The sequence below is a fragment of the Kitasatospora sp. NPDC030952 genome, from assembly GCF_055571335.1.
Window position 1 is genome coordinate 101,640 of sequence record NZ_JBVIFM010000001.1, and the last position, 57,406, is coordinate 159,045.

44 protein-coding genes and 1 pseudogene (1 of these 45 running past the window's edge) are annotated in these 57,406 nt (G+C 74.3%); 14 read left to right on the forward strand and 31 right to left on the reverse strand.

Translation table 11 applies throughout. From position 1 onward, the window contains the following. Positions 1–343: 343 nt before the first annotated feature. From ACZ47G_RS00500 to ACZ47G_RS00510, 3 genes are all read right to left on the reverse strand, one after another. Positions 344–1,336 (reverse strand): malate dehydrogenase, encoded by a 993-nt coding sequence (locus ACZ47G_RS00500; RefSeq protein ID WP_380464010.1) that lies wholly within the window; start codon positions 1,334–1,336, stop codon positions 344–346. Positions 1,337–1,541: 205 nt separating this feature from the next. After that, positions 1,542–1,967: a DUF3017 domain-containing protein gene (locus ACZ47G_RS00505; protein WP_465739278.1), complete on the reverse strand. Its 426-nt coding sequence runs from the start codon at positions 1,965–1,967 to the stop codon at positions 1,542–1,544. A 19-nt stretch (positions 1,968–1,986) separates the two neighbouring features. Beyond that, positions 1,987–2,841 (reverse strand): bifunctional methylenetetrahydrofolate dehydrogenase/methenyltetrahydrofolate cyclohydrolase, encoded by an 855-nt coding sequence (locus tag ACZ47G_RS00510; protein ID WP_380464006.1) that lies wholly within the window; start codon positions 2,839–2,841, stop codon positions 1,987–1,989. A gap of 472 nt (positions 2,842–3,313) precedes the next feature. Here ACZ47G_RS00510 and ACZ47G_RS00515 point away from each other — a divergent pair, with 472 nt between their 5' ends. Together ACZ47G_RS00515 and ACZ47G_RS00520 are read left to right on the forward strand one after the other, a co-directional pair. Continuing rightward, positions 3,314–3,925: a hypothetical protein gene (locus tag ACZ47G_RS00515; protein WP_465739279.1), complete on the forward strand. Its 612-nt coding sequence runs from the start codon at positions 3,314–3,316 to the stop codon at positions 3,923–3,925. A gap of 45 nt (positions 3,926–3,970) precedes the next feature. Continuing rightward, positions 3,971–4,588 carry a hypothetical protein gene (locus ACZ47G_RS00520; protein ID WP_465739280.1) on the forward strand — a complete coding sequence of 206 codons (618 nt, stop codon included), beginning with the start codon at positions 3,971–3,973 and terminating at the stop codon, positions 4,586–4,588. A 90-nt stretch (positions 4,589–4,678) separates the two neighbouring features. Here ACZ47G_RS00520 and purH read toward each other — a convergent pair whose 3' ends face one another. Both purH and purN read right to left on the reverse strand, forming a co-directional pair. Next, a complete protein-coding gene (gene purH, locus ACZ47G_RS00525; RefSeq protein ID WP_465739281.1) occupies positions 4,679–6,280 on the reverse strand; it encodes a bifunctional phosphoribosylaminoimidazolecarboxamide formyltransferase/IMP cyclohydrolase in 1,602 nt (533 codons plus the stop codon). After that, a complete protein-coding gene (gene purN / locus ACZ47G_RS00530) occupies positions 6,277–6,936 on the reverse strand; it encodes a phosphoribosylglycinamide formyltransferase (protein WP_465739282.1) in 660 nt (219 codons plus the stop codon). Before purN ends, purH begins: the two co-directional genes overlap by 4 nt. Before the next feature lie 377 nt (positions 6,937–7,313). On the opposite strand from purN, the gene ACZ47G_RS00535 reads away from it, so the two are divergent. Then, positions 7,314–7,967 carry a hypothetical protein gene (locus ACZ47G_RS00535; protein ID WP_465739283.1) on the forward strand — a complete coding sequence of 218 codons (654 nt, stop codon included), beginning with the start codon at positions 7,314–7,316 and terminating at the stop codon, positions 7,965–7,967. Between the two features lie 44 nt (positions 7,968–8,011). Here the strand turns inward: ACZ47G_RS00535 and ACZ47G_RS00540 are convergent, their stop codons facing one another. Then, positions 8,012–9,436: a cell division protein PerM gene (locus ACZ47G_RS00540; protein WP_465739284.1), complete on the reverse strand. Its 1,425-nt coding sequence runs from the start codon at positions 9,434–9,436 to the stop codon at positions 8,012–8,014. 132 nt (positions 9,437–9,568) lie between these two features. Between ACZ47G_RS00540 and ACZ47G_RS00545 the strand changes: the two genes are divergently transcribed. Further along, a complete protein-coding gene (locus ACZ47G_RS00545; protein ID WP_465739285.1) occupies positions 9,569–11,404 on the forward strand; it encodes a sigma factor-like helix-turn-helix DNA-binding protein in 1,836 nt (611 codons plus the stop codon). A 77-nt stretch (positions 11,405–11,481) separates the two neighbouring features. Here ACZ47G_RS00545 and sucD read toward each other — a convergent pair whose 3' ends face one another. The 5 genes from sucD to ACZ47G_RS00570 all read right to left on the reverse strand — a co-directional run bounded on the left by sucD (position 11,482) and on the right by ACZ47G_RS00570 (position 18,584). Beyond that, positions 11,482–12,366: a succinate--CoA ligase subunit alpha gene (gene sucD / locus ACZ47G_RS00550; protein ID WP_465739286.1), complete on the reverse strand. Its 885-nt coding sequence runs from the start codon at positions 12,364–12,366 to the stop codon at positions 11,482–11,484. Positions 12,367–12,384: 18 nt separating this feature from the next. Next, positions 12,385–13,557 carry an ADP-forming succinate--CoA ligase subunit beta gene (gene sucC, locus ACZ47G_RS00555; protein ID WP_465739287.1) on the reverse strand — a complete coding sequence of 391 codons (1,173 nt, stop codon included), beginning with the start codon at positions 13,555–13,557 and terminating at the stop codon, positions 12,385–12,387. A gap of 291 nt (positions 13,558–13,848) precedes the next feature. Next, positions 13,849–15,060, reverse strand: coding sequence for a VWA domain-containing protein (locus ACZ47G_RS00560; protein WP_465739288.1), 1,212 nt, complete (start codon positions 15,058–15,060; stop codon positions 13,849–13,851). Positions 15,061–15,084: 24 nt separating this feature from the next. Further along, positions 15,085–17,505 (reverse strand): DUF5682 family protein, encoded by a 2,421-nt coding sequence (locus ACZ47G_RS00565; RefSeq protein WP_465739289.1) that lies wholly within the window; start codon positions 17,503–17,505, stop codon positions 15,085–15,087. Continuing rightward, positions 17,502–18,584 (reverse strand): ATP-binding protein, encoded by a 1,083-nt coding sequence (locus tag ACZ47G_RS00570; protein WP_465739290.1) that lies wholly within the window; start codon positions 18,582–18,584, stop codon positions 17,502–17,504. The genes ACZ47G_RS00565 and ACZ47G_RS00570 overlap by 4 nt, the downstream gene beginning before the upstream one ends. A gap of 236 nt (positions 18,585–18,820) precedes the next feature. Here ACZ47G_RS00570 and ACZ47G_RS00575 point away from each other — a divergent pair, with 236 nt between their 5' ends. Next, on the forward strand, positions 18,821–20,134 hold the full coding sequence (locus tag ACZ47G_RS00575; RefSeq protein ID WP_465739291.1) for an SWIM zinc finger family protein: 1,314 nt from the start codon (positions 18,821–18,823) through the stop codon (positions 20,132–20,134). 11 nt (positions 20,135–20,145) lie between these two features. Next, positions 20,146–21,780 carry a DUF5691 domain-containing protein gene (locus tag ACZ47G_RS00580; RefSeq protein WP_465739292.1) on the forward strand — a complete coding sequence of 545 codons (1,635 nt, stop codon included), beginning with the start codon at positions 20,146–20,148 and terminating at the stop codon, positions 21,778–21,780. A 181-nt stretch (positions 21,781–21,961) separates the two neighbouring features. Here the strand turns inward: ACZ47G_RS00580 and ACZ47G_RS00585 are convergent, their stop codons facing one another. Next, on the reverse strand, positions 21,962–22,369 hold the full coding sequence (locus ACZ47G_RS00585) for a cobalamin B12-binding domain-containing protein (protein WP_380462519.1): 408 nt from the start codon (positions 22,367–22,369) through the stop codon (positions 21,962–21,964). Positions 22,370–22,703: 334 nt separating this feature from the next. On the opposite strand from ACZ47G_RS00585, the gene ACZ47G_RS00590 reads away from it, so the two are divergent. Beyond that, positions 22,704–23,492, forward strand: a complete 789-nt coding sequence (locus ACZ47G_RS00590; RefSeq protein ID WP_465739293.1) for a M23 family metallopeptidase — start codon at positions 22,704–22,706, stop codon at positions 23,490–23,492. Positions 23,493–23,577: 85 nt separating this feature from the next. Here ACZ47G_RS00590 and pcrA read toward each other — a convergent pair whose 3' ends face one another. The 3 genes from pcrA to ACZ47G_RS00605 all read right to left on the reverse strand — a co-directional run bounded on the left by pcrA (position 23,578) and on the right by ACZ47G_RS00605 (position 28,401). Further along, positions 23,578–26,229 (reverse strand): DNA helicase PcrA, encoded by a 2,652-nt coding sequence (gene pcrA / locus ACZ47G_RS00595; protein ID WP_465739294.1) that lies wholly within the window; start codon positions 26,227–26,229, stop codon positions 23,578–23,580. A 128-nt stretch (positions 26,230–26,357) separates the two neighbouring features. Next, the gene (locus tag ACZ47G_RS00600) at positions 26,358–27,035 is read right to left on the reverse strand and encodes a LuxR C-terminal-related transcriptional regulator (RefSeq protein WP_188306707.1); all 678 of its coding nucleotides are present in this window, start codon (positions 27,033–27,035) and stop codon (positions 26,358–26,360) included. After that, a complete protein-coding gene (locus ACZ47G_RS00605) occupies positions 27,028–28,401 on the reverse strand; it encodes an ATP-binding protein (protein WP_465740006.1) in 1,374 nt (457 codons plus the stop codon). Before ACZ47G_RS00605 ends, ACZ47G_RS00600 begins: the two co-directional genes overlap by 8 nt. 238 nt (positions 28,402–28,639) lie before the next feature. Here ACZ47G_RS00605 and ACZ47G_RS00610 point away from each other — a divergent pair, with 238 nt between their 5' ends. Both ACZ47G_RS00610 and ACZ47G_RS00615 read left to right on the forward strand, forming a co-directional pair. After that, positions 28,640–30,055: a PspC domain-containing protein gene (locus ACZ47G_RS00610; protein WP_465739295.1), complete on the forward strand. Its 1,416-nt coding sequence runs from the start codon at positions 28,640–28,642 to the stop codon at positions 30,053–30,055. After that, positions 30,052–30,273 (forward strand): hypothetical protein, encoded by a 222-nt coding sequence (locus ACZ47G_RS00615; RefSeq protein ID WP_465739296.1) that lies wholly within the window; start codon positions 30,052–30,054, stop codon positions 30,271–30,273. Before ACZ47G_RS00610 ends, ACZ47G_RS00615 begins: the two co-directional genes overlap by 4 nt. An 11-nt stretch (positions 30,274–30,284) precedes the next feature. On the opposite strand, the gene ACZ47G_RS00620 is transcribed toward ACZ47G_RS00615, so the two are convergent. The 8 genes and pseudogenes from ACZ47G_RS00620 to ACZ47G_RS00655 all read right to left on the reverse strand — a co-directional run bounded on the left by ACZ47G_RS00620 (position 30,285) and on the right by ACZ47G_RS00655 (position 42,947). Beyond that, positions 30,285–30,740 (reverse strand): QcrA and Rieske domain-containing protein, encoded by a 456-nt coding sequence (locus ACZ47G_RS00620; RefSeq protein ID WP_465740007.1) that lies wholly within the window; start codon positions 30,738–30,740, stop codon positions 30,285–30,287. A gap of 48 nt (positions 30,741–30,788) precedes the next feature. Then, positions 30,789–31,316: pseudogene (locus ACZ47G_RS00625) on the reverse strand (DoxX family membrane protein); the annotation flags it as partial. Positions 31,317–31,488: 172 nt separating this feature from the next. Then, positions 31,489–33,084, reverse strand: a complete 1,596-nt coding sequence (gene guaA, locus ACZ47G_RS00630) for a glutamine-hydrolyzing GMP synthase (protein ID WP_465739297.1) — start codon at positions 33,082–33,084, stop codon at positions 31,489–31,491. 1,049 nt (positions 33,085–34,133) lie between these two features. Continuing rightward, complete coding sequence (locus ACZ47G_RS00635; RefSeq protein WP_465739298.1) at positions 34,134–35,804, reverse strand: hypothetical protein; 1,671 nt, start codon at positions 35,802–35,804, stop codon at positions 34,134–34,136. A 352-nt stretch (positions 35,805–36,156) separates the two neighbouring features. Then, positions 36,157–37,947 carry a GMC oxidoreductase gene (locus ACZ47G_RS00640; protein ID WP_465739299.1) on the reverse strand — a complete coding sequence of 597 codons (1,791 nt, stop codon included), beginning with the start codon at positions 37,945–37,947 and terminating at the stop codon, positions 36,157–36,159. A gap of 92 nt (positions 37,948–38,039) precedes the next feature. Continuing rightward, positions 38,040–39,683, reverse strand: coding sequence for a succinic semialdehyde dehydrogenase (locus ACZ47G_RS00645; RefSeq protein ID WP_465739300.1), 1,644 nt, complete (start codon positions 39,681–39,683; stop codon positions 38,040–38,042). Positions 39,684–39,788: 105 nt separating this feature from the next. Beyond that, positions 39,789–41,681: a serine/threonine-protein kinase gene (locus ACZ47G_RS00650; protein ID WP_465739301.1), complete on the reverse strand. Its 1,893-nt coding sequence runs from the start codon at positions 41,679–41,681 to the stop codon at positions 39,789–39,791. A 162-nt stretch (positions 41,682–41,843) separates the two neighbouring features. Continuing rightward, on the reverse strand, positions 41,844–42,947 hold the full coding sequence (locus ACZ47G_RS00655; protein ID WP_465739302.1) for a protein kinase domain-containing protein: 1,104 nt from the start codon (positions 42,945–42,947) through the stop codon (positions 41,844–41,846). A 57-nt stretch (positions 42,948–43,004) separates the two neighbouring features. Between ACZ47G_RS00655 and ACZ47G_RS00660 the strand changes: the two genes are divergently transcribed. Further along, entirely contained in the window at positions 43,005–43,556 is a 552-nt protein-coding gene (locus ACZ47G_RS00660) for an SHOCT domain-containing protein (RefSeq protein WP_465739303.1), read from the forward strand. 47 nt (positions 43,557–43,603) lie between these two features. Here ACZ47G_RS00660 and ACZ47G_RS00665 read toward each other — a convergent pair whose 3' ends face one another. Further along, entirely contained in the window at positions 43,604–45,583 is a 1,980-nt protein-coding gene (locus ACZ47G_RS00665; RefSeq protein WP_465739304.1) for a serine/threonine-protein kinase, read from the reverse strand. A gap of 253 nt (positions 45,584–45,836) precedes the next feature. Between ACZ47G_RS00665 and ACZ47G_RS00670 the strand changes: the two genes are divergently transcribed. After that, a complete protein-coding gene (locus ACZ47G_RS00670; RefSeq protein WP_465739305.1) occupies positions 45,837–46,403 on the forward strand; it encodes a hypothetical protein in 567 nt (188 codons plus the stop codon). A 71-nt stretch (positions 46,404–46,474) separates the two neighbouring features. Here ACZ47G_RS00670 and ACZ47G_RS00675 read toward each other — a convergent pair whose 3' ends face one another. The 4 genes from ACZ47G_RS00675 to ACZ47G_RS00690 all read right to left on the reverse strand — a co-directional run bounded on the left by ACZ47G_RS00675 (position 46,475) and on the right by ACZ47G_RS00690 (position 51,291). Beyond that, entirely contained in the window at positions 46,475–47,602 is a 1,128-nt protein-coding gene (locus tag ACZ47G_RS00675; protein WP_465739306.1) for a GuaB3 family IMP dehydrogenase-related protein, read from the reverse strand. 238 nt (positions 47,603–47,840) lie between these two features. Then, entirely contained in the window at positions 47,841–49,343 is a 1,503-nt protein-coding gene (gene guaB / locus ACZ47G_RS00680; RefSeq protein ID WP_465739307.1) for an IMP dehydrogenase, read from the reverse strand. 275 nt (positions 49,344–49,618) lie between these two features. Then, on the reverse strand, positions 49,619–50,344 hold the full coding sequence (gene shbA, locus ACZ47G_RS00685; protein ID WP_465739309.1) for an RNA polymerase sigma factor ShbA: 726 nt from the start codon (positions 50,342–50,344) through the stop codon (positions 49,619–49,621). A gap of 335 nt (positions 50,345–50,679) precedes the next feature. Further along, complete coding sequence (locus tag ACZ47G_RS00690) at positions 50,680–51,291, reverse strand: response regulator transcription factor (protein WP_014136228.1); 612 nt, start codon at positions 51,289–51,291, stop codon at positions 50,680–50,682. A 565-nt stretch (positions 51,292–51,856) separates the two neighbouring features. Between ACZ47G_RS00690 and ACZ47G_RS00695 the strand changes: the two genes are divergently transcribed. Next, entirely contained in the window at positions 51,857–52,183 is a 327-nt protein-coding gene (locus ACZ47G_RS00695) for a WhiB family transcriptional regulator (RefSeq protein ID WP_030232562.1), read from the forward strand. Positions 52,184–52,274: 91 nt separating this feature from the next. On the opposite strand, the gene ACZ47G_RS00700 is transcribed toward ACZ47G_RS00695, so the two are convergent. The 3 genes from ACZ47G_RS00700 to groES all read right to left on the reverse strand — a co-directional run bounded on the left by ACZ47G_RS00700 (position 52,275) and on the right by groES (position 55,633). Beyond that, positions 52,275–53,273 (reverse strand): LysR family transcriptional regulator, encoded by a 999-nt coding sequence (locus ACZ47G_RS00700; RefSeq protein ID WP_465739310.1) that lies wholly within the window; start codon positions 53,271–53,273, stop codon positions 52,275–52,277. A 313-nt stretch (positions 53,274–53,586) separates the two neighbouring features. Next, positions 53,587–55,215 carry a chaperonin GroEL gene (groL, locus tag ACZ47G_RS00705; RefSeq protein WP_465739311.1) on the reverse strand — a complete coding sequence of 543 codons (1,629 nt, stop codon included), beginning with the start codon at positions 55,213–55,215 and terminating at the stop codon, positions 53,587–53,589. A gap of 112 nt (positions 55,216–55,327) precedes the next feature. Further along, the gene (groES, locus tag ACZ47G_RS00710) at positions 55,328–55,633 is read right to left on the reverse strand and encodes a co-chaperone GroES (RefSeq protein ID WP_014136232.1); all 306 of its coding nucleotides are present in this window, start codon (positions 55,631–55,633) and stop codon (positions 55,328–55,330) included. 247 nt (positions 55,634–55,880) lie between these two features. Here groES and ACZ47G_RS00715 point away from each other — a divergent pair, with 247 nt between their 5' ends. Together ACZ47G_RS00715 and ACZ47G_RS00720 are read left to right on the forward strand one after the other, a co-directional pair. Continuing rightward, a complete protein-coding gene (locus ACZ47G_RS00715) occupies positions 55,881–56,216 on the forward strand; it encodes a hypothetical protein (protein WP_465739312.1) in 336 nt (111 codons plus the stop codon). Between the two features lie 37 nt (positions 56,217–56,253). Further along, positions 56,254–57,406 carry the 5' portion of a THUMP-like domain-containing protein gene (locus tag ACZ47G_RS00720; RefSeq protein ID WP_465739313.1) on the forward strand. It continues 17 nt past the right edge of the window, so 1,153 of the gene's 1,170 nt are visible here — the first part of the coding sequence; the start codon lies at positions 56,254–56,256; its stop codon lies beyond the right edge, outside the window.

The following is a 57,406-nucleotide window of genomic DNA, read 5'->3' on the forward strand; positions in this document are numbered from 1 at the left end:
GGGGCCCCGCCCCGAGCCGAAGGGGCGCGCCGGTGCCGAAAGGGAGAAGCGAGGGAGCGAGGAACGAGCGAGGGAGCGCCGACCGTCGGCACCGGGCCAAGAGCGGCCCGGAGGCGAGCGGGCGAATCACGGGGCCCCGCCCCGAGCCGAAGGGGCGCGCCGGTGCCGAAAGGGAGAAGCGAGGGAGCGAGGAACGAGCGAGGGAGCGCCGACCGTCGGCACCGGGTCAGAGCGGCCCGGAGGCGAGCGGGCGAATCACAGCGAGCGGGCGCATCACGGCGGCGGCCCGCCGCCTCCCGGGAGCGGGAGGCGGCGGGCCGCCGGAAGGGCCGTGCGGCGGGGCTCAGATGAGGCCCAGCTCCTGGACCGCGTCGCGCTCCTCGGTCAGCTCCTTGACCGAGGCGTCGATGCGGGCGCGGGAGAAGTCGGAGATCTCCAGGCCCTGGACGATCTCGAACTTGCCGTCCTTGGTGGTGACCGGGAAGGAGGAGATCAGGCCGGCCGGGACGCCGTAGGAGCCGTCGGAGACGACACCCATGGAGGTCCAGTCGCCCTCGGCGGTGCCGTTGACCCAGGTGTGGACGTGGTCGATGGCGGCGTTGGCGGCCGAGGCGGCCGAGGAGGCGCCGCGGGCGTCGATGATGGCCGCGCCGCGCTTGGCGACGGTCGGGATGAAGTCGTTCTCCAGCCAGGCCTGGTCGCTGCCGACGGCCTCGAAGGCCGGCTTGCCGGCGATCTCGGCCTGGAAGATGTCCGGGTACTGGGTGGCGGAGTGGTTGCCCCAGATGGTGACGCGCTTGATGTCGGAGACCAGGGCGCCGGTCTTGCCGGACAGCTGGCCGACCGCGCGGTTGTGGTCCAGGCGGGTCATCGCGGTGAAGCGCTCGGCCGGGACGTCCGGGGCGTTGCGCTGGGCGATCAGGGCGTTGGTGTTGGCCGGGTTGCCGACGACCAGGACCTTGATGTCGTCCGCGGCGTGGGCGTTGATGGCCTTGCCCTGCGGGCCGAAGATGCCGCCGTTGGCCGAGAGCAGGTCGCCGCGCTCCATGCCGGCGGTGCGCGGACGGGCGCCGACCAGCAGCGCGACGTTGGCGCCGTCGAAGGCCTCGTTCGGCTGGTCGGTGATCTTGATGTCGCGCAGCAGCGGGAACGCGCAGTCGACGAGCTCCATGGCGGTGCCCTCGGCGGCCTTCAGGCCCTGCGGGATCTCCAGGAGGCGCAGGTTCACCGGCACGTCGGCACCGAGCAGGTGGCCCGAGGCGATGCGGAAGAGCAGCGCGTAGCCGATCTGGCCGGCTGCTCCGGTGATGGTGACGTTGACGGGGGTGCGGGTCATTTCTACCTTCTCCAGCAAATCGCCAGGTGCCCCAGGCACACCGGCGCACTGGAGCCGAGGATGATCTCTCGACATCGAGAGACCGGCGTCAGGTTATCGCAAAGGGAAGCGTACGCCGCGTGTGCGGACGTGGCTGATGCGTCACAGACGCACCGCGGCCCCGCCCGGGAATCCCGGACGGGGCCGCGGTGCACGGCGCGGCGGCTCAGCGCTTGGGCCGGCCGATCAGGTGGCCGATGTTGTCCAACAGCGGGAACTCCAGCCACGGGTTCGGCTGGGCGACCAGGGTCAGCAGCACGATCGAGGCGCCCAGGAAGGCCAGCACGATCACATCGGTGAAGCGGCTGCGGACCGCCAGCATCCCGACCTCCGGCAGCACCAGCCGCAGCACGGCGCCGAGCAGCACCCCGGTGCCGAGGATCAGCAGCCCGTACTTGAAGCCGTCCTTGAAGTCGGCGAACCAGGTGACCGCGAGGCCGGCGCCGACCACCGACAGGACCAGGGTTATCGGCCACTGCCGGACCGGCAGGGCGTGGTCGCGCCCGAGGGCCGGGGCGGCCCCCTCGGGCGGCAGGGTGCCGGTGGTCTTGACCGGCCTGTGCCGGGGCCGCGCCGGTCGCGGTTCAGTCATGCTCGCCGTCCCTCGGGGGTCAGACGCCGGCGCGGCGCTCGGCCGCCTCGACGATGTTGTTGAGCAGCATCGCGCGGGTCATCGGGCCCACGCCGCCGGGGTTCGGGGAGATCCAGCCGGCCACCTCGGCCACGCCCGGGTGGACGTCGCCGACGATCTTGCCCTCGCTGCGGCTGACGCCGACGTCCAGCACCGCGGCGCCCGGCTTGACGTCCTCCGGCTTGACCAGGTGCGGGACGCCCGCGGCGGCCACGATGATGTCGGCCTTGCGCAGGTGCGCGGCGAGGTCCCGGGTGCCGGTGTGGCACAGGGTGACGGTGGCGTTCTCGCTGCGGCGGGTCAGCAGCAGGCCGATCGAACGGCCGACGGTGACGCCGCGGCCGACCACGACCACCTCGGCGCCGTTGATCGCGACGTCGTGCCGGCGCAGCAGCTCGACGATGCCCAGCGGGGTGCACGGCAGCGGGCCCTCGATGCCCAGCGCGAGGCGGCCGAGCGAGGTCGGGTGCAGGCCGTCGGCGTCCTTGTCCGGGTCCATCAGCTCCAGGACCGGGTTCTGGTCCAGGCCCTTGGGCAGCGGCAGCTGGACGATGTAGCCGGTGCAGGTCGGGTCGGCGTTGAGCTCGCGGACGACGTTCTCGACGTCCTCCTGGGTGGCGGTCGCGGGCAGCTCGCGCTGGATCGAGGCGATGCCGACCTCGGCGCAGTCCTTGTGCTTCCCGTTGACGTACCAGCGGCTGCCCGGGTCGTCGCCGACCAGGACGGTGCCGAGGCCGGGCGTGACGCCCTTCGCCTTGAGGGCCGCCACGCGGGCGGCGAGTTCGGACTTGATCGCGGACGCGGTGGCCTTGCCATCGAGAATCTGGGCAGTCATGACCCCATTCTCCCGGATCGCGAACGCCCCTCGTAACGGGGCCGGTCGGGCGACCGGACGGGTACGGAAGGTCCGCACCACGTTGCGGTTGCGCCACAGTCTTGACCTTGCCCCCGCAACCGGCTGGACAGCGTGCTGCCGTCCGGTTGACGATATGCGGGCATTCCCTGCCGCGACCCGGCCCGGTGACGGGCCGACGGATCCCGCGGCGGGGCGTACCCGGGGGAAAGAGCCAGTGATCCGACCACAGCACACCGACCAGCCCGACCGGCACGGCGCCCTCACCCGCCCGTGTCCGTCCCGGCGTCCGATCACCCGCTCCTCCCGGCACTGAGCCGGCCGCGCCCGTCACCGCCGCCGGGCTGTCACCGCGCTCCGCCAGCGTCCCGTTCCGTCGACGATCCGACTCGCCGGCCGCAACCGGGTCCTCCGCCGTCCCGTCCCCGCGTCCCGTAACCGCCCGGAGGCATCCATGAGTTACCCGCCCGACCCGAACAACCCGTACGGCCAGCAGCCGCCCGCGCCGTCCTACGGCTACCCGCAGCAGGCCCCGCCGACGGTGCCCGGCTACGGCTACCCGCAGGCCCCGCCCGTGCCGGGCTACGGCTACGCGCCGGCCGTGCCGCAGTCCATGCCGGGCCTGGTGACCACCGCCCGGGTGCTGCTGTTCATCGTGGGCGGCGTGCAGGCGATCCTGGCGATCATCTACCTGCTCATCGGGGCCGCCGCCAAGGACGTCACCAACACGGCCCGGGCCTCCACCAGCGACAACCCGTTCACCGCGATGGGCGACGCCGCCGCCGGTGTCCTGATCGTCATCGCGATCCTGTTCGCGCTGTTCGCCGCGCTCTCGATCACGCTCGGCGCCAAGTTCGGCAAGGGCGGCAACAACGTCCGGATCACCACCATCGTGTACGGCTCGCTCGGCGGCCTGGTCGGCCTGCTGATCCTGCTGGGCGCCATCACCGCCGGCACCGCGATCGGCTTCGTGATGGCCGGTCTGTGGCTGGCGATCAGCATCATCTGGATCACCGCCATGTGCGTCCAGGACGGCGTCAACTGGTTCAACCGGCCGCGTTACTGATGCCGCGTCCCGGCCCCGCATCCCCGTAACCGCCCGGAGGCACCCATGAGTTACCCCACCGACCCGAACAACCCGTACGGCCAGCAGCCGCCCGCCCAGGGCTACGGCTACCCGCAGCCGGCCCCGCAGGCCGCGCCGGGCTACGGCTACCCGCAGCCGGCGCCCTCGCCGTACGGCTACGCGCCGGCCGTGCCGCAGCGCATGCCGGGCCTGGTGCTGACCGCCCGGGTGCTGCTGTTCGTCATCGGCGGCGTGCAGGTCGTCCTCACCGGCATTCTGCTGCTCGTGGCCGCCGGCGCCAAGAAGGTCGCCAACGAGCACACCACGAGCAGTGACACGGCGGTCTTCGGCAACGCCGCGGCCGGCGTCCTGCTGGTCCTCGGGGTGGTCTACCTGCTCGCCGCGGTGCTCTCCATCACGCTGGGGGCCAAGTTCGGCAAGGGCGGCAACGCCACCCGGATCACCACCATCGTGTACGGCTCGATCGCCACGCTGCTCGGCATCGCGGTGCTGATCAGCGGGATCACCGGGGCCAAGACGGTCGGCCCGGGCGCCGGCTTCGGCGTGGTCGTCGGCGGCCTGTGGATCGCGATCTCGGTCATCTGGATCGTCGCGATGTGCACCCAGGACGGCGTCAACTGGTTCAACCGACCGCGCTACTGAGCGGACGGCACGGTCACGGCGAAGCGGCCCGGCTCCCTCCTCGAGGGGGCCGGGCCGCTTCGTGCCACTCAGCGGAAGATCAGCGGAAGATCAGTGGAAGAAGTGCCGCGCACCGGTGAAGTACATCGTCACGCCGGCCTTCTGGGCGGCCTCGACGACCTGCTCGTCGCGGATCGAACCGCCGGGCTGGACGATCGCCTTCACGCCGGCCGCGATCAGGATCTCCGGGCCGTCCGGGAACGGGAAGAAGGCGTCCGAGGCGGCGTACGAGCCCTTGGCCCGCTCGCCGGCCCGCTCGACCGCGAGCTTGCAGGAGTCGACCCGGTTGACCTGGCCCATGCCGACGCCGACCGAGGCGCCGTCCTTGGCCAGCAGGATCGCGTTGGACTTGACGGCCCGGCAGGCCCGCCAGGCGAAGGCCAGCTCGGCCAGCTCGGCCTCGGAGAGCGCCTCACCGGTGGCCAGCGTCCAGTTCGCCGGGTCGTCGCCCTCGGCGTGCACCCGGTCGGCGTCCTGGAGCAGCACGCCGCCGGAGATCGGGCGGACCTCCTGGCGGTTGGCCGGGGCGCCGGGGGCGACCAGCACCCGCAGGTTCTTCTTGCGGGCCAGCACCTCGACCGCGCCGTCCTCGTAGGCGGGGGCCACGACGACCTCGGTGAAGATCGGGGCGATCTGCTCGGCCAGCTCGACGGTGACCGGGCGGTTGACCGCGATCACGCCGCCGTACGCGGAGACCGGGTCGCACTCGTGCGCCTTGCGGTGCGCCTCGACCACGTCGGCGGCGGTGCCGATGCCGCACGGGTTGGCGTGCTTGATGATCGCGACGGTCGGCTCGGCGTGGTCGTACGCGGCGCGGCGGGCGGCGTCGGTGTCGACGTAGTTGTTGTACGACATCTCCTTGCCGTGCAGCTGCTGCGCGCCGGCCAGGCCGCCGCCCGCGGTGAAACCGCTGATCAGCCCAGTGTCGCTGTACAGCGCGGCGCCCTGGTGCGGGTTCTCGCCGTAGCGCAGCACGTTCTGCCGCTCCCAGGTGGCGCCCAGGAACTCGGGGAACCGCTCGTCGCTGGGGGCGTAGCCGGCCTCGAACCAGGAGGCGACGGCCACGTCGTAGGCGGCGGTGTGGGCGAACGCGGCACCGGCCAGACGCTTGCGGGTGGCCAGGTCGAAGCCGCCCTCGCGGACGGCCGTCAGCACGTCGGCGTAGCGGGCCGGGTCGACCACGACGGCCACCGAGGGGTGGTTCTTGGCGGCGGCGCGGACCATGCTCGGGCCGCCGATGTCGATCTGCTCGACGCACTCGTCCGGGGTGGCGCCCGAGGCGACGGTGGCCTTGAACGGGTAGAGGTTCACCACGACCAGGTCGAAGGGCTCGACGCCGAGCTCGGCCAGCTGGGCGCGGTGCGACTCCAGGCGCAGGTCGGCGAGCACGCCGGCGTGCACCCGGGGGTGCAGCGTCTTCACCCGGCCGTCCAGGCACTCCGGGAAGCCGGTCAGCTCGGAGACCTCGGTCACCGGGACGCCGGCGGCGGCGATCCGGCCGGCGGTGGAGCCGGTGGAGACGATGGCGACCCCGGCGGCGTGCAGGCCCTGGGCCAGCTCCTCCAGACCGGTCTTGTCGTACACGCTGATCAGCGCGCGACGGATCGGACGGATGTTCTCGGAGACAGGGGGGGTGGTGGAGCTGGCACTCATGCCGGGATCCATACCTTTCGGTCCTCGATGCGGTGACCTTCGCGGGCCAGCCGGCCCACGACGTCGACGAGCAGCTTGCGCTCGACAGTCTTGATGCGCTCGTGCAGCGCGTCGCCGCCATCGGCGTGGTCGGCGTCGACGACCTCGACGACGCCCTGCGCGATGATCGGCCCGGTGTCCACGCCGGCGTCGACCAGGTGGACGGTGCAGCCGGTGACCTTCACCCCGTACGCGAGCGCGTCGGTGACGCCGTGGGCGCCGGGGAAGGCGGGCAGCAGTGCGGGGTGGGTGTTGACGATCCGTCCGGCGAAGGCCGCGATGAACTCGGGGCCGAGGATCTTCATGAAGCCGGCCGTGACCACCAGGTCGGGCTGGTGGGCGGCGACGGAGGCGGTCAGCGCGCGGTCCCAGTCGGCGCGGTCCGCGAAGTCCTTCACCCGGTGGACGAAGGTCGGCAGGCCCGCCCGCTCGGCGCGCTCCAGCCCGACGATCCCGTCCCGGTCCGCGCCCACGGCCACGATCTCGGCGCCGTAGGCCGGGTCGGCGACGGCGTCGATCAGCGCCTGCAGGTTGGTACCGGAGCCGGAGACCAGCACCACCAGGCGGGCCGGTCCGGGCGTGCGGGGCGGGAAGAGCTGGGCGGGGGCGGCGGCCACTGCGCGATTCTCCGTAGGTCGGGCGCCGCCCGCTGGTACGTCCACCGGCGGTGGGGCCACTACGAACGGCAGGTCGAGCGAGGGGGAACACCAGGAGAACCCGCCGCGACGCGGGCCCCGGGAACCTGGGTGAGCTGCTGACCGTCACCACGATAACGGCTGGTCGGAGGGCCCCGGCACCCTCCCTGCGGCGCTACGCGCGTAGTTGAGACGGGGATCTCCTCGGGCCCGCCGCACCGGAGTTGCCCGCGGCCCGCGCGGGTACGGGCAGGCCCCCGCCGGGCTCTCGAACGCTTGCGGGATCATTGGGGCGGGGAAGACCGCTCCCGGGCGGAACCCCCCGAACGAGCCCCGACCGAGAAGGAACGGCTGAACCCATGAGCAGCGGCGACGACACCGACGAGCGCAACCCCTTCGCGCCGCCGCCCGCGGACGCCCCGGACCAGCCGTGGCGCCCCCGCAACCCCTGGCCCGGCCAGGGCCCGGACGGCGACCGCGGGCAGCCGGCCGGCCAGGGCGGCGACCAGTCCGGCGACCGCCCGCCGTTCCCGCCCCCGTGGGGGCAGGGCCCCGGCGACGGCGGCCCCGGCCGGCGCCCCCAGGCCCCGCAGCCGCCCCGCCTCGACCCGACCGACCCGGTCCACCGCAAGGCCCGCAACGCCGCACTGGCCGGGCCCTTCGCCCTGGTCTGCCTGTTCGCGGGCTTCCACTGGATCGCCCTGCTGGTCGGACTGCTCGGCATCGCCTGGGGCATCGGCGCGCTGCGGGCCAAGCGGCCCGCCGCCCCAGCCCCGGCCGGCGGCGTCGGCCCCACCGGGATCCCGGCGCCCAACCCGCTCACCCCGGCCGCGCTCGCCGGGATCCTCACCGGCGCGATGACCGTGGTGGTCGCCACCTCGGTGATCGGGCTCGGCGTCTACTACAAGGACTACGTCACCTGCGTGCAGGACGCGCTGACCAACGTCGGCGCCGAGAACTGCGACCGGTACGCGCCCCAGTGGTACGTGGACTTCGCCGGGAACGCCGAGTAGGGGCCGACCGGCCCGGTCAGTCGATGGGGCCCGACCGGCCCCGGTCAGTCGGTGGGGGGCCGGCCGGCCAGCCGCAGCACCAGGGCGTACGCACCGGCGCGCAGCTCCAGCACGCTCCGGCGGGCCCGGAGCGCGAGCCGGGCGTAGGCGCCCGGCACGAACGCCGGTGCGTTGAGGTCGGCCTCGGCCTCGGCCTCGGCGTCGTCCGCGCCCGTGCCGTCCGCCGCGCGCCCGGGTCCCACCGGGCCGAGCACGCGGTGGCGGACCAGCAGGGCGCCCGGCACCGCCACCAGGGCCAGCCAGCCGGCCGCCGCCAGGCCCGTCCACCACGGCACCGGCCCCAGCCGGGCCATCCGCTCCGCCGCCAGCGCCCCGCCCGCCAGCCAGCCCAGCACCGTCGCCCCGGCGCCCAGCAGCGCCGCGGCCGCCAGCGCCGCCGTCACCGTCGCGGCGGGCGGCCACGGCTCGGTGGAGGTCCGGCCCCCCGCCGCCGCCCGGCCCAGCAGGACGGCCGGCACCAGCCCCGCCAGCAGCGGCAGCAGCAGCGCCGCCAGCCGCCAGCCGCCCGGGCCCTCCTGGGGCAGCAGGGCGAACAACGGGAAGTCCGGCATCGGGCCGAGTCGCGCACCGACCGGCGACACCAGCGAGTCGGCGCCGACCTCGAAGCCGGCGCCCAACGCGTACGCCGCGCCCCACAGCACCGCGTTCGGCAGCAGCACCACGGTGAGCAGCAGCAGCCCGGCCAGCGCGGCGGGCCCGCCGCCGAGCAGCGCCATCCCCCGCCCCCCGCCGAACACCGCGTCCAGCACCGCCGCCACCGCCACCAGCAGCCCGCCCGCCGCGACCAGGCCCGCCCCGGCCGCACCCGCCGCCCGGACCACCACGGCGGTGCCGCCGGTCGGCCGCCAGCCCGGCGGGAGCCGGTCGAACAGCGGCTCGGCGCCCGGGCCCCCCGGCTCGACGGACCGTACGCCCGCGGCCGTCGCCAGCCCGGCCAGCAGGGCCACCACCAGGAGGTCCGGCAGCACCCGGCTGCGGAACAGCCCGGCCCCCGTACAGTGCAGCGCCACCGCGGCCGCCACCGCGCAGTACCCCGCCCACAGCGCCACCGGGCCGCCCCAGCGCGAGCGCAGCCCGCGCCGCGCCGCCACCCCGGCCCCCGCCCGGTACAGCCGCACCACCGCCAGGGCACCGAGCAACAGCGGAGTGACCGTCAGCGGGGCGTCCGCTCTCCCGCGCAGGACCGGCGCGCCGTGCCCGAGCAGCCAGAGGGCACCCGCCAACCGGGTGGCCCCGGCCGCGTCCGAGTCCGCGTACGGCGTCGCCACCCAGAGCCCCAGCACCGGCACCCCGACCACCGCCAGGCCGACCAGCGCCGTCCGCACCCCCGCCAACAGGTCGGCCAGCACCGGGCGTCCACCCAATTCGCCCGGCACTTCCAGGAGCGGACGGCCCATCAGCTGCGTCATGCGCCTCATGGTGCCAAGGCGACTCGCCATGCTCCGTGAACCGGCAAACCGCCGCCGTGTCCCAGATTATTGTCTTATGCGCCTTTTCAGACCCTGCCCCCAAGCCGCCGCCGCCCCGGCCAGGAGCGTCTGATGACCACGCCCCCCACCCGAGCCGCCGACCCGCTGCGGAAGCTGACCCCCCGTGAGGCCGAGGCCCTCGCCCACCTGGCCGCGGGCCACGGCCTCGACCAAACCGCCGCCGCACTCGGCGTCACCCCCACGACCGCCCGCAGTTATCTCCACCGGGCCATGCGCAAACTCGGCTGCCCCACCGAGGCCGCCGCCATCGCCCTGCTCCGAACCGCACCCCCCACCGGCCCGGGCCGGCGCCCCCCGGCCGCCCCCACCGACCCCAACCGCACGCGAGTGACCCCCACAGCCCCGGGAGAACGCAGCGGCATGACACAGACCACCCCGACCACCGGAGAGCCCGGCACCGGCCGGCCGACGGCCGACGGCGCACCCGGCACCCCGGCCACCTCAGCGGCCGTACGGCCGACGGACGGGGGCACCCGCCCGCCGTCCAAGGCCCGCCCCGGGCCGAAGGCGCCCCCCGCCGTCACCGCGCGGAAGGACGCGCGGAAGGAGCAGCGCCCCGCCGGGCGCGGCACGGACAAGGCCGCCGGGCGCGACGGCCACGACACGGCCGCCGACCGGGCCGGGAGGCGGACCGCAGCCCCGGCCCCCGCCGAGGCCCAGGCCGAGATCAAGGCCAAGGCCAGGACCAAGGCCACGCCGGCCGTACCGTCACCCGACGCGGTATGCGGCCCGGCCAGGGCCGAGCGCAAGACTCCGGCGGGCCCGGCCCCGGCCCCGGTCGTCACCCCCGCCGAGCGCGACACCGCCGACGCCCGGGAGCGGATCAGCCAGGCGCTCACCGAGGCGGGCCACGGGCGGGACCTGACCGAGAGCTTCGAGGAGCTGTACGAAGGCGCGCACACCCGGCTGGTGCAGCAGGTGTTCCTGCTGACGGCGTGCCGGCACCGGGCGGTGCACTGCGTGCGCCGGGCCTTCGGGGAGGCCCGGCAGGACTGGGGCGGGGTGGTCGGCTCGGGCGACCCGGAGGGCTGGGTGCGGGTGCGGGCCTGCGAGCTGGCGCTGTCGCCGTGGCGGCGGGGCGGCCCCCGGCGGGTGCACGCGTGGACGCTGCCGCACCGGCGGATCCGGGTGCGGCCGGCCGACGAGGCGCAGTCGGTGCTGCCGGACCACGACCGGCTGACCGACCGGGACAAGGCGCTGCTGAAGGCCCTGCGCCGACTGTCCCGGCCGCAGCGCCGGGCGCTGCTGCTGCACGACGGGCTGGGGCTGCCGGCGGCGGCGATCGCGGTGGAGGTGGAGTCCACGCAGGCGGCGGCCGAGGGGCGGGTGTGGGCGGCCCGGGCGGCACTGGCCCAGTGGGTGCCGGAGCTGGTGGGGCCGGACCCGGCGGCGCCGGGGTTCGCGGACGGGCTGAGCCGGCTGCTGCACCGGGCGGCGGTCCGGGGCTGCCCGGAGCCGCCGCGGGCGCCGGTGCCGGTGCTGCGGGCCCAGCACCGGCTGGGGACGGCGAGCCGGACGGGCGCGGCGGTGCTGCTGACCGTGGCGGTGGGCGGGGCCACGGTGGCGACGCTCGCGGGGCTGCGCCCGGCGGCGCTGTTCCACCGGCCGGAGCCGCCGGTCCCCGCGCTGTGCGTGCCGGCCCCGACCGCGGAGGTGGCCGAGCCGGGTGTGCCGCTGCTGCCGGGCGGGGCACCGAACGGCATCAGCAGCCTGTGGTGCAGTCCGGCGCCCGGGCTGGCGGCGGTGGTGGCGGAGCCGCAGGCGCAGGCGGTCGCCCGCTGGGAGCTGCCGGTCGCGGCCCGGGGCGCCGCCCCGCCCCCGCAGCAGGACCCGGCGGCGTGCCCGAGCTGGTCCCCGCTGCCCTGCGGCACCGGGCCCACGCGCTGAGGCACGCCCCGGCTCCGGAAACGGCGAGCGCCCCCGCCCGAGGAGGGCGGGGGCGCTCACCGCGCGGGTGACCTGGGTCAGCCGGCGATGATCTCGCGGGCCAGGCGGGCGGTCTCGGACGGCGTCTTGCCGACCTTGACACCGGCGGCCTCGAGGGCCTCCTTCTTCGCCTGGGCGGTGCCCGAGGAGCCGGAGACGATGGCGCCGGCGTGGCCCATGGTCTTGCCCTCGGGGGCGGTGAAGCCCGCGACGTAGCCGACGACCGGCTTGGTGACGTGCTCGGCGATGTAGGCCGCGGCACGCTCCTCGGCGTCGCCGCCGATCTCACCGATCATGACGATGATCTCGGTCTCCGGGTCCTCCTGGAAGGCCTTGAGGGCGTCGATGTGGGTGGTCCCGATGACCGGGTCACCGCCGATGCCCACGGCCGAGGAGAAGCCGATGTCGCGCAGCTCGTACATGAGCTGGTAGGTCAGGGTGCCCGACTTCGAGACCAGACCGATCTTGCCGGAGGTGGTGATGTCGGCCGGGATGATGCCGGCGTTCGACTGTCCGGGGCTGATCAGGCCGGGGCAGTTCGGGCCGATGATCCGGGTCTTGTTGCCCTTCGAACCGGCGTACGCCCAGAAGGCGGCGGTGTCGTGCACCGGAACGCCCTCGGTGATGACGATGGCCAGCGGGATCTCGGCGTCGATGGCCTCGACGACGGCGGCCTTGGTGAAGGCCGGCGGCACGAAGAGGACGGAGACGTCGGCGCCGGTCTCCTTCATGGCCTCGGCGACGGAGCCGAAGACCGGGACCTCGGTGCCGTCGACGTCGACCGTGGTGCCGGCCTTGCGCGGGTTGACACCGCCGACGATCTGGGTGCCGGAGGCGAGCATGCGGCGGGTGTGCTTCATGCCCTCGGCGCCGGTCATGCCCTGGACGATGACCTTGCTGTCCTTGGTAAGGAAGATAGCCATGGTGTTAAGTCCCCTTCCTTACTTGTTGGCCAGCTCGGCGGCGCGGTCGGCCGCACCGTCCATGGTGTCCACGCGCTGGACCAGCGGGTGGTTGGCGTCGTCGAGGATCTTGCGACCCAGCTCCGCGTTGTTGCCGTCCAGGCGGACGACCAGCGGCTTGCTGACGTTCTCGCCCTTGCTCTCCAGGAGCGCGAGGGCCTGCACGATGCCGTTGGCGACCGCGTCACAGGCGGTGATGCCACCGAAGACGTTGACGAAGACCGACTTGACGTCGGGGTCGCCCAGGATGATCTCCAGGCCGTTCGCCATGACCTCGGCCGAGGCGCCGCCACCGATGTCGAGGAAGTTGGCCGGCTTGACGCCGCCGTGCTTCTCACCGGCGTAGGCGACCACGTCGAGGGTGCTCATGACGAGGCCCGCGCCGTTGCCGATGATGCCGACCTGGCCGTCGAGCTTGACGTAGTTCAGGCCCTTGGCCTTGGCGGCGGCCTCCAGCGGGTTGGCCGCGGCCTTGTCCTCCAGGGCCTCGTGCTCGGGCTGGCGGAAGCCCGCGTTCTCGTCCAGGGAGACCTTGCCGTCGAGCGCGATGATCTTGCCCTCGCCGGACTTGATCAGCGGGTTGACCTCGACGAGGAGGGCGTCCTCGGCGATGAAGACCTTCCACAGCTTCTGCAGGACCTCGGCGACCTGGTCGGCGACCTCGGCCGGGAACTTCGCCGCGGCGACGATCTCGGCGGCCTTCTCCGGGGTGCAGCCCTCGTTGGCGTCGACCGGGATCTTGGCGAGCGCGTCGGGGTTCTCCTCGGCGACGACCTCGATCTCCACGCCGCCCTCGACGCTGGCCATGGCCAGGAAGGTGCGGTTGGTGCGGTCCAGCAGGAACGAGACGTAGTACTCGTCCTTGATGTCCGCGGTCTGGGCCAGCATCACCTTGTGAACGGTGTGGCCCTTGATGTCCATGCCGAGGATCTGCTCGGCCTTGGCGACGGCGTCCGCCGGGTCGGCGGCGAGCTTGACGCCACCGGCCTTGCCTCGGCCACCCACCTTCACCTGAGCCTTGACGACGGCACGGCCGCCGAAGCGCTCCGCGATGGCGGCAGCGTCTGCGGCGGTCTCGATGACATCGCCGTCAAGCACGGGCACGCCGTGCTTGGCGAAGAGGTCCCTCGCCTGGTACTCGAACAGGTCCACGTGTTTGTCCTTGTTCGTGGTCGCGGATTGTGTCTCTACGAGCGTGCCACGGCAGGATCTTCGCTGCGGGTCGTCGAAGCGGTGCGGGTACGCAGAGGTACGGCCTTGCGGCCCGCACAGCCCCGGGCGCACACGTCAATCAACACGCGCGTCACGTCCGTCTGGCAGGTTATCCCCGTGGGACGGGCCCGTTCCGCCCGGGGCCCTGTCCGGCTTGGGTGAGAACCGTCACAGATCGGCCCGGACGGCCCGTCCGCCGATCGGGCGGCTTCACCCGCCCGGGTGAACTCGTCACACTCCCTGGTCAGCCCCCTTGATCAGGTGCCCGGGGATCGGACGCTTCTCGATCGCCGCCGCCATGATCTCGGGGAAGGCGTCCGGGGTGCAGGCGAAGGCCGGGGCGCCCAGCGCGGCCAGGGCGGCGGCATGGGCGTGGTCGTAGGCCGGCGCCCCTTCGTCGGAGAGCGCGAGCAGCGCGATGAACTGGACGCCGGCCGCCTTCATCGCGGCGACCCGCCGCAGCATGCCGTCCCGGATGCCGCCCTCGTAGAGGTCGCTGATCAGCACCACGACGGTCTCGGAGGGCCGGGTGATCTTCGACTGGCAGTAGGCGAGCGCCCGGTTGATGTCGGTGCCGCCGCCGAGCTGGGTGGCGAACAGGACGTCGACCGGGTCGGTCAGCTGCTCGGTGAGGTCGACCACCGAGGTGTCGAAGACCACCAGCCGGGTGTCCAGGGTGCGCATCGACGACAGCACCGCGCCGAACACCGCCGAGTGGACGACCGAGGGCGCCATCGAGCCGGACTGGTCGACGCAGAGGATGACGTCCTTCTTCACCGCGCGCTGGGCGCGGGCGTAGCCGACCAGCCGCTCGGGCACGACGGTGCCGTGCTCGGGCAGGTAGTTCTTCAGGTTGGCCCGGATCGTCCGGTCCCAGTCGATGTCCCGGTGGCGCGGCCGGTTCACCCGGGCGCTGCGGTCCAGGGCGCCGCCCAGGGTGGCCCTGGTCCGGTCGGCGAGCCGGCGCTCCAGGTCGGCGACCACCCTGCCGACCACGGCCCGGGCGGACTCCCGGGTGGTCTCGGGCAGCGCGTGCTTGAGCGACAGCAGGGTGCCGACCAGGTGCACGTCCGGCTCGACGGCCTCCAGCATCTCCGGCTCCAGCAGCAGCCGGTCCAGGCCGAGCCGGGTGATCGCGTCCTGCTGCATCAGCTGGACCACGGTGGACGGGAAGTACTCGCGGATGTCGCCCAGCCAGCGGGCCACCTGCGGGGCCGAGCCGCCCAGCCCGGCGCTGCGGCGACCGCCGCGGGGCGCGCGGACGCCCTCCTCGGGGGCACCCCGGTAGAGCGCGGCGAGGGCGCCGTCCATCGCGGCGTCACGGCCGCGCAGGGTGCAGCCGGTGCCGTCGGCCTCGCCGCCCAGCACCAGGCGCCAGCGGCGCAGCCGTTCGTCGGCCGGGCGTTCGTCGGCCGGGCGTTCGTCGGCCGGGGTCGCTGCCATCGGGTCCTCCTCGTACGGCGGGGGTCAGGTGTTGCGGCCGGTGGCCTGGCGCGGGATCAACGGCCGGACGCCGAACAGCAGGGCCAGCACCGGGACGGCGGCGTCGGCGCGCTCCCGGTCGAGCTCGCCGGTCGCCTCGGGCGCCGCCGGGGCCGCGCCCAGCGGGCCGGCCGCGACCCGGCCGCCGATGGTGGTGCGCACGCCCGCCTCCAAACCGGCGAAGGTGCGCCGCAGCAGGGGCAGGACGTCGGTGAAGACCTCGCCGCCGACCCCACTGAGCCACTCGTCCAGCAGGGCGAGCAGCCGGGGGTCGTGCAGCAGCAGGGCGCCCCCGCCGGTGAGGAAACCCTCGACCCAACCGGCCGCGTCCGCCGGGGCGTTGGCCGTCGACAGCACCAGGCGCAGCCGTCGGCCGGCCTCCTCGGAGTCCAGTCGGCCGTCGTCCAGCAGCAGCCGCACGGCGCGGCCGCGCAGCAGGCCGGGGGCGCCGGTGGCGGGCCCCCCGGCGGGCTCGCGGCGGGCCAGCGAACCCAGGGCGGCGGCCCAGCGGGCGGGCAGGCCCTCGTCGGGCCCGGCGGTGGCGGCCTCGGCGGTGGCGGTGGCGGTGGTGGCAGTGGCGGCCTCGGCGGTGGCGGTGGCGGTGGCGACGGTGGCGGTGGCGGCCTCGGCGGTGGCGGTGTCCGGGGCGAGCAAGGCGATCGCGCCGTGCACCTCGTCGATCCGGGCCCGCATCGCCGTCGCGCTCTCGGCGTCCAACCCGACGCAGGCGGGCGGCAGTCCGACGCAGACCCGCTCGGCCAGGCCCGCCGCGGCCTCGGCGAGCGCGCCGTGGTCGGTGCCGCGCACATCGCCGTAGCGCAGCGCGCGGACCAGCGCGGGCAGTGCGCCGGCCAGGTGCGCGACATCGGTGTCCAGGGCCGCGCAGTCGGCGAGCACCCGCATCACGGCGGGCAGCGCCCCGGACAGCCCGGCCAGCAGGCAGGTCTCCACCAGGCCGGTCAGCTCGGCGAGTTCGACGGCGGCGCGGGCGGTGCCGACCGCCTTGTTGACGGCGGCCTCCGCCACCGTGGTGCCCCACTGGGCGGCCTCGGCTATCCGGACCGCGAACTCGGGCTGCCAGCACAGCCGCCAGCTCTCCCGGAAGGTGCCGGTGGAGTTGACCGCGGAACGGGCCGGTACGCCCCACTCGACGCCCAGCAGCCGCAGCCGGTGCAGCAGCCGGGAGCGGGCCGCGTCGGTGTCCTTGCGCAGGTCGAGGTCGAGGTCCCTGGGCGCCGCCTCCGGCTTGAGCCGCAGCGAGCGCTGCAGCCGGGCGAGGTCGCGCTGCAGCGGCACCGCCGGGGCGGCGTCCGGCACCTCGCCGAGCGCGTCGCCGACCACCAGGCGGTCCCGGACGAGCTCCAGGGCGACGTCCGAGCCGTCGCAGAGCACCGCGCGGACGGCGTCCAGGGTCTCGGTCAGCCCGGCCAGCGGGCGGCCGCGCAGGACGGCCAGGGTCTCGGCGAGCCGGACCGCCTCGATGACATGGGCGGAGGAGACCGGGTGGTCCTCGGCGCGCAGCAGGTCGGCGGCCCGGGTCAGCCAACGCGGCACCGGGTCGCCCACGGCGGTGAACAGGTGGTGGTACCAGCCGGGTGACTGGATGCCCGCGCCGTAACCGGCCGCCTGGGAGAGCCGGCGGTGCGTCCACGGGATCCAGGTGATGTCCGTCCGCACCTTCTTCGGCAGGCCCGCTAGCAGCGCCCTGTCGTGGGCGACGGTGGGCATCGCCGCCAGCGCGGGCACGTGGAAGGCACCGCAGACCACGGCGATCCGGCCGTACCCGGCGCGCCGGGCGGCCCGGATCCGCTGGCGCATGTGGGCCTCGCGCAGCTCGTCCCGGCGGGACTCGCCGAGGCCCTCGGCGCGCAGTGCGGCCATCGCCTCGGCGACGGCGGCGAACGGGGCCAGCGCGTCCGCGCCGGGGGCGCGGTGCTCGACCACGTCCTCCCACCAGCGCTCCGCGTCGTCGTGGCCGGCGGCCTCGGCGAGCAGGGCCAGTGGGTCGGCGGGCAGATCGTCGGCGGGCGGTTCATCGGCGGGCAGGTCGTCGGCGGCCTCCTCGGCGTCCTCCCGGGGGGCGGGCGCGAAGCCGTGGGCGGCGGGCAGGTCGATGAAGTGGACCGGCAGGTCGCGGTCCACGGCGTACCGGATCGCCACCCACTCCGGGGAGAACTCGGCGTACGGCCAGAACGCGGCCCGCGCCGGGTCGTCCACCGCGTGGGCGAGCAGGGCGACCGGCGGCACCAGGTCCTTCTCGGCGGCGAGGTGCACGATGGCGTCGGCCTCCGGCGGGCCCTCGATCAGCACCGCGTCCGGCTGCCACTGCGCCAGCGCCGCCGCCACCGCCCGGGCCGAGCCGGGGCCGTGGTGCCGGATGCCCAGCAGGGCGACCTCCGAGGTCACGCCGTCACCTCGCGGGCCGCGCGGTAGAAGTCCTTCCAGCCGTCACGCTCGCGCACCACCCCTTCGACGTACTCGCGCCACACCGCCCGGTCGGCCACCGGGTCGCGGACGACGGCACCGAGGATGCCGGCCGCCACGTCCCCGGCGCGCAGCACGCCGTCGCCGAAGTGGGTGGCCAGGGCGAGGCCGTTGGTCACCACCGAGATCGCCTCGGCGGTGGAGAGGGTGCCGCTCGGGGTCTTGACCTTCGTCCGGCCGTCCACGGTGAGGCCGGCCCGCAGCTCGCGGAAGACCGTCACCACCCGCCTGATCTCCTCGGCGCCGCCCGGCAGTTCGGGCAGGTCGAGGGAGCGGCCGAGCTGGCCGACCCGGCGGGTGACGATGTCGACCTCCTCGTCCAGCGAGCCGGGCAGCGGCAGCACCACCGTGTTGAAGCGGCGGCGCAGCGCGCTGGACAGCTCGTTGACGCCGCGGTCGCGGTCGTTGGCGGTGGCGATCACGTTGAAGCCGCGTACGGCCTGGGTCTCGCCGCCCAACTCCGGTACTGGCAGGGTCTTCTCGGACAGGATGGTGATCAGACTGTCCTGCACGTCGGCCGGAATGCGGGTGAGCTCCTCGATCCGGGCGACCTTGCCGTCCGCCATCGCCCGCATCAGCGGCGAGGGCACCAGGGCGTCCCGGCTGGGGCCGTGGGTGAGCAGCTGGGCGTAGTTCCAGCCGTACCGGACGGCCTCCTCGGGGGTGCCGGCGGTGCCCTGCACCAGCAGCGTGGAGTCGCCGCTGATCGCGGCGGCCAGGTGCTCGGACACCCAGGTCTTCGCGGTGCCGGGCACGCCGAGCAGCAGCAGCGCGCGGTCCGTCGCCAGGGTGGTGACGGCGACCTCGACGATCCGGCGCGGGCCGATGTACTTGGGGGTGATCCGGGTGCCGTCGGGCAGCTCGCCGCCGAGCAGGTACGTCGCCACGGCCCACGGCGACAGCTTCCAGCGCTCGGGGCGCGGACGGTCGTCCTGCGCGGCCAGCGCGGCCAGTTCGCCGGCGAAGGCGTCCTCGGCGTGCTGCCGCAGAACGTCGGTCATGGGGGCTCCTTGAGGTCGGCCGCCGGGCGTACGGGTGACCGGGCGGCAGGGTGATCGGGGGCGCGTCCGGCTGGGTCGCCACGGGCTCGGCGAAGCTCGGCAGGACACGCTCCAGGGGAGCCAGGTCGGCGTCCCGGCCTGTGGGAACCACCTTGCAACGCGGCACTGACAGTCCGGCGGACGGCCGTGCGACGGGCAGTCAGCCACTGTCAGTGCCCCCGCCTACCGTCGGTCGCATGGAGGAACGCTGGAGCACCGAACACGTCCTGTCCCTGGCCCCTGACGCCGCGTCGCAGAAGGCCGCGGGCAAGCTGTCCTCGCCCGCGCCCTGGTCCGGGACGGGCACCGACGGCGCCGCGCTCTGGGGCGAGTGCCGGGGAAGCGGCCGCACGCCGTACCGCACCGTGATCGAACTCGCCACGCCCGCCTACCAGTGCAGCTGCCCCAGCCGGAAGTTCCCGTGCAAGCACGCGCTCGGGCTCCTCCTGCTGTGGAGCGGCGCCCCCGAGGCCGTGCCGTCCGGCGAGCCCGCCGACTGGGCCGACGAGTGGCTCCGGGCCCGGCGGGAGCGCGCCGAGAAGCGCGCCGCCACCCCCGCCGACCCGGAGGCCGCCCGCCGCCGGGCCGAGAAGCGCGGGGCCCGGGTCGCGGCCGGCGCGGCCGAGCTGCGGCTGCGGCTGGCCGACCGGATCCGGCACGGCCTGGCCGACCAGTCCACGGCCAGCCCCTGGGAGGAGGTCGCGGCCCGGATGGTCGACGCCCAGGCCTCCGGACTGGCCGCCCGCGTACGGGAGTTGGACACCCTGCCGGAGGACCGGCTGCTGGCGGAGTACGCGATGCTGCACCTGCTCGCCACCGCCGCCACCCGGCTCGACGAGCTGCCGCCCGACCTGGCCGCCACCGTCCGCGCCCGGGTCGGCTACACCCTGGACGCCGCCGAGGTGCTCGCCGGGCCGACCGTCCGGGACCGCTGGCTGGTGCTCGGCAGCCGCACAGTGCCGATGGAAGGGGGCGCCGACGAACGGCTCACCACCCGCCGGGTCTGGCTGCGCGGCGCCAAGACCGGCCGCCACGCCCTGCTGCTGGCCTTCGGCCGCCCCGGCCAGGCCCCCGACCTCGCCCTGCCCACCGGCCACCTGCTGGAGGCCGAACTCGGCTACCACCCCGGCGCCCGCCCGCTGCGCGCCGTGCTCGGGACCCGCTACGGCGCCCCCGAGGCCGGCCCGGCCGCCCCGCCCGCCGGGCTCACCGTCGCCGAGGCGGTCGCCGGGTACGGCACCGCGGTGGCCGACGACCCGTGGCTGGACAGCTGGCCGACCGTGCTCGCCGGGGTCGTCCCGGTCCGCACACCGGACGGCTGGCACCTGACGGACGGCCACCACACCGTCCCGGTCCGCCCCTCGGCCGTCCCGGAGGCGGCGCTGTGGCGGCTGGCCGCGGTCTCCACCGGCCGCCCGCTGACGGTCTTCGGCGAGTACGGCCACCAGGGCTTCGCCCCGGTCACCGCCTGGACCGCCGAACACCGACCGGTCGGCCTCACTTCCGTTTAGGAGCACCGACGATGACGATCACCCAGGACCCGTGGGAGCACCTGCGGACCAGCGCCCTGCTCGGCACCGACCGGCGCCCGCTGCCCGCCACCGCGCTGCCGCTCGCCGACGCCGTGGACCCCACCGACCCGGCCACCGCGCTGCTGGAGCTGGCCGCGCTGGCCACCGTCCGCCGCCGGGCCGGCGCCCTGCCCGTACCGGCCACCGAGCCGCCCGGGCCGCCCGCGCCGGAGGACCGGCGCCCGGAGCTGCCCGAGGCCGCCGCCCGCCGGCTGGCCGTCCTGCTGGCCGGGCGCTCCGGGGGCAGCGGCGGCGGCACCCTGGCCAACCTGGCCGAGCTGCTGCCGCAGTGGCTCGCCATCGCCCGGGCCGAGGGCCTGCGGCCGCCCGCCGCGCTGATACCCGGGCTGCTCGACGCCGCCCGCGCGCGCAGCGAACTGCGGTCCGACGCCGTCGCGTTGGCCGGTCCGCTGGGCCGCTGGCTGGCCGCGCAGAACCCCGACTGGCGGTTCGTACTGCGCACCGGCACGCCCGAGCCGGCCGCCCCGGCCGACGCCGCCGGCACGGCCGGCCGGGCCGACTCGCCCGACCACCGACCGTGGCACGAGGGCCTGTTCGCCGAGCGGGTCACCCATCTCACCCTGCTGCGCCGCCGCGACCCGGCCGCCGGCCTGGAGCTGCTGCGCACCACCTGGCCGACCGAGCGCGCCGAGGACCGGCTGCTCTTCCTGGACGCCCTCCAGGACGGTCTCTCCCTCGCCGACGAACCCTTCCTGGAGGCCGCCCTCGGCGACCGCAGCAAGAACGTCCGCGCCACCGCCGCCGAACTGCTCTCCACCCTGCCCGGCTCGGCGCTCGCCCGGCGGATGGCCGAGCGGGCCCGGGCCGCCGTCCGGCTCGCCGGGAGCGGCACCCACCTGCTGGTCACCCCGCCCGCCGAGTGCGACGAACGGATGCAGCGCGACGGCATCGCCCCCAAGTCCCCCACCGGGCGCGGCGAACGGGCCTGGTGGTTCGGCGAGGTGGTGGCCGCCACGCCGCTGGCGGACTGGTCCGAGAGCACCGGACTGACGCCCGAGCAGCTGCTCGCGCTGCGGGTCGGCGACAGCGTGGACGAGACCAGCAGCAGCTGGGCCGACGACCTGCGCGAGGCCTGGGCCCGCGCCGCCGTGCGCCAGCACGACGCCGACTGGGCCCGGGCGCTGCTCGGCCCGACCCCCGTCCCGTCGACCCGGGGCGCCGGCCGGGCCCGCAGCGCGCGAGTCACCGGTGCCCCGGCGAAGCTGCTGGCCGTCCTCCCGGCCGAGGAGCGGGCCGCCTGGACGGCCGCCTTCATCGAGGTGCACGGCCTGGGCGAGGCCTTCCAGCTGCTCGGTGCCTGCGCCACCCCGTGGACGCCGCCGCTGTCCACCGCCGTGGTGGCGGCGCTGGCCCGGGCCGCCGCCTCCGGCGCGTACCCGTGGAGCCACAGCGGGGTGCTGGGGATGACGGAACGCGCGCTCTCCCCCGGGACGGCCGCCGCGGTGGAGGAGCTGGCCGCCGAGGCCGCCCCCGACTCCGCCTGGTCGGAGACCTTCGCCCGGCTGGCCGGGACGCTGCGCTTCCGGGCCGCGATGCTGAACGAGCTGACGGCACCGGCGAACTGAGCCCGCCGACGAGCCGACAGCACCCGGGAGCCTGGAGCCGGGAGCCGGGAACGCCCGAGCGGGCCGGTCCACCGTACGGACCGGCCCGCTCGGCGCCCGAACCCAGCCCGAAAATCCAGCCGGAACCCAGCCGGAACCAGGCCGGAACCAGGCAGAACCCGGCCCGGAGCCAGGCAGAACCTCAGCCGGCCGCCCGCAGGTTGGCCTCGACCCAGGCCACCACGTCCCGGGTGGGCGTGCCCGGGGTGAAGATGTCCGCGACGCCCATCGCCTTGAGCTCGACGATGTCCTCGGGCGGGATGATCCCGCCGCAGAAGACCTTGATGTCCGCCGCGTCGCGCTCCTTCAGCAGCTCCAGTACCCGCGCGCAGAGCGTCATGTGGGCGCCGGAGAGGATCGACAGCCCGATGCCGTCGGCGTCCTCCTGGATCGCGGTGTCGACCACCTGCTCGGGCGTCTGGTGCAGCCCGGTGTAGATGACCTCCATGCCGGCGTCGCGCAGGGCGCGCGCGATGACCTTGGCGCCACGGTCGTGACCGTCGAGCCCCGGCTTGGCGACCACCACACGGATCGGCCCCGACACACTCATGACTGCCTCCTGGACCTCGTCGTCCATCATCCGACCGGACCTTGTGGGCCCACGGGTGCGGTTAACGGTCGATAACCAACCGACCTGAGGGGAGATTAGCGCCACCCGGCCCGGTTGGCCGAGCCGCCTCCCAAGAGGAGGGCAAAGTCACAGCTCCAGGCCTTGCTACCAGTGAGTACGCCCTCGGCGGACCATCCGTGCCGGCGCGGCGCAGACCCCCGTGCGACCCCTTGACAACCGGCGGTTTTTCCGGCGCACGGAGCGTAGGGCTACAGTCACGGCTGTTCACCTCGCCCGATGACGTGCCCGAGGCCCACCGAGGAGGCAGCCCCCGATGGCTCCCGAAGCAGCCGCCCGCCCGACCCGTGCGGAGCTGCGCCTCGCCGCCCGCGAGCAGTCCCGCGCCCAGCGCCGCGGCGCCGCCAGGGCGGCCACCCGGGCCGCACTGTTCCGGGTCGCGCTCCCGTCGGTGGCCGCGCTCGGAGTCGCCGGGGCGGCGGGTGCCGTGGTGGTCCAGGAGCAGGCCGACCAGACGGCGCCGCAGGCCTCGGCGGCCGGCAGCCCCGACCGGACGGCCGCGGAGCAGGCGGCCCGGCAGGCGGTCGCGAACACCGACCAGGCCCAGGCCTCGCGCGGCGACGCCCGGCAGCCGCTGACCGCCGCCCAGCCCGGCGACGGCCAGCCGACCGCCGCCCCGACCGCCACCCCGACGCCCGAACCGGCCAAGCCCAAGGTGGTCATGCCGGTGGCCCAGCACGGCCTCGGCGAACTGTTCGGCGCGTCCGGCACCCACTGGGCCAGGCGCCACACCGGCATCGACTTCCCGGTGGACGGCGGCTCCGAGGTGTACGCCGTCACCGACGGGACGCTCCGGACGCAGTGGAACCCGTTCTACGGCTACATGTCGATACTGAAGATGCCGGACGGCACCGAGGCCTGGTACTGCCACCTGCGGGCGTACAAGGTCCGCAAGGGGCCGGTGAAGCAGGGCGACGTGATCGCCTTCGTCGGCAGCAGCGGCAACAGCACCGGGCCGCACCTGCACTTCGAGATCAGGCCCCAGGGCAGCGGTCCGGTCGACCCACTGCCCTGGTTCCTCTCGAACGGGCTGGACCCGCGCTGAGGCCCGTCCGGCGCGATCTGCCGGGCAGGCCCTCCGGTCCGTCACCGAACTCCCGCCACGCAGGCAGGAGTTCGGTGACGGCCGGCTACAGCTTCTCGACCGGCGCGTAGCGCAGCACCAGCCGCTTGCGGCCGGTGGAGCCGAAGTCCACCTCGGCCTGGGCGTTGTCGCCGACGCCCGTCACGCCCACCACCGTGCCCAGCCCGAAGGTGTCGTGGGTGACCCGGTCGCCGACGGCCAGCGAGACGACCTCGCGCTCCACGACCTTGCCGCCGCGCCGCACCGTCTGCCCCCAGCCGGCCTTCGGCGAGGCCGACCCGGACGAGGAGGAGCGCGAACTCCCGCCCCCGGAAGAGGACTTGCCCCAGGACGAACCCGACGAACCCGACGAACCCGAGGAGAAGCCGCGCTGGACCGGCGCCTGGGCCGCCCCCTTCCGCTTCCACTCGACCAGCGTCTCCGGGATCTCCTCCAGGAACCGCGAGGCCGGGTTGTAGGCCGGCTGCCCCCAGGCGCTGCGCAGCACCGAGCGGGTCAGGTAGAGCCGCTCGCGGGCCCGGGTGAGGCCCACGTACGCGAGCCGGCGCTCCTCCTCCAGTTCCTTGACCTGGTTGAGCGCCCGCATGTGCGGGAAGATCCCGTCCTCCATGCCGGTCAGGAAGACCACCGGGAACTCCAGGCCCTTGGCGGTGTGCAGGGTCATCATCGTGATGACGCCCTGCCCGTCCTCGTCATCGTCCGGGATCTGATCCGAGTCGGCGACCAGCGCGACCCGCTCCAGGAAGTCGGCCAGCGAGCCGACCGGCGGCGCGCCGTCCTCCCCGGCGTCCGGCCGCTCGCCCGGGTCCTGCTCGTACTCCAGCGCCACCGACGCGAGTTCCTGCAGGTTCTCCACCCGGGTCTCGTCCTGCGGGTCGGTGGAGGCCTGGAGTTCGGCCAGGTAGCCGGTCTCCTCCAGGACGGCCTCCAGCACCGCGGCCGGGCCCGCGCCCGACTCGACGACCTGGCGCAGCCCGGCCATCAGGGTGTTGAACTTCTTGACCGCGTTGGCCGAGCGCGCGGCCATCCCGTACGCCTCGTCGACCCGGACGAGTGCCTGGGCGAAGGAGATCCGCTCCCGCGCGGACAGCGCGTCGATCATCGCCTCGGCCCGCTCGCCGATGCCGCGCTTGGGCACGTTGAGGATCCGGCGCAGCGGCACGGTGTCCTCCGGGTTGGAGAGCACCCGCAGGTACGCCAGGACGTCCCGGACCTCCTTGCGCTCGTAGAAGCGCACCCCGCCGACCACCTTGTACGGCAGGCCGACCCGGATGAACACCTCCTCGAACACCCGGGACTGGGCGTTGGTGCGGTAGAAGATCGCGACGTCGCCGGGCTTGGCCTCGCCCTTGTCGGTGAGCCGGTCGATCTCGTCGGCGATGAACTGGGCCTCGCCGTGCTCGTCGTCCGCGACGTAGCCGACCACCTTCTCGCCGTGGTCGCCGGCCGTCCAGAGCTTCTTCTCGCGCCGGTTGGCGTTGCGCTCGATGACGGCGTTGGCGGCGCTCAGGATCGTCTGGGTGGAGCGGTAGTTCTGCTCCAGCAGGATCGTGGTGGCGTTCGGGTAGTCCTCCTCGAACTGGAGGATGTTGCGGATGGTCGCGCCGCGGAAGGCGTAGATCGACTGGTCCGCGTCACCGACCACGCACAGCTCGGCCGGCGGCAGCTCGGCCAGCCGTCCGGCCGCCGGGTTCACCAACTCGCCGTCCACGGTGCGCTTGGGGGCGCCCGCCACCGAGCCGCCGGTCAGCTCGCGGACCAGGGTGTACTGGGCGTGGTTGGTGTCCTGGTACTCGTCGACCAGGATGTGCCGGAACCGGCGGCGGTAGTGCTCGGCGACGTCCGGGAAGGCCTGCAGCAGGTTCACCGTCGTCATGATGATGTCGTCGAAGTCGAGCGCGTTGGCCTCGCGTAGCCGCCGCTGGTAGAGCGCGTACGCCTCGGCGAGCTTCTTCTCCATCGGGTTGGCGGCCTGGTCGGCGAAGGTCTCCTCGTCGATCAGCTCGTTCTTCAGGTTGCTGACCTTCGCCGTGAAGGACTTCGGCGGGAACTGCTTCGGGTCCAGGTCGAGGTCGCGGCAGACCAGCGACATCAGCCGCTGGGAGTCGGCCGAGTCGTAGATCGAGAAGCTGGAGGTGAAGCCCAGCTGCTTGGACTCGCGGCGCAGGATCCGCACGCAGGCGCTGTGGAAGGTGGACACCCACATGGCCCGGGCGCGCGGGCCGACCAGCGCCTCGACGCGCTCGCGCATCTCGCCGGCCGCCTTGTTGGTGAAGGTGATCGCCAGGATCTCGCCGGGCTGCACCCCGCGGGCGCCCAGCAGGTGGGCGATCCGGTGGGTCAGCACCCGGGTCTTGCCGGAGCCGGCACCGGCCACGATCAGCAGCGGCGAGCCGGCGTGCAGCACCGCCTCGCGCTGCGGGTCGTTCATCCCCTCCAGCAGCTGCGCCGGGTCCACCACCGTCCGGGCGGCGCCGTTGCGGTACCAGGCGTCCCGCTCGGCCTCGGCGGCGTGGTCGGTGTGGAACAGTCCGTCCGGGATCGCCTCCTCGTACGCGTCGTACGGGGTTTCGTCCTCGTACGGCGGGGGCTCCTCGTCGATCGCGTCGGCGGGCGCGGCGGGCGCGGCGGGCTGCTTCGACCCGGCGGCGGGTGCCTCGAAACCGGGGAGCGGGAGGTCGTCAAAGAGGCTACTCATGGCACTCCGAGTCTATGGCCACCCACCGACAAGCCCGCCCGGCCCGGGAAACCCGGAGGCCGGACGGGCTCGGACCCGACTTCCGCGGCTCGGACCAGCGGCTCGGACCAGCGGCTCGGACCAGCGGCTCAGACCAGGCGACGGGCGGTGGCCCAGCGGGTGAGCTCGTGCCGGTTGCTGAGCTGGAGCTTGCGCAGGACGGCGGAGACGTGGCTCTCCACGGTCTTCACCGAGATGAAGAGCTGCTTGGCGATCTCCTTGTACGCGTAGCCGCGGGCGATCAGCCGCAGCACCTCGCGCTCGCGCTGGGTGAGGCGGTCCAGGTCCTCGTCCACCGGCGGGGTGTCGGTGGCGGCGAAGGCGTCCAGCACGAAGCCGGCCAGCCGGGGCGAGAACACCGCGTCGCCGTCGGCGATCCGGAAGATCGCGTCGACCAGGTCGGTCCCGGTGATGGTCTTGGTGACGTAGCCGCGCGCGCCGCCGCGGATCACGCCGATGACGTCCTCGGCGGCGTCCGAGACGGACAGCGCCAGGAACTTCACTCCCCCCTGCTCGCCCATCACGCCGACCGAGCGGCGCAGCACCTCGACGCCGCCGCCGCCGGGCAGGTGGACGTCGAGCAGCACCACGTCGGGCCGGGTCTCGGCGACCACGCGGACCGCCGAGTCCACGTCGTCGGCCTCCCCCACCACGTCGATGCCGGTCACGTCGGTACGGCCGATCTCGGCCCGGACCCCGGTGCGGAACATCCGGTGGTCGTCCACCAGGACGACCCTGGCCGTACGCTCCGGCGCTGCCTCAGTCATTCGTTCTCTCCATCTCCAGCTCGACCTCGGTACCGCCGCCCGCCGCCGGCCGCACCCGAGCGGTGCCGCCGTTGCGCTTCATCCGGCCGATGATCGACTCCCGTACGCCCATCCGGTCCTCGGGCACCGTGTCGGGGTCGAAGCCGGGTCCGTGGTCGCGGACGAACACCGACACCGTCCTCCCCTCCACCTCGGCGTAGACCTGGACCGGTCCCCCGCCACCGTACTTGGCCGCGTTGACGGTCGCCTCCCTCGCGGCCTGCATCTGTGCCGCGATCCGGTCGTCCATCGGGCAGTCGCCGACGATCACCAGCTCGACCGGGACGCCGTGCCGGTCCTCGACCTCGGCGACGGCGGCGCGCAGGGTCTCCGCCATGGTGTCCGGCGCGGCCTCGGCGGCGGCCTCCGGGCGGTACAGCCACAACCGCAGCTCGCGCTCCTGGGAACGGGCCAGCCGCAGCACCTCCTTGGGGTCCTCGGCCCGGCGCTGGATCAGGGTGAGGGTGTGCAGCACCGAGTCGTGGATGTGCGCGGCGATCTCGGCCCGCTCCTGGGCGCGGATGCGGGCGGTGCGCTCGGCGCCGAGGTCCTGCCACAGCCGCAGGCCGTACGGGCCGAGCAGCACCAGCACCCCGGCGAGCACCGCGATCGAGGCCTCGATGACCGAGCCGAGGGTGGAGCCGCTGCCCTGCATGGCGAGCAGCGCGATGGTGCCGGCCACCGCGAGCAGCACGCCGGCGCCGACCCGGGTGTAGGCGCTGCGCCGCTTCTCGCCCTCCTCGATGCCGAACCAGCGCTGCCAGCGCGAGTCGTCGGCCTGCCGCCAGACCAGCGCGACGCCGACGCCGATCGCCAGCAGCGGCCAGGTGTACGGCTTGGCGGTCTGCCAGCCGAGCACGTTCAGCAGGGCGATCAGCCCGATCACGACCATCACCAGGGCGGCGAGCTGGCCGATGCCGCCCTGCCCGCCCTTGCCGGCGGGCCGGGCGTCGGCCTCGGCCCCGCCCTCGGCGGCGGCGGTCACCGCGACCGGCTCGCCCTGGAGCGCGTGCTGGAGCAGTTCGCGCAGCCGCCCGATCCAGCCGCCCCCGCCCGGCTTGGTCAGCGGGGTGCCCGGCCGCAGCCAGGGCGAGGTCGGGACGTAGACGCCGTTGACGTTCACCCAGTGGGTGGCGGCGCGCTGCGAGGGCTCGCCGATGCCGATCGGCACCACGAACCAGAACGCCGCGTACAGCAGCGCGCCGATCCCCTGCGCGAAGAACAGCAGCACGAAGGCCAGGCGGACCCAGCGGACCGGCAGCCCGAGGTGCACCGCCAGGCCGTGCGCGACGCCGCCGAGCATCCGCCCCTGCGGGCTGCGGTACAGCCGCCGGTAGGGCGGCCGCCCGCCGTCGGGCGCGGTCGGGTCGGCGCCGGCCGACGCCGCGGCGTCGGGGGCGAGAGGACGGGGATCGGTACCGGGTGCTGCCACGCCACCGATGGTTCCACGCGGGCGCCTTCCGGCGCATCAGGGTGTGGCCCCCACCCTTATCAGGGACAAGTCAGGGTCCGGGCAGGGCCTTACCCGGTTGGGCCGGCCCGCCCCCTGCCGGAGGATGGTGCCCATGACCGAGGACCACCGCATCCAGGAGGCCGGGCCCACCGCCCCGCCGGAACCGGAACGCCCCCCGCTGACCAGGGCCGAGCACCACCGCGTGGTGGCCGGCGTCTGCGGTGGCCTCGGGCGGCATCTGGACATCGACCCGGTGGTCTTCCGGGTGGTCACCGTGGTGCTCTGCCTCTCCGGCGGCCTCGGTCTCTTCCTGTACGGCCTGGCCTGGCTGATCGTCCCGACCGAGGGCAGTGCCGACGGCCGCCGCGGCGGGCGCACCGAGCTCCAGCGGGTGCTCACCGGCCGGGTCGACGGCCAGTCGATCGGCGCGGTGCTGCTGACCGTGATCGGCACGGGGGTGTTCTTCTCCTCGATGGGCGACGGCGACCAGCTGTTCCCGCTGCTGCTGCTCGGCGGCCTGGTCTTCCTCGCGGTGCGGTACGACCCGGAGCGCCGCCACGGTGGCCGCCGCCGGGGGCGCGAGCGCCGGCGCGGCGGCCCGTACGACCGCCACTTCCCCGAGGCCGAGGGTCCCGGCTGGGCGCAGGACGAGGCCGCCAAGGCCCGGCACGCCGCCGGCCAGGCCGCCGGAACCGTCCCCGCCGACTCCCCCGTCCCCGGCCCGAGCGGCTACCTCTGGGACCCCCGCCACCCCGAGCGCAACCCGTACGGCGCCGGCGACACCGGCCCGGGCCCCAAGGTGCCGCCGCCCGGCGGCCCGGCGCCGGCCTGGTGGCAGCGCACCGACCTGCCGGAGGGCGACCCGCTGCGCAAGGAGCGCCCGGAGCGCCGCCGCGAGCCCGCCGCCGTACGGCACCCCCGGGAGCGCTCCCCGCTCGGCTTCTTCGGCTTCCTGCTGGCGGTCGGCGCGGCCACCGCGGTCTGGTCCGCCTCGGCGGGCCACACCGACGTCACCAAGCTGAGCACCGTGGTGCTGGCCACCGGACTGCTGGTGATCGGCCTGACCCTGCTGCTGGCCGCGAAGTTCGGCAAGGCCCGCAAGCTCGCGGTGCTGGGCCTGCTGACCACCCTGGCGCTGGCCTTCGCCGGCCACTCGCCGCACACCGTGCAGGACGCCATCGGCGACCGCTCCTGGACGGTCACCGCGGCCGCCGACCTGAAGGACCGTTACAACCTGGGCGCCGGCGACGTCCGGCTGGACCTCTCCCACCTCGACCCGGCCGGGGGCACCCTCGCCACCAAGGTCGACCTCGGCGCCGGCGAGCTGGTCGTCACCGTGCCGGCGGACGTCTCGGTGGACGTCGTGGCCCGGGTCGGCCTGGGCAACGTCACCGTGCCGGGCGACCGCAACGACGGCACCGGCCGGCACGTCTACCAGCTCGGCCCGGTGGGCGGTCAGCCGTCCAAGGGCACCCTCGATCTCCAACTCGGCATCGGCATCGGCGACATCAAGGTGGTCCAGCAGTGAGGAAGCACCGGCTCGACCTGTTCTCGCTGATCGCGGGCAGCCTGTTCACCGTGATCGCCGTCAGCTACCTGGTCGCGGCGCTCAACGACGAGACGGTGAACGGCCGGATCGTCGTCCCGGTCACCTTCATCGTGCTCGGCGTCGGCGGCCTGGCCGGCGCGGTCGCCGCGGTGGCCCGGCGCAACCGGCCGGAGCGGCCGGGCCGGACCGAGGAGTAGCGCCCGTACGGTCAGCTCTGCTGCGGGCCCAGGGTCAGCTTGTCGCCGTCCTTGCTGACGCCGTACCGGGGCAGCGGCTTGACCGCCGGCCCGTTGACCACCGCGCCGGTCGCGGCGTCGAACCGGGAGCCGTGGCAGGGGCAGTACAGCTGGCCGTTCTTCGGGGCGTCCACCGCGCAGCCGGAGTGGGTGCACACCGCGGAGAAGGCGCAGTACTGGCCGGACTTGGGCTGCACGATGTAGACGGCGTCCCCGGTGGCCGGGTCCTTGACCTGGGCCGAGCCGCCGACCGGCACGCTCGCCGCGGCGACGGTGGGGGCGGGCGCGGCGGCCGGTGCGGCGGTGCCGGGCGCCGGGGCCGCGGACTGCTTGGCGGCGGCCGACCGGCCCCGGCCGAAGGTGCGGGTGAGCGAGCCGGTCAGCAGTCCGGCGCCGCCGATGGCGACCGCCGCGATCCCGCCGTCCATCAGCGCCCGGCGCCTGACGTGCTCCTCGGTCAGCCCCCGCTCGCGGTCCCGCCCGGCCCGGCGGGCCAGGTAGCCGTCCACCGACAGGTACGGCGTGCCGGCCAGCAGCAGCGGGGTCCAGGCCATCAGGTAGCCGAGGTCGTTGCCGAGGTAGTACGGCGAGACGTTCCAGCTGACGGTCAGCCACAGGCTCAGGTTGATCAGCGCGCCGCCGAGGGCCGCGACCCTGCCCCAGAGGCCGAGCAGGGTGCCCAGGCCGACGGCCAGCTCGCCGAAGGCGACTCCCAGCGCGAACAGGGTGGGCCTGTCCAGGGCGGGGCCGAGCAGGAAGGCGATCGGGCTGCCGCCGGCCTTGGCGGCCTGGGTCTGCAAGACGAAGGAGGCCGGGTCGCCCGCGCCGGCCAGGAAGTGCGCGTCGGAGAGCTTGTCCAGGGCGGCGTAGACGAAGGTGACGCCGAGGAACAGCCGCAGCGGCAGCAGCGCGTACCGGGACGCCAGGGCCCGCCGCTGCGCCGCCCGGTCGGCCCGGCCGGACGCTCCTCCGTCGACCGCCTCGGAGTCGCTGACCTCCGGCATCCGTCTCACCTTCCCTCTCGGCCTGCCACTTCCTGACAGGTCCGGTCCGCATTCTGCCCGCTCCTGCACGCTTTCGGTGGGACGTGTCGGGGCCGGGGCCGCGAACGGCCGCGCCGTCGTTCCCTCCAGTACGGGAACGACGGCGCGGCTGTTCAGGCTTCGCGGGGAGTGCTCACTCCCACTCGATGGTGCCCGGCGGCTTGCTGGTGACGTCGACGACGACGCGGTTGACGTCGCGGACCTCGTTGGTGATCCGGGTGGAGATCTTCGCCAGCACGTCGTACGGCAGGCGGGACCAGTCGGCGGTCATGGCGTCCTCGGACGAGACCGGGCGCAGCACGATCGGGTGACCGTAGGTGCGGCCGTCGCCCTGCACGCCCACGCTGCGCACATCGGCGAGCAGCACGACCGGGCACTGCCAGATCTCGCGGTCCAGACCGGCCGCGGTGAGCTCCTCGCGGGCGATCGCGTCGGCGTCGCGGAGCAGGTCCAGGCGCTCCTCGGTGACCTCGCCGACGATCCGGATGCCCAGGCCGGGGCCCGGGAACGGCTGGCGCTGGACGATCTCCTCCGGCAGGCCCAGCTCCTGGCCGACCATCCGGACCTCGTCCTTGAACAGCTTGCGCAGCGGCTCGACCAGCTGGAACTGCAGGTCCTCGGGCAGGCCGCCGACGTTGTGGTGGGACTTGATGTTGGCGGTGCCGGTGCCGCCGCCGGACTCCACCACGTCCGGGTACAGGGTGCCCTGGACCAGGAAGTCGACCGACTCGCCGTGGGCGCCGGCCTCGGCGACGATCTCGGCCTGGGCCTGCTCGAAGACCCGGATGAACTCGCGGCCGATGATCTTGCGCTTCTCCTCGGGGTCGGTGACCCCCTTCAGCGCGCTCAGGAAGCGCTCGGAGGCGTCGACGACCTTCAGCTGGACGCCGGTGGCGGCCACGAAGTCCTTCTCGACCTGCTCGGTCTCGCCCTTGCGCATCAGGCCGTGGTCGACGTAGACGCAGGTCAGCCGGTCACCGATGGCCTTGTTGACCAGGGCCGCGGCGACCGCGGAGTCCACGCCGCCGGACAGGCCGCAGATCGCGCGCTTGTCGCCGACCTGCTCGCGGATCAGGGCGATCTGCTCCTCGACCACGCTGCCGGTGGTCCAGGTCGGGGCGATGCCGGCGCCGCGGTAGAGGAAGTGCTCCAGGATCTGCTGGCCGTGGTCGGAGTGCAGCACCTCGGGGTGGTACTGGACGCCGTACAGCCGGGCCTCGTCGTTCTCGAAGGCCGCGACCGGGACCAGCTCGGTGGAGGCGGTGACGGTGAAGCCCTCCGGAGCGGCGGAACAGGCGTCGCCGTGCGACATCCACACCGAGTGCTGCGCCGGGACGCCCTCGAACAGGGTGGAGCCGGTGCGGGAGACGGTCAGCGGGGTGCGGCCGTACTCGCGGGCGCCGTTGTTGTCGACGGTGCCGCCCAGCGTCTTGGCCATCAGCTGGAAGCCGTAGCACATGCCGAAGACCGGGACACCGGCCTCGAAGATCGCGCGGTCGAGCTGGGGCGCGCCCTCTTCGTAGACCGACGACGGACCGCCGGAGAGGATGATCGCCTTGGGGTTCTTGGCGAGCATCTCGGCGACCGGCATGCTGCTCGGCACGATCTCGCTGTAGACCCGCGCCTCACGCACCCGACGGGCGATGAGCTGGGCGTACTGGGCGCCGAAGTCGACCACCAGGACGGTGTCGTTGTCCGGCGCGGACTGGACGGGAATTGCAGAGGACACAGACGGCCTTCCGGCAGCGGTATCGAGGTGCCACGCGCAGCCGCGTCCCGGCGGGGGCTGCGACGGCGGCGACGGGTGTGGGGTGTCTGGACACCGATTCTACCGGGCTGTCCGGTTTCACTCGTCTGCACGTCCAAAGGACCGTGACCGGTCGGGGCCGCGGTTCGTTGCTTCTGACGACCGGACGGCCGCGCCGCGTCCGCCAGACGCGCCGCCGCCGCCCCCGACCGGGGGCACTGCCGTACGGACTGCAGGACCACGCGTGGAGCTTCACCCCAGTCCACCGGCGCACGTGGCGCCGCCGCCCCGGCCCGCCGGGAGCGCGGCGCCGTGGGACCGTGCGCGGGTGCCGCGGCCGGCCAGCAGGGGACAGCGACCCCGGCCGCGACTGGGCCGAGAGGTGGGACGGCCGGCTCCCCGGGGACGCCCGGGGCCGGCCGTCGCACCGCCTTTCGACCCACCCTTCGACCCGCCCTTCGACCGCCCCTTCGACCGCTCCTTCGATCCGGGGCGCGCCCCGGGCGCACTTCCCCGCACCGTCCCGCGCCGCTACGCGCGTCCCCGTGCGCCGCAACCCGCCAGACCACTACGCACCGTGATCATGCGACGCAACGTCGTCCGCAAATGAGCTGTGCCGAACGTGCCGAATCGGTTGCAGAGAAACCCCTCCGTCCACCACGATGCTCGGTGTGAACGGTTCCCCCGGCGGCCGGCAGGCGCGTCGCGGGGTCCCGGACGGACGTCTCCGCGGTCGTCGCGCAGAAAGTCGACAGCGGTTTTCACTTCACGCTCCGTGAGCGGGGGCCCGGCGCAGACCTGCCCGCCGACCCACTGCCGCACGGAAGCGCGCCCCGCTCCACCGGCCACCCACGCCGGCGCCGAAGGGGCACGACCCGAGCCAACCGACACGACGGCGCTCCTCCCCCGGCGCCGTCACCTCCAGCACCCGGCGCAGCCCTGACGCCGAGTGCTGTGCGGCAAAGGGCCCCGTTCCCCCGCGGGGCCCTTTGCCCTTCCCGGCCGGTTCCGAAGGGGCGGGCCTGGAGGCCCTACGGGTGGTCGCGCCAGACGGTCGGGTCGACCGGCTCCTCCGGCCGCCCCGGCGGGTCCGCGGGCAGCGGCGTCCCCGCGGCCGGGGTCGGCGGCGCCTCGTGCGAACCGAGCACCTCGCTCACCCCGGCCACCGGCGCCGCGTCGGCCGGCGGCACCGCCGGGTACGGCGCCCCGGGCGGCGGGGCCTGCGCGGGCACCCCGGGCGGCCCGGGCGGCCCGGCGTCCTGCGGCGGCACCCCGTACCCCGGCGTCCCGTACCCCGCAGCCCCGTAGCCCGGCGTCCCGTAGCCCGGCACGCCCTGCCCGGGGACGCCCGGCGCCCCGTACCCCGGAGCCGGCGGGTACGGCGCCGTCGCGCCCCGGCCGCCGAGCGCCGCCAGCAACGCGGGCACCAGCAGCGCCCCGACCGCCGCCCAGACCACCGCGGCCACCAGCACGCTGAGGAACACCAGGCCCGCCGAGGTGTCCTGGGTGGTGACCGTCCGGTTCGAGCCGCCCCAGCTGCCGGAGTCCGGCGCCAGGAAGGACATCGCGGAGCTGCTCAGTCCGCCGGACGCCGCCGTCAGCCCGGTCAGCAGCGCGGCGTACACCACCGCCAGCCGGAGCCGGTCGGGCCCGTCCAGCCGCCGCCGGTAGGCGGTCCAGCCGAGCAGGCCCGCGGCGGCGAGTGCCAGCAGGCCGGCCCAGCGCCAGTCGGCGGTCTGGTCGTGCAGGTCGAAGAAGGAGAACTCGCTCCGGTCACCGCGGTTCGGGCTCCAACCGGGGACGTCCCCGCCCAGGTCGCGGCCCGCCCGGAAGGTCGCGCCCGAGCCCACGCCCAGCAGCACCAGTCCCAGGTTGGGCAGGAAGGCCAGCGAGAGCGCCGTCTGCCAGCCCTGGTCGCTCTCGACCGCGACCAGCACGAAGGCCGTCACCGAGGCCAGGCCCACGGTCAGCGCCAGCGCCTGGCCCGCGGTCAGCGCCGCCACCGCCCAGCCGCGGACCGAGCGGCTGCGCCAGGCGGCCCAGCGCAGCGCGTCGGTGCCGTGGACGGCGAACGCCAGCAGCCCGCCGAGCAGGACGGTCCAGCCGACCGCCCACAGCCAGCCGGAGTCCGTGCTGAAGGTCGGCTTCCCGAGGTTCAGGCCGGAGCCGTAGTAGTCGGACTCGCCGTCGGAGCCCTTCGGGTTCCAGCTGGTGCCGGCGACCAGCCCGAGCACCACGGTGACCAGGCCGAGCACCACCGCCGTACGCAGCGCCTCGCCGGCCGCCTGGGCCCGGGTCAGCTGGGATCCGTCGGCCCTGCGCCGGCGCAGCCCGGCCCGCAGGCCGAGCCAGAGCGCGACGCCCCACAGGACGGTGACCGTCATCGGCACCAGCCAGAAGGTGACGTCCACGCCCTCCGAGCGGCTCCTGCTGATCGGGCTCTGGTAGCCGAGCCGGAACGGCGCGCCGAGCGCGTTCAGCGCCATCGCCAGGGTGGAGAGGAAGCGGTCGCCGAAGTCGGGCGTGGGGAAGGCCCGGTCGTAGGTGTAGTCGCTGGGGATCGCCGCGAACAGCGCCGCCAGCAGCAGCACCGCGGTCGGGGCGAGGGCCGCCCGCAGCGCCGGGCGCCAGTCGGGCCCGGCCAGCAGCCGGCGGGCGGCCGAGGACGGCTGGTACGGCCGGCCGGCGCCCCAACTGCCCACCGCGGGCGGACCGCCGACCGGCGGGTACCCGGCACCGGGCGGCGGCGGGTAGGGCCCGACCGGTGGGACGGGCGGCGGCGGGTGGTACCCGGGCGGTACGGGCACGGCGGGCGGCGCGACGGCCGGCGGCGGGGGCGGGGGCGGGGGCGGCGGGGGTGTCGGCGTCCGTCCGCACGAGCCGCAGACGGACGCCCCCTCCACCGAAGTCGCCCCGCACGATGCGCAGTTGGCCATGGAACGCATTCCCCCCGCTCGACGAGTGCCTGGTCCCCCAGGGAGCCCGTTTATCCCATCGGATCCGAACGGATGTCAACCGCGATACGGGCCGGGCCGGTTGGCCGTCCGAACCGGGTCAGTCGCGCTTCTTCGGGACCTCCGGGACGGGCAGCAGCGGCAGTCGCAGCGCGCCGAACGCGCCCTCCGGCACGGCCGGGCGCACCGGCGCGACCGCGCCGACCCGCTGGTACTCCCCGCCCTGCTCCGGGCGGCGGTCCGGCTCGCCCTTGTTGGGCCACATCGACATCGCGCGTTCGGCCTGCGCGGTGATGGTGAGCGAGGGGTTGACGCCGAGGTTGGCGGAGACGGCCGCGCCGTCCACCACGCTGATCCCGGGGTGGCCGTAGAGCCGGTGGTACGGGTCGACCACGCCGGTCTCGGGGGCGTCGCCGATCGGGCAGCCGCCGAGGAAGTGCGCGGTCATCGGGATGTCGAAGATCTCGCCGACGGTGCTGCCGGGGAAGCCGTTGATCTCGTCGGCCAGCGCCTGGGCGCCCTGCTCGGCGGCCGGGATCCAGGTCGGGTTGGGCTCGCCGTGGCCCTGGCCGGAGGTGAGCCGGGGCTTGCCGAGCGGGCCCTTCTTGAGCGAGACGGTGATCGAGTTGTCCAGCGACTGCATCACCAGGCCGATGATCGTCTTCTCGGACCAGCCGCGCTGGTTCATCGAGCGGCCGAAGGTCACCGGGTGGAGCACCGAGTTGCCCAGGTAGCGCAGCCAGCGCGGGCCCTTCCCACCGCCCTTGACCTGGGCGATCGACAGCGCGCCCATCGCGTTGGAGCCCTTGCCGTAGCGGACCGGCTCGATGTGGGTGTTCGCGTCCGGGTGGATCGACGAGGTGATCGCGACGCCCTTGGTGAAGTCCGCCTTGGCGCCGTAGCGCCGGTCGGTGGTCTGCGCGCCCACCAGCGCCTCGGAGTTGGTGCGGGTCAGCTCGCCGAGCCGCGCGGAGATCCGGGGCAGGTGGCCGGCGTCGCGCATCCGGTGCAGCAGCGACTGGGTGCCGTAGGTGCCGGCCGCGACCACCACCCGGGCGGCGGTGACGGTCCGGGCGCCGGCCTTGACCCGGTCGGTCCTCGACCGGGAGTCGGTGCGCCGCACGTCCACCGCGAAGCCTTCGCCGTGCTCCCGGATCCGGGCCACGGTGGTGAGCGGGTGGATCTCCGCGCCGCCCTGCTCGGCCAGGTACAGGTAGTTCTCGGTGAGCATGTTCTTGGCGCCGTGCCGGCAGCCGGTCATGCACTCGCCGCACTCCACGCAGGCCTTGCGGGCCGGGCCCGCGCCGCCGAAGTACGGGTCGGCGACCTCCTCGCCGGGCGCGGCCTTGGCGGCGCCGTCGGTGTCCTTGCCGTCCCCGAAGAAGACCCCGACCGGCGCCATGTGGAAGGTGTCCCCGACGCCCATCCGCTCGGCCGCCGCCTTGAGGTGGACGTCGGACGGCGTGACGGTCGGGTTCAGCCGGACCCCGAGCATCCGCTGCGCCTGGTCGTAGAACGGCGCCAACTCCGCCTGCCAGTCCGTGATGTGGCGCCACTGGCGGTCTTCGAAGAAGGCCTTCGGCGGCACGTACAGGGTGTTGGCGTAGTTCAGCGAGCCGCCGCCGACCCCGGCGCCGGCCAGGATCAGCACATTGGCCAGCAGGTGGATCCGCTGGATGCCGTACAGCCCGAGCTGCGGCGCCCACAGGTAGTTCGACAGGTCCCAGGAGTTGCGGGGCAGTTCGTCCCGCTCGAAGCGCCGCCCGGCCTCCAGGACGGCGACCCGGTAACCCTTCTCGGTCAGCCGCAGCGCCGCGACCGAACCGCCGAAGCCGGAGCCGACCACGACCACGTCGTAGTCGAACTCCGCCGCACCGCCGGACTCCACCATCTGCCACTGCTCCTAGGGGGGTGAAAAGGGGCCCAAAAGGGGTTGAGAGAGCTTGAAGGGGTCGAACCGCCGGCGGGGCGGGCGGGTCGGCGCTACTTGAAGCGCAGCGCCTTGAGCGCCCGCAGCCCGCCGGTCATCACGGCGGCGAACTGCTTGTCGTCCAGCCCGAACGACGGGGCGATCGGCATCAACCGCTGGGTCGCGATGGTCTGCGCCTCGGTGAAGCGCAGGATGCCCTCGGCGCCGTGCCGCCGGCCCAGCCCCGAGTCGCCCATGCCGCCCATCGGCGCGGCGACCGAGCCGTACGCGGCCGCGTAGGCCTCGTTCACGTTGACCGTGCCGGTGCGCAGCCGGGCCGCGACCGCCCGGCCGCGCCGCGGGTTCCTGGTCCAGACGCTGGAGTTCAGGCCGTACGGCGTGGAGTTGGCGGCGGCCACCGCCTCGTCCTCGGTGTCGAAGCGGTAGACCGAGACGACCGGGCCGAAGGTCTCCTCGGCGCAGACCGCCATCTCCGGGGTCACCCCGTCCAGAACGGTCGGCTCGTAGAAGTACGGGCCGAGGTCGGGCCGGGCCCGTCCGCCGGTGAGCACGGTGGCGCCGGACTTGACCGCCTCCGCCACGTGCCGGGTGGTGGTGTCCAGCTGCCGGGCGGAGACCAGCGAGCCCATGTCGGCGCCGTAGGCCAGGCCGCCGCCCAGGCGCAGCGCCCGGGTGCGGGCGACGAAGAGCTCCAGGAAGCGGTCGGCCACCGAGCGGTGCACCAGCAGCCGCTCGATCGAGATGCACAGCTGGCCGGCCGTGGAGAAGCAGGCCCGGACGGCGCCCGCGGCGGCGGCCTCCAGGTCGGCGTCGGCGAGCACCAGCATGGCGTTCTTGCCGCCGAGTTCGAGCGAGGCGCCGACCAGCCGGGCGGCGGCCCGCTGGGCGACCTCGCGGCCGGTGCGGGTGGAGCCGGTGAAGGAGACGTAGTCGGCGTGCTCCACCACGGCGGGGCCGATCACCGGGCCGTCGCCGATCACGACCTGCCAGAGGTCGGCCGGCAGCCCGGCCTCGATCAGCAGCTCACGGGCCCACAGCCCGGTCAGCGCGGTCTGGGTGTCGGGCTTGTTGACCACCGCGTTGCCGGCCACGAAGGCGGGCAGCAGGTCGCCGATGCACAGCTCCAGCGGGTAGTTCCACGGCGAGATGTGGCCGATCACGCCCTTGGGGCGGCGGGCCTCCACGGTGTGGGTGAGCACCGGCAGCGCACCGCCGCGGCGCCGGTCCTTCAGGTAGCCGTGCGCGGCGCGCCCGTAGTGTCGGGCGGCCATGGCGACGGCCAGCACCTCCTCGAAGGCGTGCAGCCGGGCCTTGCCGGTCTCGGCCTGGACCAGGTCCAGCACCTCGTCCTGCCGCTTGAGCAGCAGGTCGTGGAAGCGCAGCAGCACGGCGGCCCGGCGGCGCACCGGCAGCGCGGCCCAGGCGGCCTGGGCGCGGCGGGCCAGCTGGAAGGCGACCTCGACGTCGGCCGGGGTGGACTGCGGCAGGCCGGCCAGCCGCTCACCGGTCAGCGGGGCGACGGTCTCCACCACGCTGGGCTCGCCGGTGGCGGTGACCCCGGCGGCCAGCCGCTCGACCAGGGAGCGCGGGACGGCGGTCGCTACGGTCCGGCCGCCGCCGGGAGCGGCCGGGTTGCCGTCCGCGGGGGCGGCGCCGGGGTGTTCGGTGGCCACTGCGTCTGCTGTGAGGTCCGACATACGGCGCAGCCTAGGCCTTCGGCGGCCGGTCCGGTACCCGTCGGTAACAAGAATCTGCCGCAGTCGGGCGAAAGCGGGGCGCTCCGCCCGTACGGCCCGGGCCGCTCAGCGGGTGGGCGTGAAGTGGTTGAGCACCGTGGTGAACCGCTGCTCGGTCTGCTGCCACTCGTCGCCCTTGTCCGGGCTGGACGCGTAGATCGCGTAGGAGGTGCCGTCGTCGTCGATGAACTCGGTCTCGATCGCCCGGCGGCGCCCGCCCTCCTTGGCCGCGTAGCTGAACTCCCAGGTGGCCGCCTCGTGGCCGTTCACCACGGTGCCGGCCATCCGGAGCTGCTTGTAGTCCTTCAGCGACTTGGCGACGTTGACCTCCATCTGCCGCATGTGGTCCAGCGGTTTGACCGGCTGGCCGACGGTGACCGCGAACTGCAGGTAGTGCACCCGGCTGTCGGGGCTGTAGAAGATCTGGTTGGCGTCCGTCCCGCTGCTGCGCTGCCAGGTCGGGCTGCCGGTCGGCAGCGGGAAGCGGAAGCCGGCCTGGTCGTCGACCCAGCGGTAGCCGGCCGGCGCGGGCGCGCCCGGGGTGGGGGTGCCGGTCGGATCGGTTTCGGTGGGCTCGGGCGTGTCCGGCTGCCCGGTGGGCACCGGGTCGGCGCCGTGGGAGCCGGACAGGTGCCGGGTGGCGAGGAAGGTCGCCGCGGCCGCCAGCACGCCGACCGCCACCGCGATGGCGACCAGCTTCATCCGGTTGCGGCGTTTGGCCGGACCGCGCGCGGGCGCGCCGGAGTGCGCGACCGGCGCACCGGCGGCGGCCACGCCCCCGGCGGTGTCCCCGACGACCGCACCGAAAGCACCGACCGGACCGCCGACACCGACCGCACCGAAAGCACCGACCGGACCGCCGGCGCCGACCGCACCGACCGGAACCACCGGCACGACCGGAACGGGCTGGGCGGACGGCACGGCCGCCACCGCGGTCGGGGCGGTCCCGGCCGGACGCGGATCCGTCGGGTCCTCCGCGCCCGCCGCGCCGTCCGAACCGTCCGGCGTCACCGCGACGGTCCCGTCCTGCCCCGCGCTGCGGTCCACCACCGGCACCGACTGGGTGGGCGTGCGCACCGGCGCGGCCGGCGCCCCGACGGTCTTCAGCCCCATGGTGTGCCCGGACTGCACCTCGGCCAGCATCCGGGCCGCCTCGTCCGCGCTCGGCCGGTCGGCCGGGTCCTTGGCCATCAGCGCGGCCAGCACCGGCCCCAGCGGGCCGGCCCGGCGCGACTCCGGCAGCGGCTCGTCGACCACCGCGGCCAGCGTGGTGATCGGCGAGTCCCGGCGGAACGGCGACTGGCCCTCGACGGCCGCGTACAGCGTCGCCCCGAGGCCCCACAGGTCGGAGGCCGGCCCGGGCCGCTGGCCCTGGGCGCGCTCGGGTGCCAGGTAGTCCGGCGAGCCGACCAGGTCGCCGGGCCGGGTCAGCTCGGTCGAGCCCTCGTACTTCGCGATGCCGAAGTCCAGCAGCACCACCCGCCCGGTGCCGCGCTCCAGCAGCACGTTGGCCGGCTTGACGTCCCGGTGCAGCACGCCGAGCTGGTGGCCGCGGTGCAACGCGGCGAGCACCTGGCTGCCGACCTCGGCGGCGGCGCGCGGCGGCAGGGTGCCGTCCTGGCTGATCACGTCGGCCAGCGAGCGGCCGTCGACCAGCTCCATCACGATCCAGGGCCGGCCGTCCTGCTCCAGCACGTCGTGCACGGTGATCACACCGGGGTGCTTGATCCGGGCGGCGGCGCTGGCCTCCCGCTTCATCCGGGTGTGCAGGATCTGCAGGTCCTCCTCCGGCAGGTGGTTGACGGTCAGCTCCTTGACCGCGACCTCGCGGTCCAGCATCCGGTCCCAGGCCCGCCAGACCGTGCCCATCCCGCCCCGGCCGAGTCGCTCACCGAGCTCGTACCGCCCGGCCAGCAGCCGCTCCGCTTCGGCCGCCTCCGGCCGGTCCTGCGAGCCCATCGGCGACCGCTCCCCCTCTCGATTCCACCTGCCGCCGTCGCGGCGGAAAGCCCGCCGCAGACCGCTGTTCGAACAAATCCCACGGACACATTAGGCGCACCCTGCCACGCCCGGTAATCTCGCCCACCCGCCGGACCGGCGCAGCGGCGGCCGCCGGGGCCGTCAGCCTGCGAACAGCACCACGGCGACCACTCCCAGCACCAGCAGCGCGAGCACGCCCCCGACCAGCAATGGCCCCAGCAGGGCCGGGGGTATCCGGGACGCCCGCCCCCCGCCGGCCCGCACCGCCCCGCCCTCCGGCGCGACCTCCGCCGGCCGGTCGCCCCGCCCGCGCCGCCGCGGCCGCAGGGGCACCAGCGGCGCCTCCGGCTTCAGCTCCAACTCCCGCGCCGCCCGCTCCTCGTCGACCGGCTCCGGGGCGCCCGCCAGCAGCGCCGCCAGCTCCGCCCGCACCGCCTCCGCGGTGGGCCGCAGCCCCGGGTCCGGCTGCACCAGCCGCTCGACCAGCGGCGCCACCGGCCCGCAGGCCACCGAGGGCTCGCGCCGCCCGTCGCGTACGGCCGTCACCAGCTCCGGCACGCCGTGCTCCGGGAACGGCGCGCGGCCGGTGACCATCCGCTGCAGCAGCACCCCGAGCGCCCAGCAGTCCCCGGCGGGGCCGCCGTCCAGCGGCCAGCGCTCGGCGACCGGGCCGACCAGGGTGGCCCGCACCTCGTACCGGCGCCGCCCGCCCGGTCCGCCGAGATCCTCCGCCAGCCCCTCCTGCGCGACCCCGTCGAGCAGCCCGCCGAGCATCGCCGCGCCGTCCTCGCAGACCAGCACCGACTCGGCGGTCACATTGCCGTGGGAGAGCCCGGCCTCGTGCAGCGCCCGCAGCGCACCGGCCAGGTCCGCCGCCAACTCGGCGGCCCGGTACGGCGGGAGCGGCCCGGCGGTGAGCAGCTCGGCCAGCGTCCAGCCGGCCGGCCGCTCCTCCACCGTCCACAGCAGCTCGCCCTCGACGAAGGCGCCGACCCCGCGCAGCAGCCGCGGGTGCCAGGACGGCGCGGCCGAGCCGACCGTCGCGACCCGCCGCACCAGCCGGTCCCCGTGCCCGGGGTTGGGCTCGTCCGGGTCCTGACCGCCGGTCAGCAGCGCGGGCAACTCCACGGCGCGCAGCAGGACCGTTTCACCGGTCCGCTCGTCCACCGCGGAGGCGCGCAGCAGTTCGGGACGGTCCGTCAGCCGGTACCGCCCCGCCAACAACTGGCCCGGGCTGCCTCGCATGCCAGTTCCTCTCGCTCACCGAGCAGCCTACTGAGCGGCTCCTTTACGCTCGGCCCCATGGACTGGACCGATCTGATCGACACCGCCTTCAGGGTGGCGGGCAACAGCAACCAAGCCAAGCAGGCCGAGGCCGTCCGCTCGGTGGAAGCGGCCGTCATCGATGGCGAGCAGCCCGTCGCCTCCACGGCCGGGCGCCATCCCGACCACTTCCGCAAGGGGGTGATCGTGCTCACCACCCACCGGCTGCTCTTCCTGAAGGACGGGAAGCCACCGGTACCGGTTCCGCTCACCGCCGTCACCGACGCCACCGTGGCCCGCACCAAACTCAACGGCGACGTCCTGACCGTCGTCGCCCTGACCGGTTCCCACCGCTTCGAGGACGTGGCCAAGGCCGACGTCTTCGCCGAGCAGGTCCGCGAGGCCGCCCGGGTCGCCCGCACCACCCGGCCGCCGACCCCGGCCGACACCACCGGCGCCGACACCACCCCCACCGACGCCACGTCCGGCGGGCAACTCCTCGACCAGCTTGAGCGCTTGGCCGCCCTGCGGGCCTCCGGCGCGCTCACCGAGGACGAATTCGCCCGAGCCAAGCAGCGCCTGCTCGGCTGACACCCGCCCTACGGCCCCGTTCTACGGCGCCGTTCTACGGCCCCGCCCTACGGCGCCGGCTGGAAACTGTTGAACACGACGTCCCGGACCGGGGCCTGCGCGGCCCACTGCGCGTCCGGGACGATCCAGTAGATCGAGTAGCCGTACTTGGCCGGGCTCCCGGTCACGAAGCCCCGGTTGAGCGAGTGGGTCTTGGGCGTGCCGTTGGTCCACTCCCAGTCCGCCGCGTTGGTCCACTGCCGGTAGGTGATCGCCGCCAGGTTCAGTCGCTGGTAGTTGGTCACCTGGCCGCGCACGTTGGGCTCGGACTCCTGCCAGTCGGCGAGGGCGCTGGCACCGGGCGAGGTGGTCCACTCGATCCGCAGCTGGCTGCCGTCGGCGGAGTTCTTGAAGATCCGCCGGTTGGCGTCCGACCCGGCCGGCTGCAGCCAGTCCGGCAGGACGACCGAGAAGCCGCTCGGGTCCTGGTACGCGTGGAACCCGGCCGGTACCGGACCACCGGGCGCGGCCGGCGGCGTGGTCTGCGCCGCGGCCGGGTCGGAGGCCGGCGGCTGGGCCGCCGTGCTGGTGGCCGACGGCGGTGCGGCGGCCGAGGACTCCGCCGGGGACCCCGCCGTGGCCGACGGCTCCGCCGGCGTCCCGGCCGGAGCCGGCTCGGTGGCCGGCGGCTGGCTCGGCGTGGTCCCGGTGGTCGCCGCGACCGGCGCGGTGGCGCCCGCGCTGTGCGTGCCCTCCCCCTTCGCCCCGCCGTCCCCGCTGCCGACGGCCTGGACGACGGCGACGATCCCGGCGATCAGCAGCAGCACGACCACCACGGTCGCGATGGCCAGCCGCCGCCGGCCCTTGCGCGGATCGGCCCCGGCCGCCTGGGTCGCGCCCATCGTCCACTCACTGGTCACCGGCCGGATCGGCTCGGTCGCCGGCACCGGACCCGCGGGCTGCACGGCAGCGGGCTCCGCCGCGGGCTTCTCGTCCCGGGCCCGGCTCCCCACCCGGACCGTCCCCAGCAGCCCGCCCACGGTCCGCTTCGGAGTCTCCTTGGCCTTCTCGGCCTCCTTGGACCCCTCGGTCTCCGTGGCCTCCTTGGCCGCCGCCGCTCCCCCGGCCCCGGCCTCCTCGGCCTTGTCGTCCGCCACCTTCACCGCCACCGACTCGACCGGCATCGCGTGCTCGGTGGTCGACTCGGACTTCGCGGTCGCCTCCGCGACCACCCGCTTGAGCATCGACCGGGTCTGCGAGGCGTCCAGCCGCTTCGCCGGGTCCTTCTCCAGCAGCCCCTCGATGACCGGCAGCAGCGGCCCGGCGTTCGCGGGCGCGGTCAGGTCCTCGGTCATCACCGCGGTCAGGGTGGCCAACGCCGAGCCGCGGTCGTACGGCGGCCGCCCCTCGACCATGGCGTACAACGTGCCGCCCAGCGACCACAGGTCGGCCGGCGGCCCCGGCTTCTGCCCGCGCGCCCGCTCCGGGGATATGTACGAGGGCGCGCCGACCAGCATCCCGGTGGAGGTGACCGAGGCGTCGCCCTCCACGCTGGCGATGCCGAAGTCGGTGAGCACGACCCGGCCGTCGTCGCCGATCAGCACGTTGGACGGCTTGACGTCCCGGTGCAGGATGCCCAGCGCGTGCGCCGCGCTCAGCACGCCCAGCACGTCCAGCGCGATCTCCGCCGCCCGGGCGGGCGCCAGCGGCCCGTCCTCCCGGACGACGTCGGCCAGCGAGCGGGACTCGACCAGCTCCATGACGATCCACGGCCGGTCGTCCTCGTCGACCACGTCGAAGACGGTCACCGCCGAGTTGTGCCGGATCCGCGCGGTCGCCTTCGCCTCGCGCAGCGTCCGGACGATCAGCCGGTGCTTCTCCTCCTCCTCGACGCTGGCGTTCATCCGCAGTTCCTTGACCGCGACGGTCCGGCCCAGCATCTCGTCCTCGGCGCGCCAGACGGTACCCATGCCACCGCGTCCGAGCACGCCGTTCAGCCGGTAGCGGCCGGCCAGGAGGCGGCCGGTGGAACCCTGCGCCTGGGTCATTCGGAACGTTCCCCCATGTGCTGCTGGCGGTCGTGGTGACGGCGCGTCGGCCCGGCCAGGGCCCGAACGCCCAAGCCTCCATCATCCCCTGTCCGGAGGGGCGACGGCCACCCACCCCCCGTTCCAACCCGGGACGAACCGGAACGGGGGCGACGCTCTGTGCCCGATCTGTGATCGAAAACTCGCCAAGATCTGCCCGAAGCGCTGCTACCGTTCGGCAGCTCATCGTCTTTTCCGGGGGGACTCGACGCCCATGACCGCACCCACACCGGGCGCTGACGCCCCGTCGCCCCGCCCGCGCACCGCCCAGCACTATTCGGTCGCACCCGTCCTGGACACCCCGGACGGCTACGTCGCCCCCGGCATGCCCGGCGTCCCCGTCACCGGCTACCCGCCCAGCGCCCCCACCACCGCCCGGAACGCCCCCCGCCGCCGCACCGCCCTCGCGATCGCCCTGGCCCTCCTCGCCGCCCTCCTGAGCGGCCTCGCCTACGGCTGCGCCCCGCTGCGCGCCGCCGACTCCCTCGGCTGGCTCACCATCGCCCAGGCCGGCCTGGTCGCCCTCCCCCTGGGCCGCCTCGGTGGCCGGAACCGCCTGCTCCCCCCGCTCGGCGCCCTCCTCGCCGCCGGTGCCCTCCTGACCGGCCAGCTCACCGAGCACCTCCGCCTGCTCCGGGCCGAGGACCCCGCCCCCCACGACCTCCTCCCCGGCACCCTCACCACCTGGCGCGCCGACCTGCGCCCGCTCGACCTGGCCTTCTACGCCATCGCCCTGATCGGCGGCTTCCTCCTCACCCGCCGCGCCGCCGACCGCGGCTGACCGCGAACGCCCCCGGAAAACCCGGAGGCCCCCACCGGCAGAGCCGGCAGGGGCCTTCGTCAGCGCACCGCTCAGTGGTGGTCCAGCGCCGGGTTCACCGTGACCTCGACCCGCTGGAACTCCTTCAGCTCCGTGTACCCGGTGGTGGCCATCGCCCGGCGCAGCGCGCCGAAGAGGTTCATGGTCCCGTCCGGCGTGTGCGAGGGGCCGGTCAGGATCTCCTCGGTGGTGCCGACGGTCCCGAGGTCCATCCGCTTGCCGCGCGGCAGCTCCTCGTGGACGGCCTCCATGCCCCAGTGGAACCCCTTGCCCGGCGCGTCGGTCGCCCGGGCCAGCGCCGCACCGATCATCACGGCGTCGGCGCCACAGGCCACGGCCTTCGGGATGTCGCCGCTGTAGCCGACGCCACCGTCCGCGATCACGTGCACGTACCGGCCGCCGGACTCGTCCATGTAGTCACGGCGGGCCGCCGCGACGTCCGCCACCGCGGTCGCCATCGGCACCTGGATGCCGAGCACGTTGCGGGTGGTGTGGGCGGCGCCACCGCCGAACCCGACGAGCACACCGGCGGCGCCGGTCCGCATCAGGTGCAGCGCGGCGGTGTAGGTGGCGCAGCCGCCGACGATCACCGGAACGTCCAGCTCGTAGATGAACTGCTTGAGGTTGAGCGGCTCGGCGGCGCCGGAGACGTGCTCGGCCGAGACGGTGGTGCCGCGGATGACGAAGACGTCGACCCCGGCGTCCACGACCGCCTTGGAGAACTCGGCGGTGCGCTGCGGCGAGAGCGCGGCGGCGGTGACCACGCCGGAGTCACGGACCTCCTGGATCCGCTGCTTGATCAGCTCGGCACGGATCGGCGCGGAGTAGATCTCCTGCAGCCGGTGGGTCGCGGTGGAGGCGTCGGTGATCGAGGCGATCTCGTCCAGCAGCGGCTGCGGGTCCTCGTAGCGGGTCCAGAGGCCTTCGAGGTTCAGCACGCCCAGACCGCCCAGACGGCCGATCTTGATGGCCTGCTCCGGCGAGACCACACTGTCCATCGGGGCGGCCAGGAACGGCAGCTCGAAGCGGTAGGCGTCGATCTGCCAGGCGATCGAGACCTCCTTCGGGTCACGCGTACGGCGACTGGGGACGACGGCGATGTCGTCGAAGGCATACGCCCGGCGGCCGCGCTTGCCTCGCCCGATCTCGATCTCAGTCACTTCGAGCCCTTCTGGTTTGTTGCTCATACCCGCCGGGTCACCCCGGCCGCCCCCAGTATCCCGTACTGCCAATGACTCGCGCGCTCGCCTCCGGTGCGCTCCGACCCGCTGCCGACGGTCGGCGCTCCCCTTCGGCTCGGCGCGGGCCGCCCCGACGGCCCACGCCCGGGACCGGCCGAGGGGCCCGCCGCTGCGGTGCAGCGACGGGCCCCTCGGACGATCAGGCCGATCAGGACGCTCAGCGGGTCGAGTAGTTCGGCGCCTCGACGGTCATCTGGATGTCGTGCGGGTGGCTCTCCTTGAGCCCCGCCGAGGTGATCCGGACGAACCGCCCCTTGCTCTCCATCTCGGAGATGGTCGCGGCGCCGACGTAGCCCATGGTCTGCCGCAGACCGCCGACCAGTTGGTGCAGCACCGCCGACAGCGGGCCGCGGTAGGGCACCTGGCCCTCGATGCCCTCGGGCACGAGCTTGTCGTCCGAGGCGACCTCGGCCTGGAAGTAGCGGTCCTTGGAGTACGAGCGGCCCTGGCCGCGCGACTGCATGGCGCCCAGCGACCCCATGCCGCGGTAGGACTTGAACTGCTTGCCGTTGATGAACATCAGCTCGCCCGGGGACTCCTCGCAGCCGGCCAGCAGCGAGCCCAGCATGACGGTGTCGGCACCGGCGGCCAGCGCCTTGCCGATGTCGCCCGAGTACTGCAGGCCGCCGTCGCCGATGACCGGCACACCGGCCGCCTGGCAGGCCTGGGCGGCCTCGTAGATGGCGGTGATCTGCGGGACGCCGATGCCGGCGACGACGCGGGTGGTGCAGATGGAGCCGGGGCCGACGCCGACCTTGACGCCGTCCACGCCGGCGTCGATCAGCGCCTGGGCGCCGTCCCGGGTGGCGACGTTGCCGCCGACCACGTCGATCCCGACGGCCGACTTGATCTTCGAGATCCAGGCCAGCGCGTTGTGGCTGTGGCCGTGCGAGGTGTCGACGACCAGGAAGTCCGCGCCCGCCTCGACCAGGGCCTGGGCCCGGTCGAAGGCCTCGGCGCTGGCGCCGACCGCGGCACCGACCAGCAGACGGCCCTCGGCGTCCTTGGCGGCGTGCGGGTACTTCTCGGCCTTGACGAAGTCCTTGACGGTGATCAGGCCCTTGATCCGGCCCTCGTCGTCGACCAGCGGCAGCTTCTCGATCTTGTGACGGCGCAGCAGCGCCATCGCGTCCTCACCGGAGATGCCGACCTTGCCGGTGATCAGCGGCATCGGGGTCATGATCTCGCGGACCTGGCGGCTGCGGTCCGACTCGAAGGCCATGTCACGGTTGGTGACGATGCCGAGCAGCTTGCCGGCCTCGTCGGCGATCGGCACGCCGGAGATGCGGAACTTGGCGCACAGCGCGTCGGCCTCGGCCAGCGTGGTGTCCGGGCCGACCGTGATCGGGTCGGTGACCATGCCGGACTCGGAGCGCTTCACCAGGTCGACCTGGTTGGCCTGGTCCTCGACCGACAGGTTGCGGTGCAGCACGCCGACGCCGCCCTGGCGGGCCATCGCGATGGCCATCCGCGCCTCGGTGACCTTGTCCATCGCCGCGGACAGCAGCGGGATGTTGACGCGCACGTTCCGGGAGATCCGCGAGGAGGTGTCGACCTCGTTCGGCAGCACCGCGGAGGCCCCCGGCAGCAGCAGGACGTCATCGAACGTGAGCCCGAGCATGGCGAACTTCTCGGGTACGCCTGCGGCGTTGTAAGACATTTGGGGGTACCTTCCGTGGCCGGCCTAATCCGCTCGCGCCCAGAGGGAGGGGGCGCGTTGATCGCTCACTCGCGCAGACCGCCGAAAGCCGGGTGAGCCGGACTTGGACGAACCTCCAAGGAAACCCCGTGCGCACCCGCGAAACTTTGGCAACCTGCCCAGGCGCCGATACCCCATGGTACTGGCACCGCGAATGTGCCCTCGTGTGCCCTTGACAACAAGCACCCCCCGCGGCTCATTCCGCCGCGCACGGGCCCCGGACCAGCCCCTCCGTCTCAGGAGGACTCCTCCGCGAGCGCCCGCAGCCGACTGAGCGCCCGGTGCTGGGCCACCCGGACGGCCCCCGGCGACATCCCGAGCACCTCGCCGGTCTCCTCCGCCGACAGCCCGGCGGCCACCCGCAGCAGCACCAGTTCGCGCTGACGGGCCGGCAGGTTGGAGAGCAGCTCCTTGGCCCAGGCCGCGTCGCTGCTCAACAGCGCCTGCTCCTCCGGGCCGAGCGCCTCGTCCGGCACCTCCGGCAGGTCGTCCTGCGGCACCACGGTCGAGCCGGGCCCGCGCATCGCGGCCCGCTGCAGATCGGCGATCTTGTGCGCGGCGATGCCGTAGACGAAGGCCTCGAACGGCCGCCCCTGGTCCTTGTACCGGGGCAGCGCGCACAGCACGGCGACGCAGACCTCCTGGGCCACGTCGTCCACGTGGTGCCGGGCCCCGCCCGGCAGCCGGACCAGCTTGGCGCGGCAGTACCGCAGCGCGAGCGGGTGGACGTAGGCGAGCAGCGCGTCGATGGCCGGGCCCTCGCCGCGCACGGCGGCCGCGACCAGTTCGCCCACCAGGGGCGAGCCGCCGGTACCGAGCACCGGCGGGCGGCCCGGACCGGCCTCCGCGCCGGAATCTCCGGAGTCACCGGAGTCCGCGTACGCCGGATCGTGGCCCGGGTCGGAGGGCTCGGCCTCACCCGGGTCCGCCTGGCCGGCCGCACCGGCGACATCGTCGCGCATCGGTCCATGGTGCCTGGTCGATCGAGAAAACGCGGCACCGCGTCCGGAGTTGTGCACCGGAACGTTATGCGCTGCGGCACCGTACGGCGTGCCGCGCACCACCGGCCCCTCCTGCACCGTGCCGCCTTCCGCCCCGCCGCCGTGGGTGGTTCCGTCCGTCGCGCCGTTCGCCGAGTGTCCTGCGGCTGCGTGGTTCGCCGCAGTGCCTGTCCGCTGGTCCCCGAGGTGCTCCACTCCTCCATGGTGCAACCTCGGGACCGTAACGTCACACGCCTGTGCGGCGTCCGTTCCGGAATTCGACGGCGGCGCGCCGCAACCGGCGGCGCCGGCGACGGTCAGCGGACCAGGCCCCAGCGGAAACCCAGCGCCACCGCGTGCGCGCGGTCGGAGGCCCCGAGCTTCTTGAACAGCCGTCGGGCATGGGTCTTGACGGTGTCCTCGGACAGGAACAGCTCGCGCCCGATCTCGGCGTTGCTGCGCCCGTGGCTCATGCCCTCCAGGACCTGGATCTCACGCGCCGTCAAGGTCGGTGCCGCGCCCATGTCGGGGCTGCGCAGCCGGCGCGGGGCGAGTCGCCAGGTCGGGTCGGCGAGGGCCTGGGTGACGGTGGCCCGCAGCTCGGCGCGCGAGGCGTCCTTGTGCAGGTACCCGCGGGCACCCGCGGCCACCGCGAGCGCCACACCGTCGAGGTCCTCGGCGACGGTGAGCATGATGATCCGGGCGCCCGGATCGGCGGACAGCAGCCGCCGGACCGTCTCGACCCCGCCGAGGCCGGGCATCCGGACGTCCATCAGGACGAGATCGGAGCGGTCGGCCACCCAGCGGCGGAGGACCTCCTCCCCGTTCGTCGCGGTGGTGACCCGGTCCACACCGGGTACGGTCGCGACGGCGCGGCGAAGCGCCTCGCGGGCGAGCGGGGAATCGTCGCAAACGAGAACGGAAGTCATGACCGTCGTCCTCCGCAGCTGATCCGCGTCACGTTGAGCCTCCTGGCTGGTACGAACCTCTCCGACACGGCCGATCGGCGACGGACCTTCGTACTGATCGCCCCGACTTGCCCGCGATCGTTCCCGACGTCCGGCGCCCGCTAACCGCCTCCGCACTTCCAACGACCGTCACTCGAATGAGTTACGGCCTTCAGGCCATCTCCACCACTGTACGTGGCCAACCCATTACCGATCAGCCGCATCGCGGGGCACACGCCGCACTTTTGCGCAGCTCGCGCGCGGGTGGGCGCACGACCCGCACACCGGTGCGGCCCGTCGCGCGCCCGTCGGCCACCCGATTGCCACGCCCGCGCCCGCCGAACCCCTTGCCCACTTTGCCCGTTTTTATAGCTTTCGCATGGTCATTGACTGTTGTGCCAGTGTGTGGGTGACTTGTCCATGGAGTTGCCTTAAGTCATATTTCCAGGTGTCCACACCAGCGCGGGACGCCCCGCCGGGCACCGCCCGGCGGCAGCCCCGCTGAAATGCCCGGCCGCCGCCGAACCGCCTCTGAAGGGAATGAGCCATGGCAGATTTCTCCCGCCTCCCCGGTCCCAACGCGGACCTCTGGGACTGGCAGCTCTCGGCAGCCTGCCGCGGCGTGGACAGCTCGCTCTTCTTCCACCCCGAGGGCGAGCGCGGAGCCGCCCGCAGTTCGCGCGAGGCCAGCGCCAAGGAGGTCTGCATGCGCTGCCCGGTGATCGCCGAGTGCGCCGCGCACGCCCTGGCGGTCCGTGAGCCGTACGGCGTCTGGGGCGGGATGACGGAGGACGAGCGCGAGGAGATGCTGGGCCGCTCGCGGCACCGGCTGGTGGAGGTCCCGCTGACCCCGCCGGCGGTCGCGCATCGTTAGACCCGCCTCCGCGGTGCGCCGTGAAGAAACGTTTCTTCGCGGCGCCTCAGGCCGCCCCGGTCCCATTCAGGGGCACCTCGGTCACCGACCGTCAGCGATCGCCGGCCGCACCCGCCAGCCGCTCCCGCATCAGCGCGACGGCCGGCACCTCGGCCAGGTCCGGCAGGGTCAGCGCCACCACCTGGCGCACCGCCGGCACCCCGGAGGCCGTCCGCACCGACACCGTCGACACGCCGTCAGGGCGCACCGACTGCAAGGCCAGCCGGGGCAGCACCGCCACCCCGAGCCCGGCCGCCACCAGGCCGACCACCGCCGGGTAGTCATCGGTCGCGAAGTCGATCCGGGGCTCGAAGCCCGCCCCCGCGCACAGCTCCACCAGGTGGCCCCGGCACTGCGGGCAGCCGGCGATCCACTGCTCCCCCGCCAGCTCGGCCAGCCCCACCGGACCGCCCCGCCCGGCCAGCGGGTGGGCGGCGGGCAGCAGGCCCACCAGCGGGTCGTCCAGCAGCGGGGTGACCACCAGGTCGGACCAGTCGGTGCCGGCCGACAGCTGCTGCGCCTCCAGATTGGCCTCGGCCCGCGCCTCGCGCGGCGAGCCGTGCGCGGGCGCCGGCACCGCGGTCGCGCCGTCGGACTGCGGATAGCGGAAGGCCAGCGCGATCTCGCACTCGCCGCCGCGCAGCATCGCCAGCGACTCCGGCGGCTCGGCCTCGACCAGCGACACGCGCACCCCCGGATGGCTGTCCCGCAGGCGGGCGACCGCCGGCGGCACCAGGGTGGAGCTCGCGGTCGGGAAGGAGACCAGCCGCACCCGCCCGGCCCGCAGCCCGGCGATCGCGGCCACCTCCTCCTCGGCGGCGGAGAGCCCGGCCAGGATTCCGGTGGCGTGCTTGAGCAGGACCCGCCCGGCCTCGCTGAGCTGCATCCCGCGGCCCGAGCGGACCACCAGCGGGGTGTCCACCGACTTCTCCAGGGCCTTCATCTGCTGGCTGATGGCGGGCTGGGTGCACCCCAGCTCGCGGGCGGCGGCGGAGAAGGAGCCGGTGCGGGCGACGGCACGCAGGACGCGCAGGTGGCGGGCCTCGATCATGCCTCAGTTATAAGGCAATCTTTGCGTTCTGCAAAATTCTACTGATAGTTGAAGACTGGACAGCACCACCCCGAGCGGGCGAGCACCCGCCCCGAGCCACGCCCCGGAGGCGAGCGGGCGAGTCACCGCCCCGAGCCGAAGGGGCGCGCCGGTGCCGAAAGGAAGAAGCGACAAGCGAGGCACGAGCGCCGGAGCGCCGACCGTCGGCACCGGGTCCGAGCGCCCCGGAGGCGAGCGGGCGAGCAACACAGCCGGAGGCCCGGTCCGCGCCCCCTGGGGGGCGCGGACCGGGCCTCCGGTCAGCCGTTCGGCCTCAGTGCGAGTGGCCGTGGCCGCCGTGCGAGTGGCCGGCCTCCGGCTCCGTCTCCTTCTTCTCCACCACGAGGGTCTCGGTGGTGAGCAGCAGGGAGGCGATCGAGGCGGCGTTCTCCAGGGCGGAGCGGGTGACCTTGACCGGGTCGATGACGCCGGCCTTCACCAGGTCGCCGTACTCGCCGGTGGCGGCGTTGTAGCCCTGGCCGGGCTCCAGGTCGGCGACCTTGGAGGTGATGACGTAGCCCTCCAGGCCGGCGTTCTGGGCGATCCAGCGCAGCGGCTCGTGCAGCGCCTTGCGGACCACGGCGACACCGGTGGCCTCGTCACCCGACAGGCCCAGGCCGCCGTCCAGCACCTTGGCGGCGTGCACCAGGGAGGCGCCACCGCCGGCGACGATGCCCTCCTCGACCGCGGCACGGGTCGCCGAGATGGCGTCCTCCAGGCGGTGCTTGCGCTCCTTCAGCTCCACCTCGGTGGCGGCGCCGACCTTGATGACGCAGACCCCGCCGGCCAGCTTGGCCAGGCGCTCCTGCAGCTTCTCGCGGTCCCAGTCGGAGTCGGTGCCGGCGATCTCGCCCTTGATCTGGGCGACGCGGCCGGCCACGGCGTCGGCGTCGCCGGCGCCCTCGACGATCGTGGTCTCGTCCTTGGTGATGGTCACGCGGCGGGCGCTGCCCAGCACGTCCAGACCGGCCTGGTCGATCTTGAGGCCGACCTCCTCGGAGATGACCGTGCCGCCGGTGAGGGCGGCCAGGTCGCCGAGGATCGCCTTGCGGCGGTCGCCGAAGCCCGGGGCCTTGACGGCGACGGCGTTGAAGATGCCGCGGATCTTGTTCAGGACCAGGGTCGACAGCGCCTCGCCGTCGACGTCCTCGGCGATGATCAGCAGCGGCTTGGAGGTGCCGGACTGCAGGATCTTCTCCAGCAGCGGCAGCAGCTCCTGGATGGAGGAGATCTTGCCCTGGTGGATCAGGATGTACGGGTCCTCGAGGACCGCCTCCTGGCGCTCCGCGTCGGTGACGAAGTACGGCGACAGGTAGCCCTTGTCGAACTGCATGCCCTCGGTGAAGTCCAGCTCCACGCCGAAGGTGTTCGACTCCTCGACGGTGATGACACCGTCCTTGCCGACCTTGTCGATCGCCTCGGCGATCAGCTCGCCGACCTGGGTGTCCTGGGCGGAGAGGGACGCGACGGCGGCGACGTCGTCCTTGCCCTCGATCTCGCGGGCGACGGACAGCAGGTGCTCGGAGACGGCGGCGACGGCCTTGTCGATGCCCTTCTTCAGGGCGGCCGGGCCGGCGCCGGCGGCGACGTTGCGCAGACCCTCGTTGACCAGGGCCTGGGCCAGCACGGTGGCGGTGGTGGTGCCGTCACCCGCGACGTCGTTGGTCTTGGTGGCGACCTCCTTGACGAGCTGCGCGCCAAGGTTCTCGTACGGGTCGTCCAGCTCGACCTCACGGGCGATGGTGACACCGTCGTTGGTGATGGTCGGAGCACCGAACTTCTTGTCGATGACGACGTTGCGGCCCTTGGGGCCGATGGTCACCTTGACGGTGTCGGCCAGCTTGTTGACACCGCGCTCCAGCGAGCGGCGGGCGTCCTCGTCGAACTGCAGGATCTTCGCCATGTTCCCTATTCCCTCGGGGCTGCGGCCGACCGGCCGCCGAACTACGTGAACCAACGACCACGCCCCGGGCCCCTGTCACTAGGGACACGGATCCGGGGCGGGTCGGAACGACTTACTTCTCGATGATGGCGAGAACGTCGCGGGCGGAGAGGACGAGGTACTCCTCGCCCTGGTACTTCACCTCGGTGCCGCCGTACTTCGAGTACAGGACGATGTCACCGACGGCGACGTCGAGCGGCAGACGCTGGCCGTCCTCGAAGCGGCCCGGGCCGACGGCCAGGACGACGCCCTCCTGGGGCTTCTCCTTGGCGGTGTCCGGGATAACCAGGCCGGAGGCCGTGGTGGTCTCGGCGTCGAGCGGCTGGACCACGATGCGGTCCTCGAGCGGCTTGATGGCAACCTTGCTGCTGGTGGTCACGTCCGAGCTCCCCTTCGGAGATTACGGGGTTGTCTAACGGGTAGTGGCGAACCTGCGGGTCTGCCGTCGCGGGGGTCAGACACACGTCTTCGCATTAGCACTCCCCCAGTGGGGAGTGCCAAGGACGACCATAGGCCGCCGTTAGCACTCAGTCAACCAGAGTGCCAACGACGCGCCCCCGGGGCCCGGGCACGGATGAGTAGCCGTACTCATGTGCGGCGCCCGGACCGGCGGCCAGACTCCTGCCATGACCTCGATCCCGATGCGCGTCGGCCCGTCCCGGCTCAAGGACGCGGCGCTCGCCCTGCTGGCACTGCCCCTGCTCGGGGGCGTGCTCCCGTTCGTCGTCTTCTCCTTCGTCGCCTGCCTCGGCAACGGGCCCGGCGCCGGGGACGACGGGGACGGGCGCGGGTGGGCGTTCCTGGCCTACGGGATGATCGCCGGTCCGGCGGCCGCCCTGGTGGCGGGCGTCGTCGTGGCCGTGCGCGGCTGGCGCTCCGACTACCGGATCCTGTCGGTCGCCGCCGCGCTCTCCCCGTTCCTGGTGCCCGCCGTCCTCTCCTCGGGCGTCCTGTGGCGGTGAACCGCCCGCACCGCCGCCGACCGGTCAGAATGGCCCGGTGGACACCGAGAACCTCCAGCCCCTGCTGACCCCCGAGGGTCAGGCCCTGCTCACCGAGCTGCGCGAGTTCGCCCCCGAGGAGGAACTGGCGCTGGCCACCCGGTTGCGGCGGGAGCACCCGGCGGAGCTGGTGTCGGCGGCGTTCGGGCAGGCGCGGCTGCGGCAGCGGGCCCGGGCGAAGTTCGGGGCGGACGCCGACCTGATGTACTTCACCCCCAACGGGGTCGAGCAGTCCACCCGGCGCAGCGTGGCCGAGTGGCGGGCCCGCCGCTTCGCCGAGCTGGGCGTACGGCGCCTCGCGGACCTCTGCTGCGGCATCGGCGGGGACGTGCTGGCGCTGGCCCGGGCCGGGATCCACGTGCTGGCCGTCGACAAGGACCCGGCAGCCTGCGCCGCCACCGCGGCCAACGCCGCCGCGCTGGGTCTGTCCGCGCTGGTCGAGGTGCGTTGCGCGGACGTCGCCGAGGTGGACGTCACCGGCTACGACGCGGTGTTCACCGACCCGGCCCGGCGCACCGCGCGCGGCCGGGTGTTCGACCCGGAGGCGTACGCCCCGCCGCTGTCCTGGGCGATCGAGGCCGGCCGCCGGACCCCGATCGGCGCCCTGAAGGTCGCCCCGGGCATCCCGCACGAGGCCGTCCCGGCGGACGCCGAGGCCGAGTGGGTCTCCGACCACGGGGACGTCAAGGAGGCGGTGCTCTGGTTCGGCACCGGGGCGCCCCGCCCGCACCGCGCCACCCTGCTGCCGCACGGCGCCACCCTGACCGGCGGCGACCTGCCCGACCCGCCGGCCGGCCCGGTCGGGCGGTACCTGTACGAGCCGGACGGCGCGGTGATCCGGGCGCACCTGGTGGCCGAGGTGGCCGGGCAGGTCGACGGCCGGCTGATCGACCCGAAGATCGCCTACGTGACCTCGGACCGGCTGGTCGCCACCCCGTACGCGCACGCCTTCGAGCTCACCGACGTGCTGCCGTACAACGTCAAGAAGCTCAAGGCGTTGCTGCGCGAGCGCGGGGTCGGCACGGTGGTGATCAAGAAGCGCGGGATGGCGATCACCCCGGAGGAGCTGCGCCGCCAGCTCAAGCCCTCCGGGCCGAACACCGTCACGGTGATCCTCAGCCGCACCGACGACGGGCCGCTGATGATGCTGG

Coding starts and splice junctions, on each gene's coding strand:
- ACZ47G_RS00500 (WP_380464010.1), bottom strand. CDS start 1,336: ATGACCCGCACCCCCGTCAACGTCACCATCACCGGAGCAGCCGGCCAG.
- ACZ47G_RS00505 (WP_465739278.1), bottom strand. CDS start 1,967: ATGACTGAACCGCGACCGGCGCGGCCCCGGCACAGGCCGGTCAAGACC.
- ACZ47G_RS00510 (WP_380464006.1), bottom strand. CDS start 2,841: ATGACTGCCCAGATTCTCGATGGCAAGGCCACCGCGTCCGCGATCAAG.
- ACZ47G_RS00515 (WP_465739279.1), top strand. CDS start 3,314: ATGAGTTACCCGCCCGACCCGAACAACCCGTACGGCCAGCAGCCGCCC.
- ACZ47G_RS00520 (WP_465739280.1), top strand. CDS start 3,971: ATGAGTTACCCCACCGACCCGAACAACCCGTACGGCCAGCAGCCGCCC.
- purH (WP_465739281.1), bottom strand. CDS start 6,280: ATGAGTGCCAGCTCCACCACCCCCCCTGTCTCCGAGAACATCCGTCCG.
- ACZ47G_RS00535 (WP_465739283.1), top strand. CDS start 7,314: ATGAGCAGCGGCGACGACACCGACGAGCGCAACCCCTTCGCGCCGCCG.
- ACZ47G_RS00540 (WP_465739284.1), bottom strand. CDS start 9,436: ATGACGCAGCTGATGGGCCGTCCGCTCCTGGAAGTGCCGGGCGAATTG.
- ACZ47G_RS00545 (WP_465739285.1), top strand. CDS start 9,569: ATGACCACGCCCCCCACCCGAGCCGCCGACCCGCTGCGGAAGCTGACC.
- sucD (WP_465739286.1), bottom strand. CDS start 12,366: ATGGCTATCTTCCTTACCAAGGACAGCAAGGTCATCGTCCAGGGCATG.
- ACZ47G_RS00560 (WP_465739288.1), bottom strand. CDS start 15,060: ATGGCAGCGACCCCGGCCGACGAACGCCCGGCCGACGAACGCCCGGCC.
- ACZ47G_RS00570 (WP_465739290.1), bottom strand. CDS start 18,584: ATGACCGACGTTCTGCGGCAGCACGCCGAGGACGCCTTCGCCGGCGAA.
- ACZ47G_RS00575 (WP_465739291.1), top strand. CDS start 18,821: ATGGAGGAACGCTGGAGCACCGAACACGTCCTGTCCCTGGCCCCTGAC.
- ACZ47G_RS00580 (WP_465739292.1), top strand. CDS start 20,146: ATGACGATCACCCAGGACCCGTGGGAGCACCTGCGGACCAGCGCCCTG.
- ACZ47G_RS00585 (WP_380462519.1), bottom strand. CDS start 22,369: ATGAGTGTGTCGGGGCCGATCCGTGTGGTGGTCGCCAAGCCGGGGCTC.
- ACZ47G_RS00590 (WP_465739293.1), top strand. CDS start 22,704: ATGGCTCCCGAAGCAGCCGCCCGCCCGACCCGTGCGGAGCTGCGCCTC.
- pcrA (WP_465739294.1), bottom strand. CDS start 26,229: ATGAGTAGCCTCTTTGACGACCTCCCGCTCCCCGGTTTCGAGGCACCC.
- ACZ47G_RS00600 (WP_188306707.1), bottom strand. CDS start 27,035: ATGACTGAGGCAGCGCCGGAGCGTACGGCCAGGGTCGTCCTGGTGGAC.
- ACZ47G_RS00610 (WP_465739295.1), top strand. CDS start 28,640: ATGACCGAGGACCACCGCATCCAGGAGGCCGGGCCCACCGCCCCGCCG.
- ACZ47G_RS00620 (WP_465740007.1), bottom strand. CDS start 30,740: ATGGACGGCGGGATCGCGGCGGTCGCCATCGGCGGCGCCGGACTGCTG.
- ACZ47G_RS00640 (WP_465739299.1), bottom strand. CDS start 37,947: ATGGTGGAGTCCGGCGGTGCGGCGGAGTTCGACTACGACGTGGTCGTG.
- ACZ47G_RS00645 (WP_465739300.1), bottom strand. CDS start 39,683: ATGTCGGACCTCACAGCAGACGCAGTGGCCACCGAACACCCCGGCGCC.
- ACZ47G_RS00650 (WP_465739301.1), bottom strand. CDS start 41,681: ATGGGCTCGCAGGACCGGCCGGAGGCGGCCGAAGCGGAGCGGCTGCTG.
- ACZ47G_RS00655 (WP_465739302.1), bottom strand. CDS start 42,947: ATGCGAGGCAGCCCGGGCCAGTTGTTGGCGGGGCGGTACCGGCTGACG.
- ACZ47G_RS00660 (WP_465739303.1), top strand. CDS start 43,005: ATGGACTGGACCGATCTGATCGACACCGCCTTCAGGGTGGCGGGCAAC.
- ACZ47G_RS00665 (WP_465739304.1), bottom strand. CDS start 45,583: ATGACCCAGGCGCAGGGTTCCACCGGCCGCCTCCTGGCCGGCCGCTAC.
- ACZ47G_RS00670 (WP_465739305.1), top strand. CDS start 45,837: ATGACCGCACCCACACCGGGCGCTGACGCCCCGTCGCCCCGCCCGCGC.
- guaB (WP_465739307.1), bottom strand. CDS start 49,343: ATGTCTTACAACGCCGCAGGCGTACCCGAGAAGTTCGCCATGCTCGGG.
- shbA (WP_465739309.1), bottom strand. CDS start 50,344: ATGCGCGACGATGTCGCCGGTGCGGCCGGCCAGGCGGACCCGGGTGAG.
- ACZ47G_RS00690 (WP_014136228.1), bottom strand. CDS start 51,291: ATGACTTCCGTTCTCGTTTGCGACGATTCCCCGCTCGCCCGCGAGGCG.
- ACZ47G_RS00695 (WP_030232562.1), top strand. CDS start 51,857: ATGGCAGATTTCTCCCGCCTCCCCGGTCCCAACGCGGACCTCTGGGAC.
- ACZ47G_RS00700 (WP_465739310.1), bottom strand. CDS start 53,273: ATGATCGAGGCCCGCCACCTGCGCGTCCTGCGTGCCGTCGCCCGCACC.
- groL (WP_465739311.1), bottom strand. CDS start 55,215: ATGGCGAAGATCCTGCAGTTCGACGAGGACGCCCGCCGCTCGCTGGAG.
- ACZ47G_RS00715 (WP_465739312.1), top strand. CDS start 55,881: ATGACCTCGATCCCGATGCGCGTCGGCCCGTCCCGGCTCAAGGACGCG.